This window comes from Escherichia sp. E2661, assembly GCF_004745185.1.
GTDB lineage: Bacteria > Pseudomonadota > Gammaproteobacteria > Enterobacterales > Enterobacteriaceae > Escherichia.
This window is the reverse complement of record NZ_PDIG01000010.1, coordinates 1-41,406: the sequence shown is the minus strand read 5'-3', so window position 1 is coordinate 41,406 and position 41,406 is coordinate 1. Positions and strand designations below refer to the sequence as shown.

Sequence of the window (41,406 nt, the reverse complement as noted above, 5' to 3'; positions counted from 1 at the left end):
GTGAGACAGTTCGGTCCCTATCTGCCGTGGGCGCTGGAGAACGTGAGGGGGGCTGCGTCCTACGTGACGAGAGGACCGGAGGTGGACGCATCACTGGTGTTCGGGTTGTCATGCCAATGGCACTGCCCGGTAGCTAAATGCGGAAGAGATAAGTGCTGAAAGCATCTAAGCACGAAACTTGCCCCGACGATGAGTTCTCCCTGAGACTTTAAGTCTCCTGAAGGAACGTTGAAGACGACGACGTTGATAGGCCGGGTGTGTAAGCGCAGCGATGCGTTGAGCTAACCGGTACTAATGAACCGTGAGGCTTAACCTTACAACGCCGAAGATGTTTTGGCGGAAGAGACATCGATAAGTAAGCTTGATAACAGATTAGATTAACCGGCGTAAGCGGGTTAATAAAACAGAATTTGCCTGGCGGCACTAGCGCGGTGGTCCCACCTGACCCCATGCCGAACTCAGAAGTGAAACGCCGTAGCGCCGATGGTAGTGTGGGGTCTCCCCATGCGAGAGTAGGGAACTGCCAGGCATCAAATTAAGCAGTAAGCCGGTCATAAAACCGGTGGTTGTAAAAGAATTCGGTGGAGCGGTAGTTCAGTCGGTTAGAATACCTGCCTGTCACGCAGGGGGTCGCGGGTTCGAGTCCCGTCCGTTCCGCCACTTATTAAGAAGCCTCGAGTTAACGCTCGAGGTTTTTTTTCGTCTGTATTTCTATTATTGCCAAAATCGCAAAAATCCTCTGCGTTTTACGCCCTTTTTCCGCAACAGTCTAAAGCTCATAATCACCTTAGTTAACGAAAATAGCATTAAAAGAGGCATATTATGGCTATCCCTGCATTTGGTTTAGGTACTTTCCGTCTCAAAGACGACGTTGTTATTTCATCTGTGAAAACGGCGCTTGAACTTGGTTATCGCGCAATTGATACCGCACAAATCTATGATAACGAAGCCGCAGTAGGTCAGGCGATTGCAGAAAGTGGCGTGCCACGTCATGAACTCTACATCACCACTAAAATCTGGATTGAAAATCTCAGCAAAGACAAATTGATCCCGAGTCTGAAAGAGAGCCTGCAAAAATTGCGTACTGATTATGTTGATCTGACGCTAATCCACTGGCCGTCACCAAACGATGAAGTCTCTGTTGAAGAGTTTATGCAGGCGCTGCTGGAAGCCAAAAAACAAGGGCTGACGCGTGAGATCGGTATTTCCAACTTCACGATCCCATTGATGGAAAAAGCGATTGCTGCTGTTGGCGCTGAAAACATCGCCACCAACCAGATTGAACTCTCTCCTTATCTGCAAAACCGTAAAGTGGTTGATTGGGCCAAACAGCACGGCATTCATATCACTTCCTATATGACGCTGGCTTATGGTAAGGCACTGAAAGATGAGGTTATTGCTCGTATTGCAGCTAAACACAATGCGACCCCGGCACAAGTGATTCTGACGTGGGCGATGGGGGAAGGTTACTCCGTAATTCCTTCTTCTACTAAACGTGAAAACCTGGAGAGTAATCTTAAGGCACAAAATTTACAGCTTGATGCCGAAGATAAAAAAGCGATCGCCGCACTGGATTGCAACGACCGCCTGGTTAGCCCGGAAGGTCTGGCTCCTGAATGGGATTAAGTCTCTCTGACAGCTCCTCCGGGAGCTGTTTTTACATGCTCGCTAAGGAAATCGATAAAAGCCCGGATGCGCGTACTTACCGCACGGTCGCTGTAATAGACTGCACTGAATGGCATTTCAACTGGCAACACTTTATCTGCCATTAACTCCACCAATTCTCCGCGAGCGATTTCTCTGTCGATCATGTAATCGGACAAACACGCAATCCCGTTGCCACTCAGGCAAAGCTGTTTCAGTGTTTCCCCACTATTGGATGACAAACCGTACTTCACCTCATGTAATTGTCCATCACTACAGGCTATCGGCCAGGTATTGAGGGAAGCGGGTTCAGTGAATCCAAGACAAACATGTTGCTTTAAATCGTCGATCGTTTCTGGCTTCCCGTAGCGGGAAATATAATCAGGGGAGGCGATAATTTTTCGATAACTGTTAAATAACGGCCTGGCACGTAAGCTGGAATCCGTTAACGTACCGGCGCGTATCGCGACATCTACTTTTCTTTCGATCAAATTAATAATCGTTTCGGAGGAGACTAGCGATAAAGTGACTTCCGGATAGCGTTCACGGAAAGGCTTAATCAACGGCATCAGAAAGTGCAGCACCACTGGCGTCGCGGCATCGATCCGTAACAGTCCACGCGGTGTATTACGCGTCTCCATAATTTCTGATTCTGCCGCAGCCATCTCCTGCAAAATCAACTGCACGCGACGAAAATAACGCTCGCCTTCTTCCGTCAGGCTAAGTTGTCGCGTGGTCCGATTAAGCAGGCTAACGCCGAGTTTCATCTCCAGCTTTTTCACCGCCCGGCTTACCGCTGAGTTTGCTTGCCCTAATTGTTCCGCTGCCCGGCTAAAACTGCCGCTTTCGACGACCGAAACAAAAATGGCGAGTTCTTCCGACGTGGCTTTCATTTTTGCTCCTGTTGCAAAATAGAAGAGATATTTTGAATTAATTTGTCATTAAACCATCAGGATATGTGATATGTCATCCGATTTAATGTTCTCAATAATGAGCAAAATTCTGACCGGTGTAAGCACTTGCTTACATAACAATATACAATTGCTCGTTGAAAGAGTGAGCTAAAATCCCTATAACAGTAGAACCCTCCCGAGTGAGGAAGGGGTGACGTAATAGAGGTTTCAAAGTCAAAAGTGCGAAAAAACACCTATGCCATGCGCTATGTTGCCGGACAACCTGCGGAAAGGATCTTACCGCCGGGGTCTTTTGCGAGCATCGGCCAGGCATTACCACCCGGAGAACCGTTAAGTACCGAAGAGCGTATTCGGATCCTGGTGTGGAACATATACAAACAGCAACGCGCTGAATGGTTGTCGGTATTAAAGAACTACGGCAAAGATGCACATCTGGTGTTATTGCAGGAAGCGCAGACAACGCCAGAGTTAGTACAGTTTGCGACTGCTAACTATCTTGCTGCCGATCAGGTACCCGCTTTCGTGCTGCCGCAGCATCCTTCCGGTGTCATGACCCTTTCGGCGGCGCATCCTATTTATTGCTGCCCGTTACGCGAACGTGAACCTATTTTACGTCTGGCGAAATCAGCGCTGGTGACGGTCTACCCATTACCTGATACCCGCCTGTTGATGGTCGTCAATATTCACGCCGTCAACTTTAGTCTGGGCGTAGATGTTTACAGTAAGCAGTTGCTTCCTATTGGCGATCAGATTGCCCATCACAGCGGCCCGGTCATTATGGCGGGAGATTTCAATGCCTGGAGCCGTAGAAGGATGAACGCGCTATATCGCTTTGCGCGGGAAATGTCGCTGCGCCAGGTGCGTTTTACCGATGATCAGCGCCGTCGGGCGTTTGGTCGCCCGCTCGATTTTGTTTTTCTACCGTGGTCTTAACGTCAGCGAAGCTTCTGTACTGGTTACGCGCGCTTCCGATCACAATCCGCTACTCGTTGAATTCAGTCCCGGCAAGCCTGATAAATAAGGTATGTCAGGTCTGCCACAGGGCAGACCAACGTTTGGCGCTGCCCTTTATACTCAAACAACAAAAGGACAGCGCAATGACAATACAATCCCACCATGACCACGTAGAAAAGCAGTTTAGCTCGCAGGCCAGTGAGTATTTAACCAGTACCGTACATGCATCCGGGCGAGATTTACAGCGCCTGGCGGTGCGTCTGGCTGATTATCCTGATGCAAATGTACTTGATATGGGCTGCGGAGCTGGGCATGCCAGCTTTGTCGCTGCGCAAAACGTGAGCGCGGTGGTGGCGTATGACTTATCTGCCCAAATGCTGGATGTCGTGGCACAAGCTGCCGAAGCCCGGCACCTGAAAAATATCACCACCCGCCAGGGATATGCCGAAAGTCTGCCATTTGCCGATAACGCATTTGATATTGTTATCAGCCGTTATTCTGCCCATCACTGGCATGATGTTGGTGCAACACTGCGTGAAGTGAATCGGATATTGAAACCCAGCGGTAGGCTGATTGTGATGGACGTAATGTCTCCGGGTCACCCAGTGCGCGACATCTGGTTACAGACGGTAGAAGCATTACGCGATACCTCTCACGTACGAAACTACGCCAGCGGTGAGTGGTTGACGTTAATCAATGAAGCCAATCTGATAGTTGATAATTTAATTACAGATAAGTTACCGCTGGAATTTTCTTCATGGGGCGCCAGAATGCGTACGCCAGAAGCATTAGTAGACGCTATTCGCATTTACCAACAGAGCGCATCGACAGAGGTGAAAACGTATTTTGCCTTACAGAATGACGGCTCTTTCACCAGTGATATCATCATGGTAGAAGCACATAAAGCGGTATAAATAAAAAAGGCACCGGGGGAATCGGTGCCTTTTTATTATCTGGTTTGTCAGGAATCTGGCATGTTGTTGTTTTTCACAAACAACGTCAGCTTATCGCCTGGTTGCAGATTCGCAGTGTCGCTGTTCCAGCGCATCACATCTTTGATGTTCACGCCGTGGCGTTTAGCAATGCTTGAAAGCGAATCGCCTTTGCGCACACGATACGTAATGCTATCGCTGTTGTTTGCCAGCCGCTGTGCGCTACTACCTGCGCCAATCGTCAGACTTTGGCCTGGTTTCAGCTTAGATCCGCGCAGTTTATTCCACTGCTGCAAATCTTTGGTGCTTACGCCGAGACGTGAAGCGATACTTGAAAGCGTGTCGCCAGAACGAACGGTGTAAACGCGACTGTTAAGCGGCGTATTGTCGGCAACCAGTGTCGACTGTACAGCAGCAATTTCGCCGGAAGCCAGAGATTCACGCAGTTGATCTGCATGCTTCTTTGGCACCATCACGTACTGCGGGCCACTTGCGCCCAGCGTGGAGCCTTTCACGCCAGCGTTGAATGTCTTCAGCTTGCTGACGGAAATTCCCGCCATATCTGCAACCTTCGCCATATCAACCGGGCTACTCAGGTGTACACGCGCCAGAGCACGGCTTTCATCGGTCGTCGGCAGACGTACGCCATAACGTTTGCTGTTTTTGAGAATATCGCTCAATGCCAGCATTTTAGGCACGTACTGCTTCGTTTCCTGCGGCAACGGTAACGACCAAAAGTCCGTGGATTTCCCACGTGCTTTGTTCGTTTTAATTGCCTTCATGACCCGACCTTCGCCGCTATTATAAGCCGCTACGGTCAAAAGCCAGTCGCCGTCAAACATCTTGTTCAGACGTTGCATCATGTTCAGCGCGGCGGTTGTTGAAGCAACAACATCGCGACGCGCGTCATAAGTGCGAGTCTGTTTCAAACCATAATTGCGCCCCGTGCTCGGAATGATCTGCCAGATGCCTGCGGCATTGGCGCCAGACGTCGCGTGAGGATCAAAAGCGCTCTCCACTATGGGTAGTAGTACCAGTTCCATAGGCATGTTACGTTTTTTAACTTGCCCGGCTATCCAGTACATATACGGCTCTGCCCGTAAAGTTACATCGTGGAGATAGCTCTTATTGCGTAAATATTTCTGTTTCTGTTCGCGAATCCGGTCATTTTCCGGAATTCCCATCTTTAGCTCGTCGCCAATGAAAGCCCACAAGTCACCATCTGGCGCGATAGACGTCCCATCGTCCATCCATCGTGCCTGACTTGTAAACTTTGCTGCTTCCCCTTGACCAGCTGCAGAAAGGCTCTGTGCGTGCTGTTGGACGTTACCGGTACTCTGGCAACCCACGAGCAGGACAGAGGCGAGTAATATCGCTTTTGCCTTCATGTGTGTGTCAATAGTTGCTTAAAAGACGACCGATCATAACGGCGAACGAAGCCGATGACAAGAAAGTTTTATCAGAATCTATCTTTCTTTGACCTTAACCAGGCAAAACGCGCCTCAGGTTGTTGCAATAATGTTTCTTTATTAATTACATTAATTAAATCAATATCTTCTGTTCTTAAAAAAACATTAATTTTCCGCTCATTTTTCAGAATTACGGGGAGTGTAATTTGATTTTTTGCCCGTAACTCAATAACTTTACGATAATAATCATTTATGGACAAATCGTGCGGAAGAATACTCAAGGCAAACTTCATATTTGATAAAGTATATTCATGAGCACAACATACCAGTGTATCGTCAGGTAGAGCACTTAATTTTTTAAGTGATTGATACATTTGAGAAGCTGTACCTTCAAATAATCGCCCGCAGCCACCAGAGAAAAGAGTATCACCGCAAAATAGATAAGGATTGCTGAAGTAACAGATGTGTCCTAAAGTGTGACCTGGTGTAGCAATTACACTAAATTCATGCCCCAAAACGAAGGCAGTATCACCATCTTTGACTACCTGCGTTGTTCCCTTATCTTGTGTCTCTTGTGGACCGTAGACCACAATTTGCGGAAACTTTTCCACCAGTTCTTTTACGCCGCCAACGTGATCTTGGTGATGGTGGGTGAGAAATATGGCCTCCGGTTGCCAGTTATTGGCGGCAATGGCCTTTACTACCGGCTCCGCTTCTCCAGGATCGACAATCAGGCAACGGCCTGCTTCATCATTCAAAACCCAGATGTAATTGTCATCAAAGGCAGGAATACTGTTAAGATTCATATATTACCTCTCAGTGTGAAACGGAAGGTTGTGATGAAACCGGCAAGGAACCCTCAAACAGTCGTGGCTCCTGATTGCTGGGGCGATTTGCCCTGGGGAGAGCTTTATCGCAAGGCGCTGGAGCGCCAGCTCAACCCATGGTTCACGAAAATGTATGGTTTTCATCTGCTTAAGATTGGCAATTTAAGCGCAGAAATCAATTGCGAAGCGTGCGCGGTTTCTCATCAAGTGAATGTTTCTGCGCAAGGAATGCCCGTACAGGTGCAGGCGGACCCACTTCATCTTCCTTTTGCCGATAAATCCGTCGATGTTTGTCTACTGGCGCATACGCTGCCATGGTGCACCGATCCGCATCGTTTGTTGCGTGAAGCCGATCGGGTATTGATTGATGATGGCTGGCTGGTCATTAGTGGCTTCAATCCCATCAGTTTAATGGGATTACGTAAACTTGTGCCAGTCTTGCGAAAAACATCGCCTTATAACAGCCGGATGTTTACCTTGATGCGGCAACTGGACTGGCTCTCTTTGTTGAATTTTGAAGTGCTACACGCCAGCCGTTTCCACGTTCTCCCGTGGAATAAACATGGTGGAAAACTATTGAGCGCGCATATTCCTGCGCTTGGTTGCTTACAACTTATCGTTGCCCGGAAACGGACTATTCCTTTAACGCTCAACCCGATGAAACAGAGCAAAAACAAACCGCGAATTCGCCAGGCGGTCGGCGCCACCCGGCAATTTCGTAAACCACAGGCTTAAACTTCGACTTGGTAGCCCGTATCTTCCAGTGTGGGATTCATTGCCGCGGCACGAGCCAGTTCATCGCAACGTTCGTTTTCTGGATGACCGGCATGGCCTTTTACCCATTCCCATTTGATTTGATGCTGCCCCAACGCAGCATCAAGACGTTGCCAGAGATCGACATTTTTTTACTGGTTTTTTGTCTGCTGTTTTCCAGCCACGTTTTTTTCCAGTTATGGATCCACTGGGTGATCCCCTGGCGGACATACTGGCTGTCGGTACTCAGAATGACTTCACAGTGTTCTTTTAACGCTTCCAGCGCGACAATAGCGGCCATCAACTCCATACGGTTGTTGGTGGTGCGGGTGTAGCCAGCGCTAAAAGTTTTTTCGCGTCCACGATAGCGTAAAATAGCACCGTAACCCCCAGGTCCAGGATTACCCAGACACGAACCATCGGTGAAAATTTCTACCTGTTTAAGCATCTCTGGTAGACTTCCTGTAATTGAATCGAACTGTAAAACGACAAGTCTGACATAAATGACCGCTATGAGCACTGCAATTACACGCCAGATCGTTCTCGATACCGAAACCACCGGTATGAACCAGATTGGCGCGCACTATGAAGGCCACAAGATCATTGAGATTGGTGCCGTTGAAGTGGTGAACCGTCGACTGACGGGCAATAACTTCCATGTTTATCTCAAACCCGATCGCTGGTGGATCCGGAAGCCTTTGGCGTACATGGTATTGCCGATGAATTTTTGCTCGATAAGCCCACGTTTGCCGAAGTAGCCGATGAGTTCATGGACTATATTCGCGGCGCGGAGCTGGTTATCCATAACGCAGCGTTCGATATCGGCTTTATGGACTACGAGTTTTCGTTGCTTAAGCGCGATATTCCGAAGACGAATACCTTCTGTAAGGTCACCGATAGCCTTGCGGTGGCGAGGAAAATGTTTCCCGGTAAGCGCAACAGCCTCGATGCATTATGTGCTCGCTACGAAATAGATAACAGTAAACGAACGCTGCACGGGGCATTACTCGATGCCCAGATCCTTGCGGAAGTTTATCTGGCGATGACCGGTGGTCAAACGTCGATGGCTTTTGCGATGGAAGGAGAGGCACAACAGCAGCAAGGTGAAGCAACAATTCAGCGCATTGTACGTCAGGCAAGTAAGTTACGCGTTGTTTTTGCAACAGATGAAGAGCTTGCAGCACATGAAGCCCGTCTCGATCTGGTGCAGAAGAAGGGCGGAAGCTGCCTCTGGCGGGCATAAATACCTGTGAAAGGCGCTAAAAATAGCGACTTGGGCGATTTTTGCAGCAAACGATTCAAAAGATGAGAAAAATCGTTGACGAAGGCTGAGGCAATCCGTAATATTCGCCTCGTTCCCAAAGGAACACAACACGGAGCGGTAGTTCAGTCGGTTAGAATACCTGCCTGTCACGCAGGGGGTCGCGGGTTCGAGTCCCGTCCGTTCCGCCAATATTCAGAAAGCCTGAGTCAGTAATGATTCAGGATTTCGTCGTTTTTGCCTTCAGGAGAGTTTGTCACCCCTGAAGGCAAATAGATATAATCTAAAAAACTGTCACATCATATAATGACCAGCTATTATAAATTCTGGCCATTTCTGTTATTCCAACGCATCCCATTTCTCCAGTAATTCTGCTGGAATTTCATTTATTACTTCCGAGAAGCGTTTTCCGACCAGACGCTCTGCCTGACGCAACAAGGGAATAGTCGGACTGCTCGGCTCACTATACTCAAACCAGCGATGTATAACTCTCAAACGTTCCAGTGCATCGTTCCGGTCGCTAATTTGCCTTTGTTCTGCGCAGACCTTTCCGGTCTTTTCAGCAGGTATATCTTCGAGTGGTGCAACATACTCTGCTTGTATCGTTTCAGTATTATTGATGGAGACATGCTCCTGATGAACAACCAATGTTTCCTGTGATGGGATCTCTGGCGTGGTTGATTGCACCGCTCCCGGTAACAGGGTCAGCAGTTGCGTAAGCCTCGAAAAGTCCGGAGCATGGTCATTCAGCATTTTACGCGCATGGCGTTGCAGTCGCTCAGTGTTTTCAGCGGCCTGGCGAAAAGCGTCTAGCGGCAGTACACCGCGAGCTTCCAGATCGGCCAATTGCTGACGTACCGATTCCGGCGCCAGGGCATCCGCCGGGCGTGATGCAGACAACGAGCGTTCCACATCTCGTACCTGGAGGCGCAAAGCGGCATTATTTGACAGCGTAATGCCTCGGATATCCGCCATTACGCCTTCGTGGTCCAGCAACGCCGATAGTGCGTTGCTGCGCGCCACTGCCGCATCTTCGGCGGTGATATCTTCAGTTGCAAGCAGTTGTGGATGGATGGTATCCGGGTACAAGCTGCACAGCGTTTCGAGTTGCGTGAGTGCCTCTGCCAGTCCTCTGGCTCCGGCCTGCTGGATACGGCAGCGCAGTAGAATCACCAGGATTCGGATATCTTTGCTTCGTGTCAGCAGGCGGCGAGCGTCTCGCTCGAGTTCTGCCCAGTTAATGGTTTCCGGCGTACTGACAAAATCGCCATATTGCGCTTCTTCACGCGGTGCAGCGCGGGTGAACAGCAGCAGGTATTCCGGATCATATTCCAGATCCGGGCCACAGGGGCGTTCGGCCGAAATAGGGTCTGACAGAGATGTATCCATTAAATTATCCTTAGTGCGCCAGATAGTGCTCAGGTTCGAAAATCATGCCTGTCACCGGATCGTCGTGCATGGCTTTTCCAGCCCAGGCGGTCCAGCCTAACTGATATGGGCCGCCGGTAACGGCAGGAGGAGCGGCGTGTGGTTTTAGCTGTAGCTCAATTTCCCAGCAGTATTCAAACCCGGTAAAGGCGCGAACCAATTCCGTCAATACGGGCAGGTTGTTGCCGCCAGGCAGGAAGCGTTGATAATCGGCCAGCGTCAGTGGGCCAATCACCAGTCTGAACTTATACTGCATGTCCGGTACGGCCTGACCGATGAGTGCGCCGTTGCCAATGATGGAAGAAAGGGCTGGTGTCCCCAGCCGGGTAATTTCATCATCTGCCACGGGTATCCAGTGCAGGACATATTCCTGTATCCGGAAAGGCACGCCGAAATAGTGCGCCAGCGTGGCAGCCAGCCCGTCTGGATTGCGTGATTCGCGCGCCAGATGAGCCGATGCCGCCAGGCGAACGTGATCCGGTAGCGGGCTGTCTACACTTTCTCGCAAATCTTGCCCGCTGAGGCTGGCGATATAAAAGGCAAATCGGTCATATTTCGGTTTATCCAGACCACCTCCAGCTGACTGGGCGCTGCGCCAGGCCTGATAAAACTGGGTCAGCCAGCGGTGATGAAAAAGGTCAGTAAAACAGGTTAGCGTCGGATCGCGGTAGCTTTCGGTCCGGTTACGCGCCAGCTCGGTGTAGTGCAGCGGCAGCGGGCCATTCGGCCCCCACAGCCCGAGGCTGTACAGACTGACGTGCAGGCGCCCTTCCTGCCAGCTTACACTGGCGATTTCCCGTGGTGCAAAAGTCAGCGCAGGTGTTTGCCCGAGGCGGAATTTTTCCATTCGTGGCTGCCAGGCACTACCTGCAGGGACGGTACACAACTGTACATTCACGCGGCGCATCAGGTTCAGAAAACCGTAACGCCAGGGCATTCCCTGCGCCTGAGTGAAATCGCCGTTCATACACTTCCCCGCTGTCCGGCCCTGACCGGCCAGGTTATAATTTTGCCGCGCTGCATACTGTGCAGCGTCATCTGCGAGAAGGTATTAATGGAAACATGACGGGCGATATAGTGTTCCAGCACCAGGCCGAACAGATACGGACTGATGCCAGAAAAACCTTCTTCATCCACCGTCAGCTCACAACAGACGCCGCGACCATAGACCAGCAGCCCGGAACCCGGCAGACGGCGGGTGACCGGCGTTGTTTTGCAGCCAATCAGGCTGCGTACCTGTCGTGATTGCGGACTGTCATGCGCCGGAATAAACAGGTTAAGCAGATCGCGTAGCGCTTGACCGCCGGTACGGTGATCCAGATCGGCCAACGGCAGATAATTAAAGGATAACTGGCGGATCAACCGCCAGGCCATTTCACGTTCCGCCAGTGGATGCTGCGGCGGACGAGGCGGGCGAATAAGTCCCACGCCCGCCACCGGGATGGCCGCATCCACGGTCAGATCGTCCCAGCCATTGCGTGCAATAAGGCAGGGGAGATCGCGGTTGGTGACCATGGCCGTGATGGTGATATGGCGCAGATTTTCCGGGTATGGCGCTTCATATTGGTCAACCAGTGACAGGAACACTTCCGATCCCGTATAGGGGCTGCGGGTGCCGTAGCGGCGGGCGTTTTCCGACAACCGACGCGGCTCCCGGCGCAGGGAAAAATAGCGCCCGTGGTTGCCTTCATCGTTATTGCGGGTGTGGTAGAGCGGGCGAAAGGTCATTTTCCGTGTAGTGTCGGTTTCCAGCCCTTCCACTTCCTGGACCGAGAACACCTCATAATCCAGTGGATGGGTCCTGTCCACCACAAGGTGCTGCTCTGTCGAGCTGTGGGTGACGTCGATTCGGGCGGTGACGCGGGGAAAAAGGTTAACAACCGGGGTGCAGAACAGGCTGAACTGTGACGCATTTGTCTGGTGGATCAGCCAGTCCGGCGGCAGGTGGTTTAGTAAGATCACAATCTCCGCCACGCCGCCGTTAATTTTCTGTAACCCGGCAGACAGACCTGCCGGGGTGAAAAAATAAAAGCGTTCCGGACATGCAAAATATTCATGCAGCAGGTTATGACCGTGAAATACGTTCCAGGCCAGTGGCAGCAGTCCCTGACCTGGTTCCAGCCCCTCGTAGGTAACTGGCTGTTTCAGATTTACATCCAGTACGCCGTCAAAATGACCCGGAACGCCTGCCAGTGTGGCAATGGAACTGGTATGCAGAAGTTCGAACAAGTGAGAGGCTGTGCGTTCCTCGCCGCAGAGATATAGCGGCAGCCTGTCCAGCCCGGCAAGTTGGCTAAACGTCAGTTCACCGAAGGTGCGCAGAGTAATACGCAGCGCACCGGCGACATGAATGTTGGTAGGTAGGTAGCGATGCAGAGCTGGCATATCCGGTGGAGCGGCGGTCAGGCGCACCTCTTCGATGGTGAGCGGCCACAGCGTCACATCCTGGCTGCTGCGAAACTGGCAGGCGGTACTTTCGCCTTCCGAAATGGCGGAAAAAAAAGCGGTGTCGCGTGGGACGGTGAATCCTTTTGCCAAATCGCCTTCTTCCGGATCGGGATGCAACTGTGCCACGCTCATTGAGGGCGTGGGAGTAACATAATTGGGGCTGACGACCTCCAGCAGGCGCTGGGTGAAACGCGGAAATTCAGCGTCAATTTTAAGCTGCGTACGGGCAGTCAGGAAGCTGAAGGCCTCAACCATCCGCTCCACATACGGATCGGCAATATCCGTTCCCTGCATTCCCAGCCGGGCGGCGACTTTGGGATGACGTGCGGCAAATTCGGCTCCCGTTTCACGCAGGTAGCTCAGTTCGCGGTTATAGTATTCCAGTAGCCGTGGATCCATCGGTCACCCTCTATATTAAAAAAACGTAATGCGGCTCTGTTCCATATCCAGCGCGCTGCGTACCCGGAATGCCGTCGGATACGGCTGCGTAAGGATTTCGCCACGAATTTCAAACTGTAATGTGTTATGGCCACTCTGGCGTTGTTCATCCTGTAGTGGAATTATTTGCAGGGTGGATGCTTTCAGCCGGGGTTCAAATCGAGTAATCGTGCGTAAAATAGCCCTGCGGATATCGTCCCACTTGTGTTCATACAGAAAGCTGCCTGCCAGTGGAGGCAGGCCGTAGTTCAGAACAGAAGCTGCCGCCTCTGGGTAGCGAGTGGCATCAATATCATCTTCATGACTGACGGTGTTGAGTAAAAATGATAAATCCCGGCGGATGATCTCCTTGAACTGGACTGAACTGACGCTGATATCGTGATCGCGCTTCTGCTGTGGGGCATCGTCACAAAGTCGATCAAACAATGTAGGCATCAGGTGGTTGCTTTGGCGCAAGCGAGAGGCGCTCATGCGTCACTGCTTTTGGGTGTATTAAAGGTACAAGAGGTCATATCCAGCAGGCTGATATCGCCGTGGCTGGTGAGCCACATTTTTTGTCCTAACGCCGTAACCAGAGTTTCTCCTGGCCCATCCTGCCAGGTGGTTTCCCGGCACAGACGCAAGGCGTCAGCAGCGCTTTCAGAACCACTGTAGCGAGGAAACAGCCAGGCGCTGTGTGTGTCGCCGTTGTGAAGTGTGATATTGACGGGTTTCCAGATTAGATCTGTCAGATTAGCCGGCAGGGGGGATTTCAGTGAACGAATTTGCGAAAATGGCAGCCAGATATACACGCCACCAGCGACCAGTTCCAGCACCGGGCCGGTACGCGAGTCACTGTCGCTTATCCAGTCGAATACGCCGCCATTCCACTGCCCGGTGGTGTCTGTTATAGCTTCAAGCGCGTGGCTGCGGTTGGCATCGGCTTCCTGCACTTCGCCGCGGGCGTACAGGCGAGAGCAGCCAGTAAATCCTCCATCCAGGCGAGTGGTGGGAGAATAAAACCGGGACGCTGTTCGCCCTGAAAGCAGGAGTGACGGTATATTTCACAGCGGATCAGCTCGCCAAATACCTGTGCCTCGCGAGCATAATTTGCGTCCACTCGGGCGCACAGTTGAATTTGTTGCAGCGCCCGCGACCAGTCACCGATTGCGCACAATAACTGAAACAGGCTGTGCCGACGTGAAGCCTGTGCCGGGTGCATCTTTACCTGGTGTTCCGCCAGTTGAATGCCCTCCGCCACGGAATAGTCTCGCAGCAGCGCCGACAAGGTAGCCGGTAGCACGTTATTGTTTGTCATGAGTGATATCTCCGTGTTGTGCCGGGTTTATCCGGTAATGGCTGTCAATGCCGATGACACGGTGCTCTCGCTGCGTCAGATCGGGCAGAATGGCGTTATGCACTGCCTCCGGTTTGTATTCAGGAGAAAGCAGATGCAGGATATCAGGAGGAGTCTTTTTGGTAGGCCAGGTAGTTTCTCCTTCACCGGTGGCATCCAGTACATCGAGAATAGCGTCAATACTTAACCCGCCAGTGACCATATCCTGTAATGTATCGGCTTCAGTGACCAGATCACGCAATGAAGACAACTCCTGCGTGCCACCCTCTCCATTAAGGGGGAAAGGATCGGCATGACGATGAATATCTTGTTCAGGAGACAACAACGCCTGGCGGTATTCCTGATAAAGCAAGGTTAGTGGGGTATCTGAATCTGGGGTGCCTTCAGTAGCAACTGCGCCATGAACCGGAATAATATCGAACGGATTTTGCTGCTGCTGTTGTTGTTGTCGAAACCAGTCGAGATCGAGATATTCGGTTATTGTTTCAGGCGAAATGACAGGTTGCAGTGCCGTTTTTTTCTCGCATGGCTCAGGAGACATCGGATTGTCCCGGACTAGACACCAGGAAGATAACCCCCATTCAATCAGGTCCCCTTCATTCAGGCGCATACGGTGATGTGGCTCCACAATCAGGTCATTTACCGTGCAACAATATTCATCGGACAGATTGATTATCCACCATGCCTCTTCGTGGCGAGTCAGGCTGAGAGCAATCTTTGTATCCTCACCCACATCAAAAACAGGGCTCCATGGCGCTTTGACTGTGAAGATAATCTGTGTTCCTGCAGTGGCGTAAATGGTGCCATCGGTAACGCCGTGCCCCTGTATTTTTTGCAGTCCCCAGGTAATAATTTGTTTCATTACGTATCACTGTATAGAGTGTTTTTTTAATAGAGTATTTATTTTTATTTTTTTAGATAAGTAACGCTGATTAATTTGCTTTATCAATATTAATTTTCTCGTAAATATATAATGGTGATTATTGTTGATATATATTCATGATATGAATTCAATTAACTTCTTGTATTGAAAATCATCATAAAAAAGATACTAACCGTTATATTACATTGCATTCTGTGATATGCATCATTGTTTCAATCTGAGATTTTGATAATTCTATTAATTAGAAATCTTAATCGGTACATTTATATTTATGTATCATTTATATGTTTTTACATCATTAGGTGTAACAGATGGACACTCCTGTTTCACGCAGTGCACTATATGGAAAGCTAACAAGACCTTTATTTCGGTCTTTAGAATCTGCGACAACGTTCTGTAAATTGCGCGCTAATCCTTATGTCGAACTGATACATTGGTTGCATCAGCTAATACAACAACCAGAGAATGATATTCACAATGTACTTCGACATTACCAAATAACTTCTGCTGATGTTGAGACGGCGTTAATTCAGCAATTGAATATATTACCTTCCGGCGCGAGTGTAATTAGCGATTTTTCCCACCACATCGATCTTTCTGTTGAGAAAGCCTGGATGTTGGCAAGTATCCGCTTTGGTGATCAAAAAAATTCGTAGTGGTTGGTTACTACTTGCCTGGTTAACCACACCAGAATTATATCGAGTGTTAAAAAAGATCTGTGCGCCACTAGCTGCGCTGCCGGTAGATGAATTGTTAGATATTCTTCCATCTTTAATCACATCATCTCCTGAAATAACAGAAATGCCATATGACGGTTCGGATTTGAATTCTGCTGTTCCGGGGGAAGCAAGTCAGGTATTTCCGAGCGAATCAGCCGGGAGCAAATCCGCATTGGCGAAATACTGCCAGGACATGACAGCACTGGCGCGTGAAGGTGGTATCGATCCGGTCACCGGTCGCGGGCACGAGATCCGTACCATGACGGATATTCTACTGCGTCGTCGCCAGAACAATCCCCTGCTAACCGGTGAGGCCGGCGTTGGGAAAACGGCAGTGGTGGAAGGATTCGCGCTGGCGATTGTTAAGAGTGAAGTGCCGCCTTCATTGCGTAATGTACGGCTGCTGTCGCTGGATGTCGGGGCGTTGCTAGCCGGGGCGTCCATGAAGGGCGAATTTGAATCCCGTCTGAAGGCGCTGCTGGAAGAAGCTGCGCGCTCACCGCAGCCGGTGATTTTGTTTGTCGATGAAGTTCACACCCTGGTGGGCGCTGGTGGTTCATCCGGTACAGGTGACGCCGCCAACCTGCTGAAACCGGCGCTGGCGCGCGGCAGCCTGCGCACCATCGGCGCAACCACCTGGAGTGAGTACAAACGGCATATTGAGAAAGATCCAGCATTGACCCGGCGTTTTCAGGTGTTACAGGTCGCAGAGCCGGAAGAGGTTGCAGCTGTTGAGATGGTCCGCGGGTTAGTCAACACGCTGGAAAAACACCATGACGTCCTGATCCTTGATGAGGCCGTGCGCGCCGCTGTACAGCTTTCTCACCGTTACATTCCGGCCCGGCAGCTACCGGATAAGGCCATTAGTCTGCTGGATACGGCGGCGGCCCGTGTGGCGTTGTCGCTCCATACCCCGCCTGCGAAAGTCCAGTATTTGCGTCAGCAGCTCAACGCTGCCGAACTGGAGCGGGAGTTGTTATTAAAGCAGCAAAAAATGGGTATCCGCGCAGAGCGGGGCGACACACTGGCGACACGGATCGCATCATTGAATACAGACCTTTCTGACACCGAAGAGCGCTGGCAGCAGGAACTGGAGTTGGTTCATACCTTACAAAAACAACGTTCAGCAGAACCTGACGAGCATGACGAAACCGCGTTGCAACAGTCGGAAGTGGCATTAAGAGGTTGGCAGGGCGAAAACCCCGTCGTTTTCCCGGAAGTCAATGCGGCAGTAGTCGCCGCCATTGTCTCCGACTGGACCGGTATTCCCGCCGGCCGCATGGTGAAAGATGAAGCCAGCCAGATTCTGGAACTACCCGCACGTCTGGCGCAGCGTGTTACCGGACAGATGGACGCGCTGGCACAGATTGGCGAGCGTATCCAGACCGCGCGGGCGGGTTTAGGTGACCCGCGTAAACCAGTAGGGGTATTTTTACTTGCCGGGCCGTCTGGTGTCGGTAAGACCGAAACCGCGCTGGCGTTGGCGGAATCTATCTACGGTGGTGAGCAGAACCTGATCACCATCAATATGAGCGAGTTTCAGGAGTCGCACACCGTCTCCACGCTGAAGGGGGCTCCGCCCGGCTACGTGGGCTATGGCGAAGGTGGCGTGCTGACGGAAGCCGTACGCCGTCACCCCTGGAGTGTGGTGCTGTTGGATGAAATTGAAAAAGCCCATCACGACGTCCACGAGTTGTTCTACCAGGTATTCGATAAAGGAGCGATGGAGGACGGCGAAGGTGTTCACATCGATTTCAAAAATACCACGTTATTGTTGACTACTAATGCTGGGGCGGAACTTATCAGCCAACTCTGTGAGGATCCGGCGCTGATGCCCGATTCGGCAGGGTTAAAAGAGGCGTTAATGCCAGAGTTACGCAAACACTTCCCGGCGGCTTTCTTGGGGCGTGTGACGGTTATTCCTTATTTACCGCTGGATGAGACGGCGCGTGGTGTTATTGCCCGCCTGCATCTTGGCAGATTGATGGATCGGATGGCGGAGCAGCATGGCGTTTCACTGGTGTATGGCGATGAACTGATTACGCATATTGTGTCGCGCTGCCCGATGCACGAAACCGGCGCTCGTTTGCTAATCGGCTATATCGAACAACATATCCTCCCACAACTGTCCCGATACTGGTTGCAGGCGATGACAGAGAAAACGGCCATCACGCAAATCCGCATTCGTGTTGATGACGATGAACAGGTTATTTTTGAAACGGATTAATGGAGCATCCTTATGGCAAAAGAATTAAGTGGCGCACTGTGGGTCAGTCGCTTTACTGGAAGTTCTTCCACCAATGATTTGCAGGGAGCTTTTCGTGCATCGGTTGATAATTTCTTGCACGCGTCTGGTAATGCGCATTCGAGGGGCCGTATTTCTGCAACATATCGTCCTCCTGCCAGAGCATATCTCATGCACTGGTCAATTGATGGACATTAAATATGACTTTTCGTTATTCGGCGTTGTGGACATTTCTGTTAATGATGTTCGCTTTCTGTGTTCAGGGGGAACCGCCTTTACCACAGGATGTGCAACATTTTCTGAGTAATGCGGAAATGTGCCAGCATTTTGCTGGTGAATGGGACAGTTCTTTAGCAGAGAAGGATAAAAGAGACATCGAAAAGGGGGGTGATACCTGGTGTCCTCCGGCGAAGAAATCACTCCCTGTACTGCGGGAAAAGTACAAAGAAAACAAAGAGATTATAAAAATACTCTCTGCGTATGATTTTTAAACTGTACCGTCGGACCACTCCCCTGGTGTCGTCGGCTGACTGATAAGGAAATGAAGGATTATGGCTATCAACAATAGCGCGCAGAAGTTATTGCCCGCAACCGAGCGCCCCGAGTGCAGATTGAGTATGACGTTGAGATTTACGGCTCCGAGAAAAAAATCGAGCTGCCGTTTGTCATGGCAGTGCTGGCCGATCTGGCCGGTAAACCACGTGAAGAGCTGCCATCGGTCACTGACCGTAAATTCCTTGATATTGATATCGATAACTTTAATGAACGTATGAAAGCCATCGCGCCGCGCGTGGCGTTTGCTGTCCCCAATACGCTGACGGGCGAAGGGCAGTTAATGGTCGATATCACGCTGGAGAATATGGACGATTTTTCGCCTGCGCAGATTGCCCGTAAGGTGGATGCCCTGAACCAACTGCTGGAAGCGCGTACACAGCTTGCCAACCTGCAAACATATATGGATGGTAAAGCGGGAGCTGAAAATCTGATCAATAAACTATTACAAGACCCGACGTTACTGAAAGCTCTGGCCAGCGCGCCAAAACCTGTCGCTCAACAGGAAAGTGTCTTATCAGGTGAAACGGGAACAGCAGACTAACTGCGATTTTATTAAGGAACTTTCATGGTAAACGATACTCTTCTGGCGACTGGCGACCTCTCTGCTGCGCAAACCACTGCCTATCAGGAAACGGAATTTGATTCGCTGCTGGATAAAGCCTTCCGTCCCAAGACTCCTCAGGCTGCAAAGGCTGTTGAGGCGGCAGTTCAGACGCTGGCCCAACAGGCTCTGACAAATACGATCACTGTTAGTGATGATGCTTATAAAAGTATTGCTGCAATTATTGAGCAGATCGATTTCAAATTAACTGAGCAGATCAAACTAATCCTGAGTCATCCGGAATTTCAGAAACTGGAGTCCTCCTGGCGTGGGATGGAACATTTGGTTTACAACACCGAAACCGATGAAAAATTAAAAATCCGCTTTATGAACCTTTCGAAGGATGAATTGCGGAAAAATATGAAGCGTTACAAAGGGATCGCGTGGGATCAAAGCCCCATGTTCAAAAAGTTGTATGAGGCCGAATATGGGCAGTTAGGCGGAGAACCTTACGGTTGTATTATTGCGGATTATTATTTTGATCACACGCCACCGGATGTGGATCTGCTCGGCTCCATTGCCAAAGTGGCAGCCTCAGCCCATGCGCCGTTTATTGCCGGGGCCTCTCCGTCAGTGTTACAGATGGACTCCTGGCAGGAACTGGCTAACCCGCGTGACCTGACCAAAATTGTGACCCAAAACCTCGAATACGCACCGTGGAACTCGCTGCGAAAAAGTGAGGATTCTCGCTACATTGGCCTGACGATGCCACGTTTTCTCTCCCGTTTGCCTTATGGTGCGAAAACAAACCCTGTCGATGAGTTTGATTTTGAAGAAGATGCAGATGGCGCAGACCACAGCAAATATGTCTGGAGCAATGCCGCCTATGCAATGGGTGTAAATATCAACCGTTCTTTCAAACATTACGGTTGGTGTACGTTGATCCGTGGCGTGGAATCTGGTGGAGCGGTGGAAAATCTGCCCTGTCATACCTTCCCGACCGATGATGGCGGCGTGGATATGAAATGCCCGACAGAAATTGCCATCTCTGACCGTCGTGAAGCTGAACTGGCGAAAAATGGTTTTATCCCACTTATCCACCGCAAAAACTCTGATTACGCCGCCTTTATTGGCGCGCAGTCTCTACAAAAACCGCAGGAGTATTACGATCCGGACGCTACGGCCAACGCTAATCTCTCAGCTCGTTTGCCATATCTGTTCGCCTGTTCACGGTTTGCGCACTTCCTCAAATGTATCGTGCGCGACAAGATCGGCTCGTTCAAAGAGCGTGAAGATATGCAGCGCTGGCTCAATGAATGGATCATGAACTACGTTGATGCCGATCCGGTGAACTCCTCGCAGGAAACCAAGACTCGCCGCCCGCCTGGCAGCTGCCGAAGTGGTGGTGGAAGAGGTGGAGGGGAATCCGGGCTATTACGACGCCAAATTCTTCCTGCGCCCGCATTTTCAGCTTGAAGGGTTAACAGGATCACTGCGTCTGGTGACAAAACTGCCGTCAGTAAAACAGGGTAATGCCTGATTTTTATGAATATTTTAATGAATGATGCCGGGTAATACTCTGGGGGATATATGGCATATGTTTATGGACTGGTAGATTCATTGCAGGGCACTGACATGGTGGGAATGGCGGGGGCAGGAGACAGAAAGGAATGTGTGTTCTTAGTTCAGGTATATGCACATGTGGGGAATACTGGAGCCTGGAAGCAGGGGCGAAAGGTTTTTGGGGATAAATCGATCCCCAGAGGAACAGCAATTGCCACTTTTGTTAACGGAAAGTATCCCTCGAGGCAGAATGAGCATAAGCATGCCGCTTTCTATCTGGAACAGGATAGTCAGTATATTTATGTTATGGACCAGTGGACAGGTAAAACCACGAAAGTCTCTGCACGCCCTATTTCCCGAAAAGGTGGAATGCGCAGCGATGGAACATATCCTGATGCCAGTAATAATGCGGAAGCTTTTTATATTATTGAGTAGAGGATAGATTCAATGGGGACACGTTTTATTTTTTCTCTGTTGTTGGGTTTTATGTTGTTTTATTCACAATTTGTTACTGCGTGGGAAGTCAGTTGCCCCGTGTTTATCAATATAAAATCCTCAACAACAGTACTGGAGCCAGATATATCTGCATCGTGGCAGAGATCTTCCCGCTATGAACCCCGTCTGTGGTTGGACGGGGTAGGGATGTCGCAGGGAAAACCTGAAAATCGGGTGGATCTAAAACCAGAGACAGAGACAATAAAGGGTGAAACCAGGCAAATATGGGATACCACAATGGCCAGTAATCAGAATAGTGAACGTTACTGGGTTTCCTGTATTTATAACCATGGACAGGTTTGGTTATCACAACCGGTCCCTGCATTGGCGACACAGTGCCAGGCATCTTCTTTGCCGGGGCAGCGGGTACTAGGAGAGTCATCGGTATCTGTGACATGTAAATAGAAGTAATACATTCATTTTGTGAATTAATGACGTGCCGGTATCTCATTACCGGAAATTATACAGCCTTCTATTCTTCTGAAATTAAGGAGAGGGGGTTCTGTACGGCCATGGTTTACCTGAATTCATATGCGAAGATAAACCAGGGATTATTTTAAGTAATTCTTAATAAGGAAATGAAAATGGCTTATGACATTTTTCTGAAAATTGACGGCATTGACGGCGAGTCAATGGATGACAAACATAAAAATGAAATTGAGGTGCTGAGCTGGCGCTGGAATATCCACCAGGAGTCCACCATGCACGCAGGTAGCGGTCTGGGATCTGGCAAAGTCTCCGTGACTAACCTGGAGTTTGAACATTACATCGATCGCGCTAGCCCGAACCTGTTCAAATACTGCGCCTCTGGTAAGCATATTCCGAAGTCCATCCTTGTCATGCGCAAAGCAGGCGGCAATCCGCTGGAATACCTCAAATATACCTTCACTGACCTGATTGTGGCTGTTGTTTCCCCCAGTGGTAGTAAGGAGGGTGAGATCGCCTCCCGCGAGAGAGTCGAACTATCTTTCAGCACCGTGAAGCAGGAATACGTGGTGCAGAACCAGCAGGGTGGCAGTGGCGGCACTATCACGGCAGGTTACGATTTCAAAGCTAACAAAGAAATTTAAGCAATATTTTCCCGGCCAGGTATATAGCCTGGCCGGTTTTTATTATTTGATTTTAAAGGAAATTACAGTGAATAAATGGCGTAACCCCGGTGGGTGGTTATGTGCGGTAGCTTTGTCTTTTGTCTGCCTGCTTTCCGGGTGCAGCATTGACAGCGACGATGTGCCGGAGCTGATGTCACAAAGACTCGATCTGGTGGTTAAGGCTTCCGATAAGGTGAATCCTGACAATCAGAAAAAAGCCGCGCCCATAGAGATACGCGTTTATGAACTGAAAAATGATGCAGCTTTCATAGCGGCGGACTGGTGGTCCCTTCAGGACAATGACAAAGCTGTTCTTGCCGATGATTTACTCCACCGCGACAGCTTTATCTTGCGCCCGGGCGAGGAGAAAAAGCTGCGTCGTGCTCTCAATAAAGAAACCACGGCACTGGGGATCCTCGCCGGCTATCGCAATCTGGGAAAATCAGTCTGGCGGGCCACGTATAAAATTCCTGATCCCCCGGAAAAAAGCTGGTACAGCCGCTTTATGCCGAAGAAAAAAGTCGAACTGGATGCCGGTATAGAGCAAAGCGCTATAGTGATTAAAGAACGGGATGAGTAAATTATGAGTTGGAATAACCGTGTGGTCTGGAGTGAAGGACAATTTTTGCTGCCACAGATGTTTCAGCAGCAGGAACGCTATCTGGAACATATCATTCATTACCGCAGTTTGCCGCTTTCGCCTTTTTTCTGGGGCTTTAGTGAATACGGCATTGATAGTGAGGCGCTGAACATCGGAAAACTGGTACTCACGAAGGCTTCCGGAGTGTTTGCCGACGGTACGCCGTTTAATGCGCCGGGTCACACACCACTACCGCCGCCTCTGACCATCCTACCAGAGCACCTTAACCAGTTGATTTATCTGGCAGTGCCAATACGTACGCCGAACAGTGAAGAAACCAGCTTCGGCAATAACCCGGAATCACTGGCACGCTTTTCGGTGCATGAAAATGAAATCCGCGATGCCAACTCTCTGGGGCGCGGCGCACAACTGTTGCAACTTAGCCACCTGCGTCTGCGACTGTTGCCGGAAAAGGCGGTGACAGATGCGTGGATCGGTTTGCCCCTGACGCGCATTACGACGATACATCCTGATGGACGCATCGAGCTTGACAACGATCTGATCCCGCCGGTGGCAAATTACCAGGCAAGCGCACTGATATGTACGTGGCTGTCGTGGATCAACGATTTGATAAAAATGCGCGCAGATTCACTGGCGCAACGGTTGACGGGCAGCGATAAACACGGCCATGAGGCGGCAGAGGTATCGGATTACCTGCTTCTGCAAATTCTCAATCGTTTCGGCCCCTTACTGATTCATATGGCGAAAACGCCGCTGTCGCCAGAAGTGCTCTATCGGAACCTGTGTGAACTGGCTGGGGAACTCTCTACCTACGTACGGCCACAGACGCGCCGTCCGGAAGAATATAAAGAATATAAGCACCTGACGCCCTATGCCGGGCTGAAATCGGTAGTGGATGAGGTGCAGTACCTGCTGAATGCTGTGCTGATCCGCGGAGCGCAGCGAATCACTCTGGAGGAGGGAACTTACGGTATTCTCAATGCGGTGGTTGAGCCTTCCGAACTGTCAGATTTCAGCTCATTAGTGTTGGCGGTGAAGGCGCATATGTCCGCAGATACCTTACTGCAACATTTTTCGGCCCAGACCAAAATAGGGCCGTCCGAACGCCTGCCGGAATTGATTCGCTCGCACCTGCCGGGTCTTGCTTTACAGGTATTGCCGGTGCCGCCGCGTCAGATCCCGTTCCAGGCTGGCTACATCTATTACGACATCCGCCGCGACGGTGTGCTGTGGGAACATATCGCCCGCTATGGCGGTATGGCGATGCACACCGCCGGAGAATTTCCGGGGCTGGAGTTGGAGTTGTGGGGAGTTCGCGATAAATGACCGACGAGATTCTGACGCCACCTGCGGTGAATACCCTGTCATTCCAGCCATCAGTGGGTGGCACAAAGCCGCCTGATAATGACATCCAGGACAGCCTTCGTGGGGAAGATATCAAGGTGGTGGTTGAAGATGGCCCGGATATGAAGCTTCGTCTGGCCGAAATTACTGCTGCCGTGAATCCTCTACTGGCAGCGGCCAGCCCGTTGCTATGCGCACTGGCGCAAATGCCCCGCGAACTTTCCCCAGGTTTTGTCGAACATTACCGTGTCTTACTGGAGCGTGAAGTTCGTAGATACCAGACGCTGTGTGATCAGGCAAACCTGCGCCGCGAACATGTGCTGGCGGTGCGCTATTGCCTGTGTACGTCGCTTGACGAAGCTGCCAACAACACCACCTGGGGGCGTCGTGGTGTTTGGGCTGGAAAAAGCCTGCTGGTTACTTTTCATGGCGAAAGTGAAGGCGGCATCAAGCTATTTCAGATAATTGGGCGTCTGGCCGCAAGTTTCCAGGAGCACAGCGATGTGCTGGAAATCATATACCACATTCTGGGGCTGGGTTTTGAAGGCCGCTACAGCGTTCGGCCCGACGGGCGTAAGCAACTGGACGATATCCGTCAGCAATTGTTGACCCAATTGGTCCAGCGCCGCGATCCGATAACGCCGACGCTCTCTCCGGGGTTTACCGGTGCCGTCAGCGGACGGATGCGGCGGATGCGCCGGATGCCGGTCTGGCTGAGTTCAGGAATAGCTCTGCTGGTGATGCTGACGGTGTTTGGCCTTTATAGCCACCGGATGAATCTCGCCACCGAAACTGTACAGCAGCGTATCGACTCCATCGGTAAACACCTGCCGCCACCGCCCGTTCCGGTGCACAAACTGCGGCTGAAAATCCTGCTGGCGAACGAAATCGCGCGTGGCCTGCTAACGGTTGAGGAAGATGAGCACCACAGTCGGGTGGTATTCCGTGGCGACACGATGTTTGTACCGGGGCAGAAAACCGTGAATGACACGTTGCGCTCGGTGATTGATAAGGCCGCGCGGGAGATTGCACGTGTGGGCGGTGCCGTGACGGTGACCGGCCATACCGACAGCCAACCGATCCACTCCGCTGAGTTCCCGTCCAACCAGGTGTTGTCGGAAAAACGTGCGGCAGAAGTAGCTTCGTTGCTGACATCCGGTGGCGTTCCGGCCAGCCGGATTCGGGTCGTTGGTAAAGGGGATACTATGCCGGTGGCTGATAATAGTACTAAAACTGGACGAGCGCAGAATCGCCGGGTGGAAATTCTGGTGGTGGAGTGAATTAATAATGGAAAAGCTAGAGTGTAATGCGTCTAACCATTCGCCAGTGTGGGGAGTAACAGAATTTATATTCTGGAAACTGGCGCCTAAAAAATGGGGGGGAGGCGTAGCATTTGGGCGTTATTTTAAAGATGGTTGGGTGAAGCATAACTGTCTTTTGATCAATGCAGCTGCAAATGCCTGGCATTTACCTGCCCCCTTACTTGCTGGAGTTTGTTGGATTGAAGTAGGGGGAGATCCTCAGATTATAGACACGCTGGCATTTGAATTTCGTGCTATGAGTTGGAGTGGGCCTGAATGGGTTGATGAACATATCACAATCGCTTCGAAACCAGAAAAAACTTCTTTTGGTGCGGTGAGTATGCAATTGCGAACTGCAGCCAGAACACTCGGGCTTGATGGGACTAAAATGGACAACTCTCAGTTGCGTGAGCTGGCAAATTGTCTCCAGCATGATGTGTTTAATATACAATTAGCTGCAAGACATCTTTATCAATTGGCTGAAAAAGATGGTTTTCAGGTATCCTTACCTCACCTGACAAAAGAACAAATAAGAATTATTGGAGCTTGTTATAATCGAGGTGTTTCCCTTAGTCTGGAAAAAATAAAGGAAGATACCAGCTGTGGCGATTTTATTATAAATAACTGGTTACATTTCTCTAGTTTATTAATAACTACCTGGAAGTCTTCATGAGAAAAATAATTCAGATATCAGGGTGGTTATTATTTATTATGGGATTGGTCACTATCATGCTTTTTTCCGGGAGTGAGTACCAGTGGATGCAGGATATGGACCCTTCAATAACAGCATTACCTCAGGGAAACGGAAATAGAGATGTAATCAGAAAATTAATTTATTCTATTTCAGTGGCTATTCAGATTGTTCTTTATTTTCTTTCAGTATCGCGTACAGGAAAGGGATTTTCAGCCCTGGGTATTTTGCTATTACTGATTACCGCATGGAGCTCTGAACAATAATGCAAAAATTTCTCAGTCTGCTGTTTTCCCGCCGCACACTGGCCGTTGTCGGCGTGGTGGTGCTGGCGTTGCTGGTCTGGTTTATCGGGCCGCTGGTGGCGTTTGACACCTTGCATCCGCTTGCGTCCGTGGGTAGCCGGGTAGTCACTATCGTTCTGTTACTGATGTTCCTTGCACTGTGGCTGGTTAATTGGTCTATGAGCATCATTGGCGTTACGGTTCTGTGCCTGGTTATCGGCTTTGTCTCACCGTTGCTGGCCTTCGGTGATGTTCATCCATTTGCGCCGCTGTGGCTGCGTCTGACGCTTATCGGCCTGATCCTTCTGTCTTATACGCTGTATGGCCTGTACCGATTGTGGCGGGCGCTGCGTCTGGATGAACAACTGCTGCGCCGTTTCCTGCATCCGCGCGGGGAAGATGTTCCGGTGGCAGGGGAAATTAAAGCCGACTTACGCACCGTCAGCCATATTGTCACTCGCGCTATTCGGCAACTGAAACAACTGCGCGTAGACTTGCCGGGCTGGCGTAAGGTACTGGAAGGAAAACGCTTTCTGTACGAACTGCCTTGGTTCATGATTATCGGTAGCCCCGGTGATGGTAAAACTACCGCGCTGCTTAACACCGGGCTACAGTTTCCGCTGGCGGAGCAGATGGAGCAAACCGCGCATATCCTCACAGTGCCGGGCGGCGGCACGCTGCACTGCGACTGGTGGTTTACCAACGAAGCGGTGCTCATTGACACCGCCGGGCGCTATGCTCGCCACGATGACGGCGGTGAAATCAGTGCGACCCAGCGCAACGCCGGGGAATGGCAGGGGTTTCTGGGGCTGCTGCGTAAACACCGTCCCGGCGCACCGCTGAACGGCGTTATCCTGACGCTAAACGTGGCGGATCTGACCGCGCAGTCCCCGGCGGAACGACTGGCTGCCTGTGCGGCTCTGCGTGCGCGGCTGGCTGAACTGCGTGAGACGCTGGGTATTCGTTTCCCGGTTTATCTGGTTGTCACTAAGATGGATCTGCTGCCGGGCTTTACGGAGTATTTCCGTGGGCTGACCAGTCACCTGCGTGCCCAGGTCTGGGGCTTCACCCTGCCATACAGCCGCAGGCGTCACGCCAGCGATCCGCAGTCGTTGCATGCGCTCTGTGGCCAGGAACTGGCAAATCTGACGCTGCGGCTGGATCAGGGGCTGGATACCCGGTTGCAGGAAGAGTACGACCTTAAAAGCCGTCAACGGCTCTACCGCTTTCCGCGCGAATTTTCCGCGCTGGGCGCGCCGCTGCTGGAAGCCATTGAACAGATTTTCCTCGATTCAAAATTTGACGCCACTCAGCTTAACAACACCCTACGCGGCGTATTTTTTACCAGCGCCGCACAGGCGCAGGCAGACGCGGTGGCCGATCAGACGGGCATCTGGCAGCGCTTTGTCCGGGCGATCAAAGGGAAAGTGGAGTCACCTTTTCATACCTTACCGGACGGCAACCGCAGCTATTTTCTTCATGACCTACTGACCCAGTTTATCTTCCGTGAAGCACACCTGGTGGAGCCGAATCTTCAATGGGCCTGGCGTTATCGCCTGCTGCGTACTGGCGGGCATCTGCTGGTACTAGCGTTGGCTTTCTGGTTGTGGCAGGGAATGCAGGGCAGCCAGCAGGGTAACAGCGGCTATCTGAATGAAATCGCCAGCCGGACGGTCCAACTGGATGGTGACGTCAAAGCCTATACCGGAAAACCTGCTATGCAGCCTGTCCCTGTCCTGTTGAACCAGGCGCGGGCGCTCACTGCCTGGCCGGGGCTGGACCCGGACTCACCGCCGCTGGCCTGGCGTTATGGGCTTTACAGCGTTCCGCCAGTGATGGAGAGCGTGGCATCCTTGTATGACCGCCTGCTGGACCAGCTCCTGTTGCCGCCACTGGTGAAGCGCATGGAATATGTGCTTTCAGGTGCCATTGCTCGTCAGGATAGCAAAGCCGCGTATGACGCTCTGCATGTTTATCTGCTGCTGAATCTTGATAAAGACCACGAGGACAAATACAACGCAGCGGAGATCCACACCTGGGTACTGAACGATCTGGAAAACCGCGATAGCGTGGCGGAGTTCGGCGGCCGTGCAGCGGTGCTGGAACATATCGACGCCCTGTTTGACGGCAGCCGCGTGGTGCATTCGCCTTATGACAAAGATGAGGGACTGATCCGCATGGCGCGGGCTTTCCTTGACGGTCATACCAGCACCGAGCGTATCTATACTCGAGCCCTGGCTTCCATGGAGAGCGAAGCACCGCAGGAGTTTTCGCTGGTTCGCGCGGTGGGCGCGGATGCGGGGACGGTTTTTGTCCGCACGGATGGCGCGCCACTGGATAGGGGCGTGCCCGGCATCTTTACTCGCGAAGGCTACCGGGAACTGTTCGACAAACGGCTGTCGGAGTTTGTCGCCTCCGCATCAGCGGACGACGCCTGGGTAATGGGCCGGGAAAACGCGCAAAAAAAAACGACTGATATTGTGATGAGCCAGTTGCCGGGGCAGGAACTCCCGGTTACCCGTGAAGTACGCCGCCTGTATCTGGCTGAATATGCCCGCCGCTGGCAGGATTTTCTGGCTAGTATTCACAGCATCAACAGTGCCGGAGAAGACGGTAGTCCCGGACTGGCGTATGACCTTCAGGTGCTTCGCACACTGGCCTCGCCTGACTCACCTCTAATGCGCCTGAGTAAAGCGGTGGTGGAGCAGACCACGCTGGTACCGCCGCTGGATGCGCAGGCCAGACAAAAACAAATGGCCCAGCGCGCGCAGGACCGGCTCTCCGGTAATGCGGGTAAAGCAGTGCAGACGGCAAAGCTGTTGCAGGATATCCACCCGGAAGAGCGGCTGGAAAAATCGCTGGTGGATGACCGTTTCGCCGCTCTGCGGGAAGTGGTTTCCGGGCGGACGGACAGTGGACAGGGGGGCGGGGCGCCGCAGTTAAATTCGCTGCTGACGATGCTCAATGAGTATTACACCCAGCTCACCATCGCCGACAGTGCATTGGCTGCGAGCACATTACCGGGCCGCATTTCGGCGGCGGATAAACTACAACTGGAAGCGGCAAAACTGCCCGCACCGCTGAAAAATATTCTGCTGGATCTCACGCAGCAGGGAACGCGAAAGATCAACGCCGGCACCGGTGAAGTGCTGAACGCGCAGATGGAAGCGGTGATCGGCGATGAGTGCCGTGATGCCATTGACGGGCGCTACCCCTTCACCGACAGCCCGCAGGAAGTCAGCGCGGACGATTTTAACCGTATCTTTGCTAGCGGCGGTGTGCTTGATGCCTTCTGGACGAAGCAACTGGCCCCGCTGGCGGATACCGCCAGCAACCCGTGGCGCTACAAACCGACCGAAGGCAATATGACCTTACAGGGACCGGACCTGATGCCATTTCAGGAGGCGAAACAGATCCGCAGCGTTTTTTTTAATGGGGAAGGCGGGAAAAAGTTTTCTTGGGCGATGCAGGTCCGCGTCGTGGATATGGACCCTGCAATCACTGAACTGGTGATTGATATCGACGGCCAGGTGCTGCGTTACGCTCATGGCCCGGTCAGGCCGCTAAAAGTGAACTGGCCGGGGCCGCGTAACGGTTCAATGGCAGAAATCACCGCCAGCCCGCGCATTCGCCAGGACACCTCGACGCTACTGACTAATGGACCGTGGGCGCTGTTTCACCTGCTGGATGCGGGTAAGGCGCAGGAGACGGCGGTACGGGGAACACAGCAGGTGGAGTACAGCTTTGACGGGCGGCGGGTGGTGCTGGAAATCACCGCCGGACGAGACTTTGACCCGGTGGATCGCGAGCTGCTGCAAAACTTCAGTTGCCCTACGAGGATTCTCTGATGCGCCGCGCTACGGCAGTATCGGCCCCGGCGATGTTCGGCAGGCTGCCAGACCAGCGGGACTACGTACGCTGGCGGGTGAGTGCGAACGAAGGGCAGGTGTGGCAGGCGTGGCTGAACCAGCAGACGTGGCTGGGGCAGGGGCGGCATATTGTTCTGCCGGAAGGAACGGATGCTGCGAAGGCCGGAATAAATGACGGTTGGATGCACCTGTCACCGCGTGAGAAAACGGCGCTGCCGGAACACCACCCATTGCCGTGGAGTTTTGTCCTGTCGCCGGGATTTTTACCCATTGGCGGGCGTGATGAGTGGCTGACCGGAGTATTGACCGCATCGCGAGACAGTACGGGCAGACCGTGGCCGCTGGTGATTTACCAGCGTGCCGGGCGAGAATGGCTGGAAGAGAGCCTGGATGACACGCAGGGCTGGCTGTACTGGCTGGCGCAGTTGACGGCAGCTCATGTCTCACCACAGACAGAACGTTGCGGGCGACTGATGGAGCAGGCCGACCAGTTGTGGGCGCTATGGCGACCGGGGCCGCGCTGGGCACAGTGGTTGCGCGGCTTGCGACGTGTACCGCAGCGCAGCCGGGAACTGACCGACCTGCCGGACGCGCCGGTAGTGGAGCTGCCCGGTGTGCGTCATCTGCCGTGGCCGGGTTGGCCGGACAAAATGCTTGCGCAGGCACAGCAAGGACAGGGCTGGTTCTGGCAGCAGAACAGCGAAGGGCGGTATGTGGATGCGCTGCGGTTGGATATCCGGCAGCATTAAAAATAATCAGATGAGGAGTGAATCATTGGTTCTTATGATAAAGCCTGTAATAACGCTGGTGTAGTAAGGTTTGTACAGCAATATCTGAAAGAATGTGAATTAATCGCTAAACAACTTGATGTGCCCGTAGAAAATATCCTGGGGCTTGCCGCAAAGGAGTCCTTTTACGGACAGGGTCGAATCGCGACAGAATACAATAACTATTTTTCCATGCATGGTCCGACACCTTTACAGTCAGGGCAGGTTCACCCGCTGGGGAGTAATAAGGTTTGGGTTGCCACTTATACCTCTTTTTCAACTAGCGGAAAGTCCTTTGCAATCCGATTTGGTAATGCGGTCAGAAATAAAAAATCTCCGGAGCAATTTGCGCAGGCATTGATTGATTCTGGTTTTAATTCAGGTAAAAACAGTAATGGCGGCCATACCGGTTATGCTAGTGAGTTAGTGGGGGTGATTAATATGGTTAAGCGGAGAATAACATGTCCTGTAAATTAATATTAGTATTGCTTTTCATGGTCGTGTCCGTGAATTGTTGTGCTGAAATTCTTATCAGGAATGTGCCGCGGTTTGATCTAACGAATGTTAACCAGTCAGGTCTTACTGAAACACAGACGCAGGCATTATTGGTTTTTTCACTAAAAAATGAAAAATATAATGTGGAATTGTCTGGGGTTTTTCTTGACGGTTCTCTGAAGGATAAAAAAGGTAACCTGTTTCATCCTGGGTATTTTAGTTTTGGGGTAGGTTATAATTCTCCTTCCGCCGGTGCGACAGATGTGTGGGGACTATTTTCAGTTAGCCCTGTAACTGGTGATATATGGGAAGAGTATTCATGCAGGAGAATCTCATTTTCCGCGCTGCAAAAAATACAAAAAGGAATAATGAAAAAAACCGGAGCAACGTTTGCCAGTGAAGTGGTTCAGCGCCGGGGGCTGGGTTGTACGGATGAGTAGTACATGTCATGGAATTGCCTGCCGTGACCGTGCTGGCTAGCAAAAATGTTAACGCAGGCGCAGCAGGGGCATGGATGGTTCTGGCAGCAGAACAGCAAGGGGCGGTATGTGGATGCTTTGCGACTGGAGAAAAAATAATGTGCCCACGAATGCTGAGAATAGCTATACAAAAATATGACGATAAACGTGCAGATGGGGAAACAAATATACCCATGAACTTCAAGTTGATTGCTATCTGTTTACTTCAGGCTACCCTTGGTCCCATCTGCGTTGGTGGGTAAGCAAGCATCTTCAGGTTTATTGGATATATAGCAATATAAGGAGGTGAACATGGGTAACTCTCAGGATGAGGCTATTCAGCAGGCATACGATGCTTATGACGACTTAATGCTGGATAAACGATATATCAGGGACAATGATGCTTGGGGAGATTTAAAAATTGACCGTGAAAATGGTGCAATCTCATTGTTGCTCAGATGGAAATATAATTGGATAAAAAGATGGGATGCAAAAACTGATTGGACAGATATGGAGAAAAATGCCTTTCATGGGAAAGTTATTTTTGTCATTAATCAAACATGGAATAATAAGATTTTTTTATCCGTTTCTGGGAAGTCTGAGTTTGTCAGTAAGTTTAATGGTAAGGATTTATCTTTCACAATAGAAATAATTCAGACTGATCGGCATGGGTATTGGGATGTGGTGGTGTTTAAAATTGATAATGATGATCCAAATAGTTTTCGTCAGAGTTCCATTGTCTGGAATAGTCGATACGTTGAACTTGACTCTAAAGATATAGTTGCAGCAGCTAAATGCCTTGGTTCATCAAAAAATTTGCCATGAGCAAATAGGGCTGTCTCACGAGCTTGGGCATATTATTGGATATCTTACTGATGAATACTATAGTGATGATGCAGATAAAGCAACTACACCATTCTCTGGGGACGCCAGTGCGTTAATGAATATTGGTATGGAACTGCGCTCTCGTTATATGGGAAATGTCATTGAGCGGTTAAATAGAATGGTTCCGGGTTCTAATTTTTTTGTGAAAAGCGTAAAAAAATGAAACTAATATACGCTGTGATTATTTTTTTGATAGTGGGTGGGGCGAAAAATAGCATGCCTGATATTCCTGTACATGCTTATCTGAATGCGAGTGGTGTGTATAATAGAGTTGAAGAGAATGTTCTATTAAATAACTATGGTCAGCCAGCGTATGAATTTATAAAGCCTCGTTATAAACTTGTAGGCGAATATTATATAGAAATTGAAAATACCTATCGCTCAACAAATCCTGAATTCAGAAATATCCCCATCAAAGAAATGTTTTGGCATTTGCGGGGGGATTTAAATCTGACATGTTTTTTTCATTATAAAGATGGACAGTGGCGGGTTATTTCTTATTTTTTCTGGCAGCCGGGCGCTAAATTCTAATCCGATATTAAAGGAATAAATATCATGAGTTTTGTATCTACGGGTAATAAATCTGGCAGTAACGGTGGGCCAGCTATCTCCACGCCACTTATAGCCAGAGAAAGTGGTGGTATAAGCCCTGGTTCAGCCGCAACCGATGTATCTGGTGCCGCCGAGGAGATGGCAGAACAGGCAGTGGCGGACCTGTTTGGTGCGTTGCCGGAACCGTCAGGTCTGGTTAAAGCCGCAGTAGCTGCTGCGCAGGCTGCCGCTGCAGCAGCAGGGATATCGGATATGGCTGGTGCAGTTCAGGATGCGGCGGCGTCGATTTCTGCCGGTGGACCGGGCGCGCATAACGTCACAGTAAGTGGTAGTGCGGTGCCGCCGCAGATGCTTTTGTTTGCAGGCATGAATGGTTCGGAAGGGCTTGGGAATCTGTTTTCCTACACAGTACAGCTTAAAACGCCGGACGCCCTGAACCTGGGGTACGTTTCCCCCGCTGCTAACCTGCCGCTTCAGCCCATGGTGGGCAAAGACCTGTGCGTCAGTATCGAACTGGACGGTGGCGGAAAACGGTATATCAGCGGGCTGGTGACGGCGGCGAGGGTGGTCGGTCATGAGGGCCGTTCGGTAACGTATGAATTACGCATTGAGCCGTGGCTGAAGCTGCTGACCCACACCAGCGACTATAAGGCGTTCCAGAACAAAACCGTGGTGGAGATTCTCGATGAAGTGCTGGATGAATATTCCTTTCCGGTGGAAAAGCGGCTGGTGGAAAATTATCCACCCCGCGCCTGGCAGGTGCAGTATGGTGAAACCGACTTCGATTTCATCCAGCGCCTGATGCAGGAATGGGGGATTTACTGGTGGTTTGAGCACAGCGAGAACAGCCACACGCTGGTGCTGGCGGATGCCATCAATGGTCATAAAGCGTGCCCTGACTCGCCGCTGGTGGAGTGGCACCAGGAAGGGCTGAAACTGGATAAGGAATTTATCCACACCATTACGGCCAGTGAGAGGCTGCGTACTGGAAAGTGGGTGATGGACGATTTTGATTTTATGAAGCCTCGTTCGCTGCTTAAAAGTACCGTGGCCAGTCCGCGTGATACCGGTCATGCTGAATACGAGCATTACGAATGGCCTGGTGATTACTTCACTACGGGCGAAGGCGAGATGCTGACGCGCATTCGTATGGAAGCGCAGCGCAGCCCAGGCAGCCGGGCACATGGGGCCGGTCATATCCGTACCCTCATGACCGGGTACACCTTTACATTGATGAATCACCCGACGGCAGAAATTAATCAGGAATACCTGCTGGTACAGACCACGCTGTTTTTACGGGACAATGCGCAGCACAGCGGCCAGGATCAGCATTTTACCTATGTCACCACGTTTGAACTGCACCCAACCAGCGAAGTTTACCGCCCACAGCGAACCCTGAGCAAACCCCACACCAAAGGCCCGCAGAGCGCCATCGTCACCGGCCCGGCGGGGCAGGAAATCTGGACGGATAAATATGGCCGGGTGAAGGTGCAGTTTGGCTGGGATCGTTACGGTAACAATGACGAAAACAGCTCCTGCTGGGTCCGTGTCAGCTATCCGTGGGCAGGGAAAGGATTTGGCATGATCCAGATCCCGCGTATTGGCCAGGAAGTACTGGTGGATTTCAAAAACGGCGATCCGGATTTGCCCATCATCGTGGGGCGCACCTATAACCAGGACACGATGCCGCCGTGGGGGCTGCCGGGCATGGCGTCGCAGAGTGGGATATTCAGCCACTCATTGCAGGGAGGGCCGACTAACGGAAATATGCTGCGTTTTGACGATAAAACTGGTGCGGAAGAAGTGAAGTTCCACGCGGAAAAAGACCTGAATACTACGGTAAAAAACAATGAAACCCACACGATCATGGTCGATCGCACAAAAACCATTGTCAAAAATGAAACCATCAGCGTGGGAGAAGACCGTAATGCCACCATCACAAAAAATGATGGTCTTTCCGTCAAACTGGCTCAAACCATCAATGTCGGAACGACATATCGTCTGGATGTTGGCGATCAATTTACCCTTCGTTGCGGCAATGCAGCGCTTGTATTACACAAGGATGGCTCGATTGAGTTTTGCGGAAAACAACTTTTACTGCACACCAGCGATGTTATGCAACTCATTGGCAGTGGCATTGATATGAACCCGGATGGCGGAAAAGCCATTACTGCGGATGATATTGCCCCGTTATCCACTCCGGATGCTTCTGAATAAAAAATAATAAAAGGATTTTATCTATGACCAGCCTTTACCGTATTCAGGAGGGCAGCTTTGCCCTGCCTGAAACTTTTCTTGATCGCACCGTCAATATCTTCGTCCCGTCGGGCAATGAGAGGGCAACTCCCAGTCTGAATATTTCCCGCGATACGCTCAGGCCAAATGAAAATCTGACCACCTATATTGACCGCCAGATAGCCTTGATGAAAAAAACCTGGGCCAGCACCGGATACTTTCGCGGGGAACGGCACTGGCGGGAACTGGCGAAGCTGCCATGACAGGTGAACAGATTCTCGCAACTCATCGTTCTGGAAAAACAGAAGTGTACCAGCGTCAGGCCGGGTTTATCACCGGGCCAGCAAAGGTACTGGTGTTGACGCTGACCAGTCAGCGTCCTTTTGATGAGCACACCGACCAGCTATGGACTGCATGGTTGACCAGTTTTCAGCCTGCTAAAAGCTAAAAAAACAGGGAGGTTTTGTCATGTATGAAGCCGCACGGGTGGATGATCCCATCTACCACACCAGCGCCCTTGCCGGGTTTTTGATAGGGGCCATCATAGGTATCGCCATTATTGCCGTCGCCAGCTTTGCTTTTGTTACCTGCGGCTTTTTGGCTGGGCTGATTTTGAGTTTTCTGGCTGATCAGATAGCTTCCGGAGTCCTGCAACTGGGAGAAGCCATCGGGCGCTCGATACATTCCACAGTGGGAAAAATTCTGACCGGTTCTGATAATGTCAGCACCAACAGTCGCCCGGCCGCCCGCGCCGTACTGAGTACGGTGATATGCGAAGACCATTCCCCGGAAATCCGCATTGCCCAGGGTTCCGGCAACATCTACATCAACAGCCAGCCAGCTGCCCGCAAGGATGACCACACTGAGTGTGATGCAGTGATTGAGGACGGCTCCCCCAATGTCTTTCTCGGCGGCGGTACGCAGACGGTACTGGAAATCAGCCCGGAAATCCCTGACTGGCTGCGTCAGGTGGTGGATGTACTGTTTGTGGTTGCCGGAATGCTTGGCGGACTTGCCGGAGCCGCACGCCAGGCGGCAAAGATGGGGTCGAAATTTGGCACAAAATGCGCGGCCAAATTTATTGGCGGCGAAATTACCGGGATGGCCGTTTCCGAGGTCGCTATGGGGTTGTTCAGTAACCCGGTGGATGTCACTACAGGGCAAAAAATTCTGCTGCCGGAAACGGATTTCACCCTGCCTGGCCGTCTGCCTGTTACCTGTTCGCGCTTTTATGCCAGCCACCTGGAAACTGAAGGATTGCTGGGCAGAGGATGGCGGCTGAACTGGGAAATAACCCTGCGAGCTGATGAGGAACATATCACTCTGATTGGCGGACAAGGTCGGGAGTTAAGTTATCCGAAAGCGATGCTGACACCGGGTCACCAGATATTTGACCCCGAAGAGCAGTTTTACCTTAGCCGCCTGCATGACGGACGCTATGTGCTGCATTACACCGACCGCAGCTACTACGTGTTTGATGAGTTTGATGACCACGGCGTCGCGCCATTACTTTTTATGGAGACACCGTACCGGCAGCGAATTGCTTTCGGGCGTGAGAACGGCAGGCTGGTGCGGGTGGCTTCCAGCAGCGGGCACCATCTGTTACTGCACCGCACAGTGACGCCGGCAGGGGAAAGACTTTCGCATATTGAACTGGTGAAAGGCGGGCGTCCCGGTAACCTGGTGGAATATCGCTACGACGATAACGGGCAACTGACTGGCGTGGTGAACGGGGCCGGTGTGACGGTACGCCAGTTTGCCTATGAAAATGGCCTGATGACAGAGCACCGCAACGCGACGGGCTTTACCTGTACCTACCGCTGGGAAGAGGATTGAGGGGTTTCCCAGAGTGGTGGAGCACTCGACCAGCGACGGCGAGGATTACCGGTTCCACTATGATTTTGCTGGTGGGCAGACGGTGGTAACCGGCAGGCCGGAGCAGAAGTGGCAGTGGTGGTTTGATGAAGATACGTATGTGACTGCTCACCGGACGCCGGGCGGCGGAATGTACCGCTTCACGTACAACGAAAACCATTTTCCCGTAGCGGTGGAACTCCCCGGCGAACGCAGGGTAACGCTGGAATACGACACCCTGAGCCGGGTGGTGAAAGAGACGGACGCGGCAGGCCGGGTGACGCAGACGCAGTGGAACGGCAGTTTTGATGAAATCACGCGCCGGGCGCTGGATGACGACCACATATGGAAGGCGGATTACAACGAACACGGGCAGGTGATACGGGAGACGGACCCGGAAGGGCGCGTCACGCGGTACGGGTATGATGAACAGGGGCTGGCGGTCAGCCGCACGGATGCGCGGGGCGGCGAGGTTGCGCTGGTGCACGATGCGCGCGGTCAACTGAGGCGTTACACCGACTGTTCAGGGCGCGCCACGGGCTATGAATACGATGAGGACGGCAACCTGACGGCGGTGACGGACGCGGAAGGGAAAACGGTACGCATTAGCTATAACCGTCTGGGGCTGCCGGAGACGGTCAGCCACCCCGGTAAACAGCAGGACCGTTACACCTGGAACGCGCTGGGGTTACTGAGCAGCCACCGTCGCATCACGGGCAGCGTACAGTCCTGGCAGTATACGCCGCGCGGGCTGCTGGCGCTCCATACGGATGAAGAGAAACGGGAGACGCGCTGGCATTATACCGCGGAGGGATGGATTGCCAGCCTGAGCAACGGCAACGGGGCGCTTTACCGGTTCAGCTACGACGGCGACGGACGGCTGACGGGAGAACAGCGCCCGGACGGCCTGATACGGATGTTTGTGCTGAATGCGGGCGGGTATCCGGTCATCATCCAGACGCAGGGCACAGAAGGCGGGATGCGTAATGAGCGGCAGGAGCGTGACGCGCTGGGCCGCCTGTTGCGCAGTGACACGCAGCACAGTACACGGACCTTCATCTACAACCGTCTTGACCAGATAACGGAAGTGACGCTCACTCCCACGGAGGCGGGGGAACGACTGCACCACATGCAGGCGGACAGGGTGCGTTTTGCGTATGACCGCAGCGGGTGGCTGACGGCAGAGCACAGCGTGCACGGCAGCATAAAGTACCGGCGTGACGCGCTGGGCAATCCCACCGACATTACCCTGCCGGACGGGCAGCATCTCAGCCATCTTTATTACGGCAGCGGGCACCTGCTCCAGACAGCGCTGGACGGTATCACGGTCAGTGAATATGAGCGTGACAGCCTGCACCGTCAGGTGATGCGCACGCAGGGGAAACTGGCGACGTTCAGCGGCTACAACGCCGACAACCGGTTAAGCTGGCAGCGCAGTCTGCCAGGCGGCAGCCAGAATCCGCAGCAGGCCGGTCAACCTCCGGCGCAGAACGACAGCGTGACGGCACGGGATTACATCTGGAACGCAGACGGAGAAGTCGGCGGCATCAATGACAAACTGCGCGGTTGCCTGGTGTTCAGCTATGACCGCAGCGGCTGGCTGACCAGCCGCACGGGACAGATGTACGACCATGACCATTATTATTACGACAAAGCGGGCAACCTGCTGACGGACGAGTATCAGGGAGCGGTGCCGGATAACCGCCTGCCGGGCTACGGGCGTGACCGTTACCGCTATAACGAATGGGGCGAACTGACAGAGCGCAGGGACCAGCAGCTGGAGTGGAACGCGCAGGGCCAGTTAACGCGGGTCATCAGCAGCAACAGCGAGACGCGGTATCAGTATGATGCGCTGGGCAGGCGCATCAGCAAGGCGACATATGGCCGCCATACGGACCAGAGGGAACAGCGGCGGACGACGTTTGTGTGGGAAGGGTTCCGGCTGTTGCAGGAGACAACGTGGCAGGGAAAGCGGACATACCTGTACGACGCGGAACAGCCGTACACGCCGGTGGCCGCCATCACGGGGCGCGGAGAGAGTCAAAAAATCTGGTATTACCACACGGATCTGACGGGCACGGTACAGGAGGTGACCGCGCCGGACGGGACGCTGGTGTGGGCAGGCTACCAGGCGGGTTTTGGTGAAAACCGGGGCGACATCAGCAACAGCGGGGCGTACTTTGAGCAGCAGCTGCGGCTGCCGGGGCAGTACTTTGACGAAGAAACAGGACTGCATTACAATCTGTTCAGATATTATGCGCCGGAGTGCGGGCGGTTTATCAGCCAGGACCCGATAGGGCTGCTTGGGGGATTAAACCTCTATAGTTATGTTCCAAACCCGTTATCATGGATAGATCCTCTTGGATTATCACCAGTAAGCCCTAAAACAATTCTATTCTCACAAGATAGTATAAATGGTGTTTTTGAAGACGGAAGAAATGTTAATGGGCTTATTCACAGACTTATAAATGACCCGTCATATATAAATCACGTTGAACCTATTAGAAAAGTTAGAATGCGGGATTTACCTGCAAATGTTCAGGAAAGATTGTTATCACAAGGTGCTCATAAAGATTCAGTCTTTACTTTAGATAATAGACGACTTTATGCTGCCAAAGCAGCCGGTGTATCGAAGATCCCTTCGAGATGGGCTACTCCAGAGGAATTGTCAAAAATTAATTTAGATCGAAGATTTTCAACTCAAAATGGCGGCAGAACAGTGAGGACAAGAGGTTGTGGCTAATATGATTGTAAAAGCACTAGAAACAAAATATGGTCAAATATATGGCCGAGATGCGTTGATTTTAACTGGAACAGAGTTAAATCTGTATCCATTTAACTTTACCATCAAAGCTTCCTTATCGTTGTCTGCCTGCAAACCTGCTATTAAAGATGCTTATGATGTAAGTCTCGAGGTTTTTATTAGCAAAATTGAAAAGTTATCTATATATAAAGTTGATGATTATCCTTTTGAGCAATATACTACATCAAGTTTCGATTTAGTAGAGGATATCCAAAGAGATGGAGTTCAGCACATAATTATCAGTACTTATGACCATGTGTTCGATATTATAGGGAAATATGAAATTAAATATTGTTAAATAATAAAAGGGGGCGGAATCAGCCTCGCCCCTTTTATTTATTTCTCGTTCAGTACACTAAACATCCCATCCCGCATCCACTTAACCACCTGTTTAACCTTATAAAGCTCCCTGCGCAGTTCCTGTTCTTCGTTGTTATCCGCAAGCAGGATCAGGCATCCAGGGAAAGATCATCAGAAGTACACTTTTTGTACTAAATAATTCGCATTTTATGTTTAAAAATTGAGATATTCCTCATTACCTGAAGCTGTTTTTTATTACTTATACATGATCAAATACTCCTTACATAATTAAGGAGAGCAAAATGGAACTTAAAAAAATTGATGGAACATATTTCTATTATTCCCGATTACAGACAAGCCTGGAAAGTGAACATAAATTATCGGATATTCTACTGTTGACTATTTGTGCCGTTATTTCTGGTGCAGAAGGATGGGAAGATATAGAAGATTTTGGGGAAACACATCTCGATTTTTTGAAGCAGTATGGTGATTTTGAAAATGGTATTCCTGTTCACGATACCATTGCCAGAG

At 51.4% G+C, this 41,406-nt stretch carries 30 protein-coding genes, 2 tRNA genes, 2 rRNA genes and 12 pseudogenes; 35 read left to right on the top strand and 11 right to left on the bottom strand.

The window, feature by feature from the left end; genetic code table 11:
- The 4 genes from CRI63_RS05605 to dkgB all read left to right on the top strand — a co-directional run.
- Positions 1-316: ribosomal RNA gene (locus CRI63_RS05605) — 23S ribosomal RNA — on the top strand; the annotation flags it as partial.
- Positions 317-413: 97 nt separating this feature from the next.
- Positions 414-529: ribosomal RNA gene (rrf, locus tag CRI63_RS05600) — 5S ribosomal RNA — on the top strand.
- Between the two features lie 54 nt (positions 530-583).
- Positions 584-660 (top strand) — tRNA-Asp (locus CRI63_RS05595).
- A gap of 162 nt (positions 661-822) precedes the next feature.
- Positions 823-1,626 (top strand): 2,5-didehydrogluconate reductase DkgB, encoded by an 804-nt coding sequence (gene dkgB / locus CRI63_RS05590; RefSeq protein ID WP_135403857.1) that lies wholly within the window; start codon positions 823-825, stop codon positions 1,624-1,626.
- Here dkgB and yafC read toward each other — a convergent pair.
- Positions 1,623-2,537 (bottom strand): DNA-binding transcriptional regulator YafC, encoded by a 915-nt coding sequence (gene yafC / locus CRI63_RS05585; protein ID WP_135518773.1) that lies wholly within the window; start codon positions 2,535-2,537, stop codon positions 1,623-1,625. The genes dkgB and yafC overlap by 4 nt on opposite strands.
- 240 nt (positions 2,538-2,777) lie before the next feature.
- Here yafC and CRI63_RS05580 point away from each other — a divergent pair.
- Together CRI63_RS05580 and CRI63_RS05575 are read left to right on the top strand one after the other, a co-directional pair.
- Positions 2,778-3,579: pseudogene (locus CRI63_RS05580) on the top strand (endonuclease/exonuclease/phosphatase family protein).
- A gap of 76 nt (positions 3,580-3,655) precedes the next feature.
- On the top strand, positions 3,656-4,426 hold the full coding sequence (locus CRI63_RS05575) for a class I SAM-dependent methyltransferase (RefSeq protein ID WP_135518771.1): 771 nt from the start codon (positions 3,656-3,658) through the stop codon (positions 4,424-4,426).
- Between the two features lie 47 nt (positions 4,427-4,473).
- On the opposite strand, the gene mltD is transcribed toward CRI63_RS05575, so the two are convergent.
- Complete coding sequence (gene mltD, locus CRI63_RS05570; protein ID WP_130218530.1) at positions 4,474-5,832, bottom strand: murein transglycosylase D; 1,359 nt, start codon at positions 5,830-5,832, stop codon at positions 4,474-4,476.
- 71 nt (positions 5,833-5,903) lie between these two features.
- Positions 5,904-6,659, bottom strand: coding sequence for a hydroxyacylglutathione hydrolase (gene gloB, locus CRI63_RS05565; protein ID WP_135518769.1), 756 nt, complete (start codon positions 6,657-6,659; stop codon positions 5,904-5,906).
- A 33-nt stretch (positions 6,660-6,692) separates the two neighbouring features.
- Here gloB and CRI63_RS05560 point away from each other — a divergent pair, with 33 nt between their 5' ends.
- Positions 6,693-7,415 (top strand): class I SAM-dependent methyltransferase, encoded by a 723-nt coding sequence (locus CRI63_RS05560; RefSeq protein ID WP_130224088.1) that lies wholly within the window; start codon positions 6,693-6,695, stop codon positions 7,413-7,415.
- Here CRI63_RS05560 and rnhA read toward each other — a convergent pair.
- A pseudogene (rnhA, locus tag CRI63_RS05555) lies at positions 7,412-7,881 on the bottom strand (ribonuclease HI). The gene CRI63_RS05560 and the pseudogene rnhA overlap by 4 nt on opposite strands.
- A 64-nt stretch (positions 7,882-7,945) precedes the next feature.
- Between rnhA and dnaQ the strand changes: the two are divergent.
- A pseudogene (dnaQ, locus tag CRI63_RS05550) lies at positions 7,946-8,676 on the top strand (DNA polymerase III subunit epsilon).
- Between the two features lie 132 nt (positions 8,677-8,808).
- Positions 8,809-8,885: transfer RNA gene (locus CRI63_RS05545), tRNA-Asp, on the top strand.
- Between the two features lie 148 nt (positions 8,886-9,033).
- Here the strand turns inward: CRI63_RS05545 and CRI63_RS05540 are convergent.
- From CRI63_RS05540 to tagK, 6 genes and pseudogenes are all read right to left on the bottom strand, one after another.
- Positions 9,034-10,083: a type VI secretion system ImpA family N-terminal domain-containing protein gene (locus tag CRI63_RS05540; protein ID WP_135518767.1), complete on the bottom strand. Its 1,050-nt coding sequence runs from the start codon at positions 10,081-10,083 to the stop codon at positions 9,034-9,036.
- Positions 10,084-10,093: 10 nt separating this feature from the next.
- The gene (tssG, locus tag CRI63_RS05535; protein ID WP_135406086.1) at positions 10,094-11,089 is read right to left on the bottom strand and encodes a type VI secretion system baseplate subunit TssG; all 996 of its coding nucleotides are present in this window, start codon (positions 11,087-11,089) and stop codon (positions 10,094-10,096) included.
- Entirely contained in the window at positions 11,086-12,969 is a 1,884-nt protein-coding gene (gene tssF, locus CRI63_RS05530; RefSeq protein ID WP_135518765.1) for a type VI secretion system baseplate subunit TssF, read from the bottom strand. The genes tssG and tssF overlap by 4 nt, the downstream gene beginning before the upstream one ends.
- A gap of 15 nt (positions 12,970-12,984) precedes the next feature.
- A complete protein-coding gene (gene tssE, locus CRI63_RS05525; RefSeq protein WP_130209743.1) occupies positions 12,985-13,479 on the bottom strand; it encodes a type VI secretion system baseplate subunit TssE in 495 nt (164 codons plus the stop codon).
- Positions 13,476-14,305: pseudogene (locus CRI63_RS05520) on the bottom strand (type VI secretion system accessory protein TagJ). Before CRI63_RS05520 ends, tssE begins: the two are co-directional and overlap by 4 nt.
- The gene (gene tagK, locus CRI63_RS05515) at positions 14,292-15,206 is read right to left on the bottom strand and encodes a type VI secretion system-associated protein TagK (protein WP_130218516.1); all 915 of its coding nucleotides are present in this window, start codon (positions 15,204-15,206) and stop codon (positions 14,292-14,294) included. Before tagK ends, CRI63_RS05520 begins: the two are co-directional and overlap by 14 nt.
- 332 nt (positions 15,207-15,538) lie before the next feature.
- Between tagK and tssH the strand changes: the two are divergent.
- From tssH to CRI63_RS05395, 25 genes and pseudogenes are all read left to right on the top strand, one after another.
- A pseudogene (gene tssH, locus CRI63_RS05510) lies at positions 15,539-18,173 on the top strand (type VI secretion system ATPase TssH).
- Between the two features lie 12 nt (positions 18,174-18,185).
- A complete protein-coding gene (locus CRI63_RS05505; RefSeq protein ID WP_240725548.1) occupies positions 18,186-18,389 on the top strand; it encodes a hypothetical protein in 204 nt (67 codons plus the stop codon).
- 2 nt (positions 18,390-18,391) lie between these two features.
- Positions 18,392-18,682, top strand: a complete 291-nt coding sequence (locus CRI63_RS05500) for a hypothetical protein (protein WP_135518761.1) — start codon at positions 18,392-18,394, stop codon at positions 18,680-18,682.
- Between the two features lie 60 nt (positions 18,683-18,742).
- Positions 18,743-19,287: pseudogene (gene tssB / locus CRI63_RS05495) on the top strand (type VI secretion system contractile sheath small subunit).
- Between the two features lie 24 nt (positions 19,288-19,311).
- Positions 19,312-20,827 (top strand): annotated as a pseudogene (tssC, locus tag CRI63_RS05490) (type VI secretion system contractile sheath large subunit).
- A gap of 50 nt (positions 20,828-20,877) precedes the next feature.
- Positions 20,878-21,285 carry a BPSL0067 family protein gene (locus CRI63_RS05485; protein ID WP_042102253.1) on the top strand — a complete coding sequence of 136 codons (408 nt, stop codon included), beginning with the start codon at positions 20,878-20,880 and terminating at the stop codon, positions 21,283-21,285.
- Between the two features lie 12 nt (positions 21,286-21,297).
- Positions 21,298-21,750, top strand: a complete 453-nt coding sequence (locus CRI63_RS24815; RefSeq protein WP_135518759.1) for an STY0301 family protein — start codon at positions 21,298-21,300, stop codon at positions 21,748-21,750.
- A gap of 179 nt (positions 21,751-21,929) precedes the next feature.
- A complete protein-coding gene (locus CRI63_RS05475; protein ID WP_000312804.1) occupies positions 21,930-22,415 on the top strand; it encodes an Hcp family type VI secretion system effector in 486 nt (161 codons plus the stop codon).
- A 67-nt stretch (positions 22,416-22,482) separates the two neighbouring features.
- A complete protein-coding gene (gene tssJ, locus CRI63_RS05470; protein WP_130218544.1) occupies positions 22,483-23,016 on the top strand; it encodes a type VI secretion system lipoprotein TssJ in 534 nt (177 codons plus the stop codon).
- A gap of 3 nt (positions 23,017-23,019) precedes the next feature.
- Positions 23,020-24,363 carry a type VI secretion system baseplate subunit TssK gene (gene tssK / locus CRI63_RS05465; protein WP_130209727.1) on the top strand — a complete coding sequence of 448 codons (1,344 nt, stop codon included), beginning with the start codon at positions 23,020-23,022 and terminating at the stop codon, positions 24,361-24,363.
- Positions 24,360-25,661 carry a type VI secretion system protein TssL, long form gene (gene tssL / locus CRI63_RS05460; RefSeq protein ID WP_135403849.1) on the top strand — a complete coding sequence of 434 codons (1,302 nt, stop codon included), beginning with the start codon at positions 24,360-24,362 and terminating at the stop codon, positions 25,659-25,661. Before tssK ends, tssL begins: the two co-directional genes overlap by 4 nt.
- Positions 25,662-25,668: 7 nt before the next feature.
- Positions 25,669-26,355, top strand: coding sequence for a hypothetical protein (locus CRI63_RS05455; protein ID WP_135403848.1), 687 nt, complete (start codon positions 25,669-25,671; stop codon positions 26,353-26,355).
- Entirely contained in the window at positions 26,352-26,639 is a 288-nt protein-coding gene (locus tag CRI63_RS05450) for a hypothetical protein (RefSeq protein WP_016233840.1), read from the top strand. Before CRI63_RS05455 ends, CRI63_RS05450 begins: the two co-directional genes overlap by 4 nt.
- Entirely contained in the window at positions 26,639-30,505 is a 3,867-nt protein-coding gene (tssM, locus tag CRI63_RS05445) for a type VI secretion system membrane subunit TssM (protein ID WP_135518757.1), read from the top strand. The genes CRI63_RS05450 and tssM overlap by 1 nt, the downstream gene beginning before the upstream one ends.
- Positions 30,505-31,275 carry a TagF domain-containing protein gene (locus CRI63_RS05440; RefSeq protein ID WP_135518755.1) on the top strand — a complete coding sequence of 257 codons (771 nt, stop codon included), beginning with the start codon at positions 30,505-30,507 and terminating at the stop codon, positions 31,273-31,275. Before tssM ends, CRI63_RS05440 begins: the two co-directional genes overlap by 1 nt.
- Positions 31,276-31,395: 120 nt before the next feature.
- Entirely contained in the window at positions 31,396-31,770 is a 375-nt protein-coding gene (locus tag CRI63_RS05435; protein ID WP_240725983.1) for a glucosaminidase domain-containing protein, read from the top strand.
- Positions 31,755-32,228: a hypothetical protein gene (locus tag CRI63_RS05430; RefSeq protein WP_130218498.1), complete on the top strand. Its 474-nt coding sequence runs from the start codon at positions 31,755-31,757 to the stop codon at positions 32,226-32,228. Before CRI63_RS05435 ends, CRI63_RS05430 begins: the two co-directional genes overlap by 16 nt.
- Before the next feature lie 42 nt (positions 32,229-32,270).
- A pseudogene (locus CRI63_RS24260) lies at positions 32,271-32,366 on the top strand (cytoplasmic protein); the annotation flags it as partial.
- Between the two features lie 192 nt (positions 32,367-32,558).
- The gene (locus tag CRI63_RS05420) at positions 32,559-33,071 is read left to right on the top strand and encodes a hypothetical protein (protein ID WP_240782270.1); all 513 of its coding nucleotides are present in this window, start codon (positions 32,559-32,561) and stop codon (positions 33,069-33,071) included.
- The gene (locus tag CRI63_RS24255) at positions 33,046-33,294 is read left to right on the top strand and encodes a hypothetical protein (protein WP_240782724.1); all 249 of its coding nucleotides are present in this window, start codon (positions 33,046-33,048) and stop codon (positions 33,292-33,294) included. Before CRI63_RS05420 ends, CRI63_RS24255 begins: the two co-directional genes overlap by 26 nt.
- On the top strand, positions 33,291-33,662 hold the full coding sequence (locus CRI63_RS05415; protein ID WP_089621603.1) for a hypothetical protein: 372 nt from the start codon (positions 33,291-33,293) through the stop codon (positions 33,660-33,662). The genes CRI63_RS24255 and CRI63_RS05415 overlap by 4 nt, the downstream gene beginning before the upstream one ends.
- 24 nt (positions 33,663-33,686) lie before the next feature.
- Complete coding sequence (gene tssI, locus CRI63_RS05410; protein ID WP_135518753.1) at positions 33,687-35,900, top strand: type VI secretion system tip protein TssI/VgrG; 2,214 nt, start codon at positions 33,687-33,689, stop codon at positions 35,898-35,900.
- A 23-nt stretch (positions 35,901-35,923) separates the two neighbouring features.
- Positions 35,924-36,366, top strand: a pseudogene (locus CRI63_RS24810) (DcrB-related protein).
- Positions 36,367-36,386: 20 nt separating this feature from the next.
- Positions 36,387-40,143 (top strand): annotated as a pseudogene (locus CRI63_RS05400) (RHS repeat-associated core domain-containing protein); the annotation flags it as partial.
- A gap of 373 nt (positions 40,144-40,516) precedes the next feature.
- Positions 40,517-40,873 (top strand): hypothetical protein, encoded by a 357-nt coding sequence (locus CRI63_RS05395; protein ID WP_000635646.1) that lies wholly within the window; start codon positions 40,517-40,519, stop codon positions 40,871-40,873.
- 38 nt (positions 40,874-40,911) lie between these two features.
- On the opposite strand, the pseudogene CRI63_RS24240 reads toward CRI63_RS05395, so the two are convergent.
- Positions 40,912-41,034: pseudogene (locus CRI63_RS24240) on the bottom strand (toxin SymE, type I toxin-antitoxin system family protein); the annotation flags it as partial.
- A gap of 162 nt (positions 41,035-41,196) precedes the next feature.
- Here CRI63_RS24240 and CRI63_RS05390 point away from each other — a divergent pair.
- Positions 41,197-41,406, top strand: a pseudogene (locus CRI63_RS05390) (transposase family protein); the annotation flags it as partial.

Coding starts and splice junctions, on each gene's coding strand:
- dkgB (WP_135403857.1), top strand. CDS start 823: ATGGCTATCCCTGCATTTGGTTTAGGTACTTTCCGTCTCAAAGACGAC.
- yafC (WP_135518773.1), bottom strand. CDS start 2,537: ATGAAAGCCACGTCGGAAGAACTCGCCATTTTTGTTTCGGTCGTCGAA.
- CRI63_RS05575 (WP_135518771.1), top strand. CDS start 3,656: ATGACAATACAATCCCACCATGACCACGTAGAAAAGCAGTTTAGCTCG.
- mltD (WP_130218530.1), bottom strand. CDS start 5,832: ATGAAGGCAAAAGCGATATTACTCGCCTCTGTCCTGCTCGTGGGTTGC.
- gloB (WP_135518769.1), bottom strand. CDS start 6,659: ATGAATCTTAACAGTATTCCTGCCTTTGATGACAATTACATCTGGGTT.
- CRI63_RS05560 (WP_130224088.1), top strand. CDS start 6,693: ATGAAACCGGCAAGGAACCCTCAAACAGTCGTGGCTCCTGATTGCTGG.
- CRI63_RS05540 (WP_135518767.1), bottom strand. CDS start 10,083: ATGGATACATCTCTGTCAGACCCTATTTCGGCCGAACGCCCCTGTGGC.
- tssG (WP_135406086.1), bottom strand. CDS start 11,089: ATGAACGGCGATTTCACTCAGGCGCAGGGAATGCCCTGGCGTTACGGT.
- tssF (WP_135518765.1), bottom strand. CDS start 12,969: ATGGATCCACGGCTACTGGAATACTATAACCGCGAACTGAGCTACCTG.
- tssE (WP_130209743.1), bottom strand. CDS start 13,479: ATGAGCGCCTCTCGCTTGCGCCAAAGCAACCACCTGATGCCTACATTG.
- tagK (WP_130218516.1), bottom strand. CDS start 15,206: ATGAAACAAATTATTACCTGGGGACTGCAAAAAATACAGGGGCACGGC.
- CRI63_RS05505 (WP_240725548.1), top strand. CDS start 18,186: ATGGCAAAAGAATTAAGTGGCGCACTGTGGGTCAGTCGCTTTACTGGA.
- CRI63_RS05500 (WP_135518761.1), top strand. CDS start 18,392: ATGACTTTTCGTTATTCGGCGTTGTGGACATTTCTGTTAATGATGTTC.
- CRI63_RS05485 (WP_042102253.1), top strand. CDS start 20,878: ATGGCATATGTTTATGGACTGGTAGATTCATTGCAGGGCACTGACATG.
- CRI63_RS24815 (WP_135518759.1), top strand. CDS start 21,298: ATGGGGACACGTTTTATTTTTTCTCTGTTGTTGGGTTTTATGTTGTTT.
- CRI63_RS05475 (WP_000312804.1), top strand. CDS start 21,930: ATGGCTTATGACATTTTTCTGAAAATTGACGGCATTGACGGCGAGTCA.
- tssK (WP_130209727.1), top strand. CDS start 23,020: ATGAGTTGGAATAACCGTGTGGTCTGGAGTGAAGGACAATTTTTGCTG.
- tssL (WP_135403849.1), top strand. CDS start 24,360: ATGACCGACGAGATTCTGACGCCACCTGCGGTGAATACCCTGTCATTC.
- CRI63_RS05455 (WP_135403848.1), top strand. CDS start 25,669: ATGGAAAAGCTAGAGTGTAATGCGTCTAACCATTCGCCAGTGTGGGGA.
- CRI63_RS05450 (WP_016233840.1), top strand. CDS start 26,352: ATGAGAAAAATAATTCAGATATCAGGGTGGTTATTATTTATTATGGGA.
- tssM (WP_135518757.1), top strand. CDS start 26,639: ATGCAAAAATTTCTCAGTCTGCTGTTTTCCCGCCGCACACTGGCCGTT.
- CRI63_RS05440 (WP_135518755.1), top strand. CDS start 30,505: ATGCGCCGCGCTACGGCAGTATCGGCCCCGGCGATGTTCGGCAGGCTG.
- CRI63_RS05430 (WP_130218498.1), top strand. CDS start 31,755: ATGTCCTGTAAATTAATATTAGTATTGCTTTTCATGGTCGTGTCCGTG.
- CRI63_RS05420 (WP_240782270.1), top strand. CDS start 32,559: ATGGGTAACTCTCAGGATGAGGCTATTCAGCAGGCATACGATGCTTAT.
- CRI63_RS05415 (WP_089621603.1), top strand. CDS start 33,291: ATGAAACTAATATACGCTGTGATTATTTTTTTGATAGTGGGTGGGGCG.
- tssI (WP_135518753.1), top strand. CDS start 33,687: ATGAGTTTTGTATCTACGGGTAATAAATCTGGCAGTAACGGTGGGCCA.
- CRI63_RS05395 (WP_000635646.1), top strand. CDS start 40,517: ATGATTGTAAAAGCACTAGAAACAAAATATGGTCAAATATATGGCCGA.